Origin of the sequence: Falsiroseomonas oryzae, from assembly GCF_027856955.1 — a bacterium.
GTDB classification, from domain to species: domain Bacteria; phylum Pseudomonadota; class Alphaproteobacteria; order Acetobacterales; family Acetobacteraceae; genus Falsiroseomonas; species Falsiroseomonas oryzae.
The window spans coordinates 1-56,113 of record NZ_JAPSMD010000001.1 but is presented as its reverse complement, the minus strand read 5'-3'; the positions used below and the strand labels follow the sequence as shown (position 1 = coordinate 56,113).

50 protein-coding genes (1 of these 50 cut by a window edge) are annotated in these 56,113 nt (G+C 71.4%); 36 read left to right on the top strand and 14 right to left on the bottom strand.

What is annotated here, in order from left to right; all coding sequences use genetic code 11:
- The 4 genes in view from OZN99_RS00250 to OZN99_RS00235 are tightly spaced (at most 27 nt apart) and all read left to right on the top strand, a layout consistent with a single transcriptional unit that may run on beyond the window.
- Positions 1 to 713, top strand: partial view of an IclR family transcriptional regulator gene (locus tag OZN99_RS00250; protein ID WP_270933145.1) — the 3' portion only. 61 nt of this gene lie to the left of the window's left edge; only the last 713 of its 774 coding nucleotides appear in the window; the start codon falls outside the window, past its left edge; the stop codon is at positions 711 to 713.
- A complete protein-coding gene (locus OZN99_RS00245; protein WP_270933144.1) occupies positions 710 to 1,996 on the top strand; it encodes a 3-isopropylmalate dehydratase large subunit in 1,287 nt (428 codons plus the stop codon). Before OZN99_RS00250 ends, OZN99_RS00245 begins: the two co-directional genes overlap by 4 nt.
- Positions 1,993 to 2,517, top strand: coding sequence for a 3-isopropylmalate dehydratase small subunit (locus OZN99_RS00240; RefSeq protein WP_270933143.1), 525 nt, complete (start codon positions 1,993 to 1,995; stop codon positions 2,515 to 2,517). The genes OZN99_RS00245 and OZN99_RS00240 overlap by 4 nt, the downstream gene beginning before the upstream one ends.
- A gap of 27 nt (positions 2,518 to 2,544) precedes the next feature.
- Complete coding sequence (locus OZN99_RS00235; RefSeq protein WP_270933142.1) at positions 2,545 to 3,534, top strand: Bug family tripartite tricarboxylate transporter substrate binding protein; 990 nt, start codon at positions 2,545 to 2,547, stop codon at positions 3,532 to 3,534.
- Between the two features lie 17 nt (positions 3,535 to 3,551).
- Here the strand turns inward: OZN99_RS00235 and OZN99_RS00230 are convergent, their stop codons facing one another.
- Complete coding sequence (locus tag OZN99_RS00230) at positions 3,552 to 9,068, bottom strand: beta strand repeat-containing protein (RefSeq protein ID WP_270933141.1); 5,517 nt, start codon at positions 9,066 to 9,068, stop codon at positions 3,552 to 3,554.
- Positions 9,069 to 9,188: 120 nt separating this feature from the next.
- Between OZN99_RS00230 and OZN99_RS00225 the strand changes: the two genes are divergently transcribed.
- The 9 genes from OZN99_RS00225 to OZN99_RS00185 all read left to right on the top strand — a co-directional run bounded on the left by OZN99_RS00225 (position 9,189) and on the right by OZN99_RS00185 (position 19,053).
- Positions 9,189 to 9,845: a response regulator gene (locus tag OZN99_RS00225; RefSeq protein ID WP_270933140.1), complete on the top strand. Its 657-nt coding sequence runs from the start codon at positions 9,189 to 9,191 to the stop codon at positions 9,843 to 9,845.
- A complete protein-coding gene (locus OZN99_RS00220; protein ID WP_270933139.1) occupies positions 9,845 to 11,209 on the top strand; it encodes a sensor histidine kinase in 1,365 nt (454 codons plus the stop codon). The genes OZN99_RS00225 and OZN99_RS00220 overlap by 1 nt, the downstream gene beginning before the upstream one ends.
- Before the next feature lie 81 nt (positions 11,210 to 11,290).
- A complete protein-coding gene (locus OZN99_RS00215) occupies positions 11,291 to 12,490 on the top strand; it encodes a M20 aminoacylase family protein (RefSeq protein WP_270933138.1) in 1,200 nt (399 codons plus the stop codon).
- Positions 12,491 to 12,631: 141 nt separating this feature from the next.
- A complete protein-coding gene (locus OZN99_RS00210) occupies positions 12,632 to 14,428 on the top strand; it encodes a peptide ABC transporter substrate-binding protein (protein WP_270933137.1) in 1,797 nt (598 codons plus the stop codon).
- Between the two features lie 18 nt (positions 14,429 to 14,446).
- Positions 14,447 to 15,406: an ABC transporter permease gene (locus OZN99_RS00205; protein WP_270933136.1), complete on the top strand. Its 960-nt coding sequence runs from the start codon at positions 14,447 to 14,449 to the stop codon at positions 15,404 to 15,406.
- Positions 15,363 to 16,307, top strand: coding sequence for an ABC transporter permease (locus OZN99_RS00200; protein ID WP_333779707.1), 945 nt, complete (start codon positions 15,363 to 15,365; stop codon positions 16,305 to 16,307). Before OZN99_RS00205 ends, OZN99_RS00200 begins: the two co-directional genes overlap by 44 nt.
- A gap of 59 nt (positions 16,308 to 16,366) precedes the next feature.
- Positions 16,367 to 17,293, top strand: coding sequence for an ABC transporter ATP-binding protein (locus OZN99_RS00195; RefSeq protein ID WP_270933187.1), 927 nt, complete (start codon positions 16,367 to 16,369; stop codon positions 17,291 to 17,293).
- Positions 17,290 to 18,261 (top strand): ABC transporter ATP-binding protein, encoded by a 972-nt coding sequence (locus tag OZN99_RS00190; RefSeq protein ID WP_270933134.1) that lies wholly within the window; start codon positions 17,290 to 17,292, stop codon positions 18,259 to 18,261. The genes OZN99_RS00195 and OZN99_RS00190 overlap by 4 nt, the downstream gene beginning before the upstream one ends.
- A gap of 57 nt (positions 18,262 to 18,318) precedes the next feature.
- A complete protein-coding gene (locus tag OZN99_RS00185; RefSeq protein WP_270933133.1) occupies positions 18,319 to 19,053 on the top strand; it encodes an aspartate racemase/maleate isomerase family protein in 735 nt (244 codons plus the stop codon).
- A 112-nt stretch (positions 19,054 to 19,165) separates the two neighbouring features.
- On the opposite strand, the gene OZN99_RS00180 is transcribed toward OZN99_RS00185, so the two are convergent.
- Positions 19,166 to 19,759, bottom strand: a complete 594-nt coding sequence (locus OZN99_RS00180) for a fumarate hydratase C-terminal domain-containing protein (protein ID WP_270933186.1) — start codon at positions 19,757 to 19,759, stop codon at positions 19,166 to 19,168.
- Between the two features lie 26 nt (positions 19,760 to 19,785).
- The gene (locus OZN99_RS00175; RefSeq protein ID WP_270933132.1) at positions 19,786 to 20,655 is read right to left on the bottom strand and encodes a fumarate hydratase; all 870 of its coding nucleotides are present in this window, start codon (positions 20,653 to 20,655) and stop codon (positions 19,786 to 19,788) included.
- 128 nt (positions 20,656 to 20,783) lie between these two features.
- On the opposite strand from OZN99_RS00175, the gene OZN99_RS00170 reads away from it, so the two are divergent.
- Genes OZN99_RS00170 through OZN99_RS00125 form a run of 10 tightly spaced genes read left to right on the top strand, consistent with a single transcriptional unit; the run spans position 20,784 to position 29,476 of the window.
- Complete coding sequence (locus tag OZN99_RS00170) at positions 20,784 to 21,395, top strand: glutathione S-transferase family protein (RefSeq protein WP_270933131.1); 612 nt, start codon at positions 20,784 to 20,786, stop codon at positions 21,393 to 21,395.
- 5 nt (positions 21,396 to 21,400) lie between these two features.
- A complete protein-coding gene (locus OZN99_RS00165) occupies positions 21,401 to 22,609 on the top strand; it encodes a CaiB/BaiF CoA transferase family protein (protein WP_270933130.1) in 1,209 nt (402 codons plus the stop codon).
- Positions 22,606 to 23,205 carry a carboxymuconolactone decarboxylase family protein gene (locus OZN99_RS00160; RefSeq protein ID WP_270933129.1) on the top strand — a complete coding sequence of 200 codons (600 nt, stop codon included), beginning with the start codon at positions 22,606 to 22,608 and terminating at the stop codon, positions 23,203 to 23,205. Before OZN99_RS00165 ends, OZN99_RS00160 begins: the two co-directional genes overlap by 4 nt.
- Positions 23,202 to 24,062 (top strand): amidohydrolase family protein, encoded by an 861-nt coding sequence (locus OZN99_RS00155; protein ID WP_270933128.1) that lies wholly within the window; start codon positions 23,202 to 23,204, stop codon positions 24,060 to 24,062. Before OZN99_RS00160 ends, OZN99_RS00155 begins: the two co-directional genes overlap by 4 nt.
- A gap of 25 nt (positions 24,063 to 24,087) precedes the next feature.
- Positions 24,088 to 25,056, top strand: a complete 969-nt coding sequence (locus OZN99_RS00150) for a Bug family tripartite tricarboxylate transporter substrate binding protein (RefSeq protein WP_270933127.1) — start codon at positions 24,088 to 24,090, stop codon at positions 25,054 to 25,056.
- A 5-nt stretch (positions 25,057 to 25,061) separates the two neighbouring features.
- Positions 25,062 to 26,027 carry a tripartite tricarboxylate transporter substrate binding protein gene (locus OZN99_RS00145; RefSeq protein ID WP_270933126.1) on the top strand — a complete coding sequence of 322 codons (966 nt, stop codon included), beginning with the start codon at positions 25,062 to 25,064 and terminating at the stop codon, positions 26,025 to 26,027.
- Positions 26,024 to 26,986, top strand: coding sequence for a Bug family tripartite tricarboxylate transporter substrate binding protein (locus tag OZN99_RS00140; RefSeq protein ID WP_270933125.1), 963 nt, complete (start codon positions 26,024 to 26,026; stop codon positions 26,984 to 26,986). Before OZN99_RS00145 ends, OZN99_RS00140 begins: the two co-directional genes overlap by 4 nt.
- A complete protein-coding gene (locus OZN99_RS00135; protein WP_270933124.1) occupies positions 26,983 to 27,762 on the top strand; it encodes an enoyl-CoA hydratase/isomerase family protein in 780 nt (259 codons plus the stop codon). Before OZN99_RS00140 ends, OZN99_RS00135 begins: the two co-directional genes overlap by 4 nt.
- A gap of 3 nt (positions 27,763 to 27,765) precedes the next feature.
- Positions 27,766 to 28,698, top strand: coding sequence for a 2-hydroxyacid dehydrogenase (locus tag OZN99_RS00130; protein WP_270933123.1), 933 nt, complete (start codon positions 27,766 to 27,768; stop codon positions 28,696 to 28,698).
- 16 nt (positions 28,699 to 28,714) lie between these two features.
- Positions 28,715 to 29,476: a GntR family transcriptional regulator gene (locus OZN99_RS00125; protein WP_270933122.1), complete on the top strand. Its 762-nt coding sequence runs from the start codon at positions 28,715 to 28,717 to the stop codon at positions 29,474 to 29,476.
- Positions 29,477 to 29,503: 27 nt separating this feature from the next.
- Here the strand turns inward: OZN99_RS00125 and OZN99_RS00120 are convergent, their stop codons facing one another.
- Positions 29,504 to 30,316, bottom strand: a complete 813-nt coding sequence (locus OZN99_RS00120; RefSeq protein ID WP_270933121.1) for an alpha/beta fold hydrolase — start codon at positions 30,314 to 30,316, stop codon at positions 29,504 to 29,506.
- A gap of 185 nt (positions 30,317 to 30,501) precedes the next feature.
- Here OZN99_RS00120 and OZN99_RS00115 point away from each other — a divergent pair, with 185 nt between their 5' ends.
- From OZN99_RS00115 to OZN99_RS00105, 3 genes are read left to right on the top strand one after another with little or no spacing between them, the layout of a single operon-like run.
- Positions 30,502 to 31,212, top strand: a complete 711-nt coding sequence (locus OZN99_RS00115) for an FCD domain-containing protein (RefSeq protein ID WP_270933120.1) — start codon at positions 30,502 to 30,504, stop codon at positions 31,210 to 31,212.
- Between the two features lie 32 nt (positions 31,213 to 31,244).
- Positions 31,245 to 32,198 carry a VOC family protein gene (locus OZN99_RS00110; RefSeq protein ID WP_270933119.1) on the top strand — a complete coding sequence of 318 codons (954 nt, stop codon included), beginning with the start codon at positions 31,245 to 31,247 and terminating at the stop codon, positions 32,196 to 32,198.
- 22 nt (positions 32,199 to 32,220) lie between these two features.
- Positions 32,221 to 33,186 (top strand): tripartite tricarboxylate transporter substrate-binding protein, encoded by a 966-nt coding sequence (locus OZN99_RS00105; RefSeq protein ID WP_270933118.1) that lies wholly within the window; start codon positions 32,221 to 32,223, stop codon positions 33,184 to 33,186.
- Here OZN99_RS00105 and OZN99_RS00100 read toward each other — a convergent pair whose 3' ends face one another.
- From OZN99_RS00100 to OZN99_RS00085, 4 genes are all read right to left on the bottom strand, one after another.
- Positions 33,187 to 34,260 (bottom strand): Ldh family oxidoreductase, encoded by a 1,074-nt coding sequence (locus OZN99_RS00100; RefSeq protein ID WP_270933117.1) that lies wholly within the window; start codon positions 34,258 to 34,260, stop codon positions 33,187 to 33,189.
- The gene (locus OZN99_RS00095; RefSeq protein ID WP_270933116.1) at positions 34,227 to 35,099 is read right to left on the bottom strand and encodes an alpha/beta hydrolase; all 873 of its coding nucleotides are present in this window, start codon (positions 35,097 to 35,099) and stop codon (positions 34,227 to 34,229) included. Before OZN99_RS00095 ends, OZN99_RS00100 begins: the two co-directional genes overlap by 34 nt.
- 125 nt (positions 35,100 to 35,224) lie before the next feature.
- A complete protein-coding gene (locus OZN99_RS00090; protein WP_270933115.1) occupies positions 35,225 to 36,196 on the bottom strand; it encodes a tripartite tricarboxylate transporter substrate-binding protein in 972 nt (323 codons plus the stop codon).
- Between the two features lie 99 nt (positions 36,197 to 36,295).
- The gene (locus tag OZN99_RS00085) at positions 36,296 to 37,372 is read right to left on the bottom strand and encodes a tartrate dehydrogenase (protein WP_270933114.1); all 1,077 of its coding nucleotides are present in this window, start codon (positions 37,370 to 37,372) and stop codon (positions 36,296 to 36,298) included.
- A gap of 174 nt (positions 37,373 to 37,546) precedes the next feature.
- On the opposite strand from OZN99_RS00085, the gene OZN99_RS00080 reads away from it, so the two are divergent.
- The 7 genes from OZN99_RS00080 to OZN99_RS00050 all read left to right on the top strand — a co-directional run bounded on the left by OZN99_RS00080 (position 37,547) and on the right by OZN99_RS00050 (position 44,901).
- A complete protein-coding gene (locus OZN99_RS00080) occupies positions 37,547 to 38,251 on the top strand; it encodes a GntR family transcriptional regulator (RefSeq protein ID WP_270933113.1) in 705 nt (234 codons plus the stop codon).
- A gap of 312 nt (positions 38,252 to 38,563) precedes the next feature.
- Positions 38,564 to 39,349, top strand: a complete 786-nt coding sequence (locus tag OZN99_RS00075; protein ID WP_270933112.1) for an IclR family transcriptional regulator — start codon at positions 38,564 to 38,566, stop codon at positions 39,347 to 39,349.
- A complete protein-coding gene (locus OZN99_RS00070; RefSeq protein ID WP_270933111.1) occupies positions 39,346 to 40,458 on the top strand; it encodes a four-carbon acid sugar kinase family protein in 1,113 nt (370 codons plus the stop codon). Before OZN99_RS00075 ends, OZN99_RS00070 begins: the two co-directional genes overlap by 4 nt.
- Positions 40,455 to 41,486, top strand: a complete 1,032-nt coding sequence (pdxA, locus tag OZN99_RS00065) for a 4-hydroxythreonine-4-phosphate dehydrogenase PdxA (RefSeq protein WP_270933110.1) — start codon at positions 40,455 to 40,457, stop codon at positions 41,484 to 41,486. The genes OZN99_RS00070 and pdxA overlap by 4 nt, the downstream gene beginning before the upstream one ends.
- Before the next feature lie 17 nt (positions 41,487 to 41,503).
- Entirely contained in the window at positions 41,504 to 42,634 is a 1,131-nt protein-coding gene (locus tag OZN99_RS00060) for an iron-containing alcohol dehydrogenase (RefSeq protein ID WP_270933109.1), read from the top strand.
- 21 nt (positions 42,635 to 42,655) lie between these two features.
- Positions 42,656 to 43,822, top strand: coding sequence for a sialidase family protein (locus OZN99_RS00055; RefSeq protein WP_270933108.1), 1,167 nt, complete (start codon positions 42,656 to 42,658; stop codon positions 43,820 to 43,822).
- Positions 43,823 to 43,938: 116 nt separating this feature from the next.
- Complete coding sequence (locus tag OZN99_RS00050) at positions 43,939 to 44,901, top strand: Bug family tripartite tricarboxylate transporter substrate binding protein (protein WP_270933107.1); 963 nt, start codon at positions 43,939 to 43,941, stop codon at positions 44,899 to 44,901.
- A 182-nt stretch (positions 44,902 to 45,083) separates the two neighbouring features.
- Here the strand turns inward: OZN99_RS00050 and katG are convergent, their stop codons facing one another.
- Positions 45,084 to 47,294: a catalase/peroxidase HPI gene (katG, locus tag OZN99_RS00045; RefSeq protein ID WP_270933106.1), complete on the bottom strand. Its 2,211-nt coding sequence runs from the start codon at positions 47,292 to 47,294 to the stop codon at positions 45,084 to 45,086.
- Positions 47,295 to 47,610: 316 nt separating this feature from the next.
- Here katG and OZN99_RS00040 point away from each other — a divergent pair, with 316 nt between their 5' ends.
- Positions 47,611 to 48,516 carry a LysR substrate-binding domain-containing protein gene (locus OZN99_RS00040; RefSeq protein WP_270933105.1) on the top strand — a complete coding sequence of 302 codons (906 nt, stop codon included), beginning with the start codon at positions 47,611 to 47,613 and terminating at the stop codon, positions 48,514 to 48,516.
- Here the strand turns inward: OZN99_RS00040 and OZN99_RS00035 are convergent.
- The 5 genes from OZN99_RS00035 to OZN99_RS00015 all read right to left on the bottom strand — a co-directional run bounded on the left by OZN99_RS00035 (position 48,513) and on the right by OZN99_RS00015 (position 53,456).
- Positions 48,513 to 49,799: an amidase gene (locus tag OZN99_RS00035; RefSeq protein ID WP_270933104.1), complete on the bottom strand. Its 1,287-nt coding sequence runs from the start codon at positions 49,797 to 49,799 to the stop codon at positions 48,513 to 48,515. The two genes, OZN99_RS00040 and OZN99_RS00035, sit on opposite strands and share 4 nt — an antisense overlap.
- Entirely contained in the window at positions 49,796 to 50,545 is a 750-nt protein-coding gene (locus OZN99_RS00030) for a maleate cis-trans isomerase family protein (protein WP_270933103.1), read from the bottom strand. The genes OZN99_RS00035 and OZN99_RS00030 overlap by 4 nt, the downstream gene beginning before the upstream one ends.
- A complete protein-coding gene (locus tag OZN99_RS00025; protein WP_270933102.1) occupies positions 50,542 to 51,330 on the bottom strand; it encodes a creatininase family protein in 789 nt (262 codons plus the stop codon). The genes OZN99_RS00030 and OZN99_RS00025 overlap by 4 nt, the downstream gene beginning before the upstream one ends.
- A gap of 33 nt (positions 51,331 to 51,363) precedes the next feature.
- Positions 51,364 to 52,350: a tripartite tricarboxylate transporter substrate binding protein gene (locus OZN99_RS00020; protein WP_270933101.1), complete on the bottom strand. Its 987-nt coding sequence runs from the start codon at positions 52,348 to 52,350 to the stop codon at positions 51,364 to 51,366.
- A 146-nt stretch (positions 52,351 to 52,496) separates the two neighbouring features.
- On the bottom strand, positions 52,497 to 53,456 hold the full coding sequence (locus OZN99_RS00015) for a LysR substrate-binding domain-containing protein (RefSeq protein WP_270933100.1): 960 nt from the start codon (positions 53,454 to 53,456) through the stop codon (positions 52,497 to 52,499).
- A gap of 209 nt (positions 53,457 to 53,665) precedes the next feature.
- Between OZN99_RS00015 and OZN99_RS00010 the strand changes: the two genes are divergently transcribed.
- Both OZN99_RS00010 and OZN99_RS00005 read left to right on the top strand, forming a co-directional pair.
- A complete protein-coding gene (locus OZN99_RS00010) occupies positions 53,666 to 54,652 on the top strand; it encodes a Bug family tripartite tricarboxylate transporter substrate binding protein (RefSeq protein WP_270933099.1) in 987 nt (328 codons plus the stop codon).
- 37 nt (positions 54,653 to 54,689) lie between these two features.
- The coding region (locus OZN99_RS00005) for a hydantoinase/oxoprolinase family protein (protein WP_270933098.1) at positions 54,690 to 56,113 on the top strand (1,424 nt) is incomplete at its 3' end.

Here is a 56,113-nt window from a genome sequence, read left to right as displayed (position 1 = left end):
CGGAGCCGCAGCCGCCGACGCATGGCGAGATGGCCCGCCATCTGGCGATGCCGAAGTCCAGCCTGACGGAGCTGCTGGCCACACTGGAGCGGCGGGGCTACGTCACCGCCGAGGGGGGCCGCTACCGGCTGGGTCCTGCCCTGCTGGCCCTTGCCGGCACCTTGATCCGCCGCACCGACGTCGCGCGCATCGCGCAGCCAGTCGTCGCCTCCCTGATGCTGCGGACGGGCGAATCCACCGCGCTGGTGCTGCGGCAGGGCGACGACGTCGTGGTGATCTGCAAGGAGAACTGCGACCAGCCGATCCTCTATTCGCGGCAGCTCGGCCAGCGCGGGCCGATCAATGCCTCGGCCGGCGGCAAGGCCATCATGGCCTTCGCGCCCGAGGAGGAACGGGAGGCCTGGCTGCGCTCGGGCGCCCTGCAACGCGTCACGCCCCACTCCGTGACGGACCCGCAGGCGCTGCGGCGCGAGCTCGCGGCCGTTGCGGCCGGCGGCATCGCGTACAGCCGCGAGGAGATGGTGCCAGGGATCGTCGCCATGGGGCTGCCGGTCTTCGACGCCCAAGGCCGCGCCTGCGCCGGCCTCTCCGTCGGGATTCCCATGGTGCGCTTCGACCCCGCGCGCGAGGCGCGCGTGGCGCAGGCGCTGCGCGTCTCGGCGGCGGAGATCTCAGCCGCCTTGGGCTGGCAGCACAGGAGAGCCGCGGAGTGACAGGCGGACAGACCATTGCGGAGAAGATCCTATCGCGCATCTGCGGGCGGCGCGTCGTGGCGGGCGAGATCGTGATGCCGGAGGCGGAGCTGGTCACCGTGCACGACTGGTACACCGTCAACGCCTTCCGCACGCTGGAGGAGTATGGAGTCACCCGGCTGCACGATCCCGCCCGCGTGCTGCTGGTCACGGATCACGAGCCGCTGGCGGTGTCGCCGCAGGCCTTCGCCAGGCAGCAGGCGGTCCGCGGGATCGCGCAGCGCTTCGGCGTGCAGCACCGCGACTCCGGCCGCGGCGGGCTCGGCCACGTCTTCCCGATCGAGGAGGGGATCGTGGTGCCGGGCATGTTCGTCCTGGCCTACGACCCGCACGTAACCAATTACGGGGCGATCGGGGCACTCGGCGTCGCCGTGCTGACCGAGATCCCGGAAGTGCTGGCCTGCGGTTCCGTCTGGCTGCAGGTGCCGGAGACATTGCGGGTGGACCTCACCGGACGCATGCCCTTCGGCGTCTTCGCGCGCGACGCCGCGCAGAAGCTGATCGCGTCGCACGACGCGGCGCTGTTCGAGGATGCCGTGGTGGAGTTCGGCGGGCCAGGCTTGGCGGCCCTGTCGCTGGATGCCCGGCAGACCCTCTGCAATACGCCCGTCGAACTCGGCGCGGTGTCGTCCGTGGTCGAGCCCGATGCGCGCTGCCTGCAGGAGGTGCGCGCCCGGGCGCAGCGGCCCATGCACGCGGCCCTGCCGGATATCGATGCGCGGTACCGCGCGCGGGTCGCGCTCGATCTCTCGGCGCTCGCGCCGCAGGTGGCCCTCCCGCCCACGCCGGACAACGTGGTGGACGTGACGGAGGTGGCCGGCAAGCCCATCCAGCACGCCTTCGTGGGCTCCTGCGCGTCCGGCATGATCGAGGATCTGCGCGTGGCGGCCGCGGTGCTGCGCGGCCGCCAGGTGGCGCCCGGGGTTCGCTTCATCGTCACCCCCGCGACGCAGAACGTTGCCGCGCAGGCCGCGGCGGAGGGGCTGATCGAGACCTTCCTGCGCGCGGGCGGCATGGTCACCGCGCCGGGCTGCGGCGTCTGCGCGGGCGGGCGCATCGGCGGCGTCGCGCCCGGCGAATCCTCGATCGGCACGGGCACGCGCAACGAGCCGGGGCGGCTCGGCGCGCATGAGGCCGTTCTGCACATCGCCGGACCGGCGACGGTCGCGGCCTCCGCCGTGACCGGGGTCATCACGGACCCACGCCCCTTCCTGCGGGACGCCGGCTGGAGCATGGCGGCATGAGCGATCTGGTGCTGCGCGGCCGCGCCTGGGTCTACCCGGACAACGTCGCCATCGATGGCGACCTCATGGCGCTGGAATGGGCGCTGAAGCGTGAGACAAGGCCGGAGGTCCTGAAGGAGCACGTCTTCGCCGGCCTCGACCCGGACTTCCCAAGGCGCGCGCGCCCTGGCGACATCGTCGTCGGCGGCCGGCGCTTCGCGCAGGGCAACGCCCACATACAGGGCATGATCGGCCTCAAGGGCTGCGGCGTCGGCCTTGTTGCGGAGAGCATCCCGATCGGGTCTTTCCGCAACGCGCTCGCCGCCGGGCTGCCGGTGCTGCCGCGCTGCCCCGGGGTGCGGGCCATGTTCGCGAACGGCGAGGCGATCGAAGTGGACTTCGCCACGGCCCGGGTGCGCAACCTGGACCGCGGGACGGAGGCCGGCTTCCCCCCGCTCGCACCACACCTGGTCGAGATGCTGCGCGCCGGCGGCTGGGGCCCGATGTTCCGCCGTCGGCTGGACGCGATGAACGCCGCCTGAAGCAAGGCCAGAAGGAAGGAGAGTGCGATGATGCAGACCACCCGGCGTACGCTGCTCGCGCTCGGCGCCGCCGCCGCGCTGCCCCTGCCCGCCTTCGCGCAGGCCTATCCCACGCGGCCGGTGCGCGTGGTCGTGCCGTTCCCGCCGGGCAACACCAGCGACATCCTCGCCCGGCTGGTTGCCGAGGAGATGCAGTCGCGGCAGGGCGTGACCGTGGTGGTGGAGAACCGGGCCGGCGCCTCCGGTGCGCTTGGCGTGCAGGCGGTGACAGGCGCGCGGCCGGACGGCTACACGCTGCTGGTCACCACCCAGTCGCCGCTGGTGGTGAACCCGCCGCTGACGCGCAACCTGCCCTACGACCCCGTCCGCGACCTCGCGCCGATCGGCGTCTTCGCACGCAACGGCTTCATCCTCGTCGTCTCGCCGAACTTCCCGGCGCGCACCATGGCGGAAGCCGCAGCAGTGCTGCGCGCCGCGCCGCCCGGCCGCTTCACGGCCGCCAATCCCGGCCTTGGCACGATGAGCCACCTGGCGATGGAATTGCTTGGCCTGTCGCTCGGCACGAAGATCGAATCGGTGCCCTATCGCGGCAGCGCCCAGGCACTGACCGACCTCGCAGCCGGCCGCGTGGACCTCATGATCGACGGCTTCGCCTCCGCCGTACCGCAGGCGCGCGGCGGCACGGTGCGGGCGCTGTCGCTGATCCAGCCGGGACGGTCCGATCTCGTGCCGGAAGTGCCGGGCCTGGCGGAGAGCGGGGTGCCCGAACTGGCGGCCATCGAGGCGTTGTCCTGGACCGCGATGCTGGGACCCGCCGGTACGCCGCCCGACATCGTCGCCTGGTGGGTGGACGCCCTGCGGCGCGTGATGTCGGACTCCGGCGTCGCCCGGCGCCTGGCGCAGACCTTCATCCAGGCCTTTCCGCCCGACGCCCCGGATGCCTTCGGACGCGAGATTGCGGCCGACCTGGCGAAGTGGACGCGCGTGGTGCGGGACGCCCGGATCGAGCCGCAATAGCCCGCCGCGGCGCCGCCCTAGGCGCCGACCACGAGGTCAGCGCCGGACAGCGCCAGCCACGGCGAAAGGACTGCCAGCAGCACGGGTCCGCCAGCGCCCGTGCCGTCCGCGTCCCAGGACAGCCGCCCCTGCGGTGCGTGCCAGAGGAACTGGCCGAACGCCCCAGTCGCCGCGGTGCCGACCACGAAGCGGTTCTCCGCCGTGATGTCCATGCCCTGGAGCAACCCGCCCGCGAAGCCTGCCGCGGACACGAGCAGCGTGTCGGCCAGCGGGTCGAAATCCGCGATACCATCGGCGCGATCCGCCAGCGAAGCGTAGCGGAAGGTGTCCGCCCCGCCCCCACCGGTCAGGAGGTCGCCCTGCCTGCCGCCATCCAGCGTGTCGGCGCCGTCTCCACCCAGCAGCGTGTCCGCGCCAACGCCGCCCAGAAGCAGATTGTCGAGCGCATTGCCCTCGATCTCGTTGGCGTCGATGCTGCCGGTGCCGACCAGCGCCGCTCCGCCAAGGCGCAGCACCTCCACCCCCGTGCGCAGGGTGAAGGACACGGTCGAGAGCACCGTATCCCGACCGGCACCGGGATCCTCCAGCACCAGGTCGCGCGCGTCGTCCACGAGATAGACGTCGTCCGCGGCGCCGCCGGCCATGCGGTCCACGCCGGTGCCGCCATCGAGGGTATCTGCGCCGAGACCTCCGCCCAGTACGTCGTTCCCGTCGCGCCCTTCCAGCGAGGCTGCCCCGCCGGTCGTGACCAGCGAGTTCGCCAGCGCATTGCCGACGCCGTGCGACGCCGGCCCCATCAGGACCAGGGCCTCCAGCCCGGTGCCGAGGCTCCAGTCGACCGACGACTCCACCGTGTCCAGGCCGCCGGCACGGGCCGCTGCCTCCACCACCAGGTCGCCGGCGTCATCCACCTTGTAGAGGTCATTGCCCGCCGCGCCGGCCAACCGGTCGGCACCGGTGCCGCCATCGAGCGTGTCTGCGCCGAGGCCGCCGGTCAGCGCGTCATTCCCGCCGAGACCCTCGAGCCAGGCTGCGCCGGCCGCGACAAGGATATTGCCGAGCAGGTTGCCGACGCCGTGCACTGCGGCACCCTTGAGGACCAGGCCCTCGAGGCCGGTTCCCAAGGCCCAGTCGCAGGAGGCTTCCACCGTGTCGCGCCCACCGGCCCCGAGGGACGACTCGGTGACCACGTCGCCCGTATCGTCCACGGCGTAGGTGTCGTGGCCCGTACCGCCGGCCATGCTGTCTGCGCCGGACCCACCCTCCATGCGGTCATGACCGAGTCCGCCGGACAGCGAGTCGTTGCCTGCACCGCCGGCAAGCAAGTCGTTGCCGGCCGCGCCTTCCAGCGCATTGCCGGACGCGTTGCCCTTGAGCGTGTCGTTGCCGGCGCCGCCCCAGGCATCCTCGATGCTGGTGCGCGTCACCGCCGTGAGGCCCGTGGTGATGGCGGCGACGACGTTCGAGCTGTCGGCGCTCAGCGTCACCTGGGCACCGCGACCAAGCTGCGTCACCAGGCCCTGATACGCAGCCTCGTTGCCCAGCGTCACCGCGAAGACCGGGATGATGTTCGCCACCTCCAGCGCCGCCTTGACCTGGGCGATGGCCGGATAGTCCTCGCCGGTGCCGGGGGGCGTGCCGTCCATCACGCCATCGCCGTCGTTGTCAGCCCAGGCGGCTGGCGCGTCGCCCGCCACATGGAACGGCGCGTCGCTGAACAGCACCACGAAGCGCGCCGAATTGGTGCGGAAGCCGGCATCGGCGACGTGCAGCGAGAGCTGCATCAGTGCCTCGATCTGCGCCTCGGGCGCATCGGCGCCGTTGTTCGCCACCATGGCGGTGTAGGCGGCGGTCAGGCTCGCGGTGTCCTTCGACAGGCCGCTCTCCTGCCGGTAGACCCAGTCGCCCGGCGCGCCGAATGCGCCATAGGCCTTGTCCCGGAAGGACGAGACGCCGTAAGCGCTGTCCGGCTGCACGGCCTGCAAGGCGGCGACGATCTGCGGCACCAGGCTCTTCACCATCGGCAGGTCGTCGATGAAGGACCCTGTCAGGTCCTGCAGGAACTGCAGGTCGAGCGGCCCGGCCGCGCTGCCGCCCTGGCCGAAGTCGCAGATCTGCCCGCCGACGGTGCTCTGCCCCTCGCCCGACAGGTCGATCGAGCTGTCGCCGCTCGCGTCGCTCGCGTCGACGGTGTCGTGGCCCAGGAAGTCCTCGACATGCGCGCTGCCGCCACGGATCTCGAAGCGGTCGTCGCCAGACCCGCCGGACAGCGTGTCACGGCCTGAGTCGCAGATCAGCAGGTCGTCGCCATCGCCACCGAGCTCGACATCGTCACCCTCGGCGCCGTCCAGCGTGTCGTCGCCGGCATTGCCGCTGATCGTGTTGCCTTCGGCATTCCCGGTGAGGCTGTGCCCGGTGCCGACGAGCTGGACGCCCTCGATCCCCGTCGCCAGCACCCAGTCCGTCGAGACGACAACCGTGTCGAAGCCGCCGCCCGGCAGTTCCACCACCACGTCGCCACCATCCGTGATGAGGTAGGTGTCGTTGCCGGCGCCGCCATCCATGGTGTCGGCGCCGGCCATGCCATCCAGGGTGTCCGCTCCGTCCACGCCTTCCAGCAGGTCGTTGCCCGCGCCGCCGCGCAGCAGGTTGTCGAGCGCGTTGCCGGTGCCGTGGCGCGCGGCACCTTCCAGCAGCAGTGCCTCCACCTCCGCCGGCAGGACGGCGTCGACCGAGGCGGCGATGCTGTCGATGCCACCGCCGGGCGCTTCCGTCACGGCGTCCGCGGCATCGTCCACCCGATAGAGGTCGTTTCCGGCAGCGCCGGTCAGCGTGTCTGCGCCGCCGCCGCCGTCCAGCGTGTCGGCGCCGGCCGAACCAAGGATCGCATTGGCCGATGCATTGCCGGTGCCCGCCAGCCCAAGGCCCGTGAGGACCAGATCCTCCACCTCGTCGCCGAGAGCGAGCCCGACGGAGGATCGCACCACATCGTGCCCGCCTGCCGCCGTCTCCACGATCACGTCGGCGCCGTCTGCGATATAGGTGTCGTCGCCCGTCCCGCCTTCCAGCGTATCGGCACCGGCGCCGCCGTCCAGCGTGTCCGCGCCCGCGCTGCCGATCATCAGGTTGGCGCCGCCGTTGCCGGTGCCGCGGTGCCCGGCGGCGGCGAGGACAAGGACATCCACCTCGCTCGCGAGGGTGTGGTCCACGACGCTGCTCACCGTGTCCAGGCCGCCCAGCGCGAGTTCCGTGACGCGGTCGCCGATGTCGTCCACGAGGTAGAGATCGTTCCCGGCGCCCCCGGCCATGCTGTCCGCCCCGGACCCGCCATCCAGCCGGTCGTCGCCCCCCGCGCCGACCAGGGAGTCGAGGCCGCCAAGTCCGAAGAGGCTGTCCGCGCCGGCGCCGCCGACCAGCGTGTTGGCGCCGCCATGGCCGCTGCCGGCATGCGCGCCGCCCGCCAGAACGAGGACCTCGATATCGGCGCCCAGCACATAGCCGTCGATGCCGGCCACTACCGTGTCCACGCCGCTTGCATCGACGACGGCGTCGCCCGCGTCGTCCACGAAATAGGCATCGCTGCCGGTACCGCCGGCCATGCTGTCGGCGCCGGTGCCGCCGTCGAGCGAGTCGTTCCCGGCATCGCCGCCGAGCGTGTCGATCCCGGCGGCGCCCTTCAGCGTGTCAGCACCGGTCGTGCCGAGCAACAGGTTGTCGAGCGCATTCCCGCTGCCGACGCGCCCGGTCGTGGTCAGCTTCAGGACCTCGACCTCGTCGGGCAGTGTGAAGCTGGCGGCCGCGAGAACGGTGTCCGCACCCTCGCCCCCCGCCTCGGCCACCACGTCATCCGCCGAATCCACCACGTACGTGTCGTTGCCGTTCCCGCCGGCCAGCGTGTCCGGGCCGCTGCCGCCGTCCAGCATGTCGGCGCCGCCGCCTGCGGCGACGGAATCCGCGCCGTCCAACGCGTAGATGCTGTCCGCACCGTCGCCGATCACGTGCAGCCCGCCAGCGCCGACGCCCAGCGCATCGTCGCCGTTCGTGCCGTAGACGTTGAGGTCCGGTTGCCACGCGGCGGGGGCGTAGAGCACGCTCACGCGCTCGCCGCTCGCGCCGGGGGAGCCGATGATGAGTTCGGCTGCGCCATCGCCGTTCATGTCGGGCGCGACGGCGACGCTGCTGCCGGTCAAACTGCCAGCGGCGCCGACCACCTTCGCGCCGCCGGCGCCGAGTGCGATGGCGGAGAGGTCCACCGGCCCCTTGGCGCCGCCCCAGACCACATAGACGGCGCCGGCATTGAAGCCGCCCTCGTCATTGTGTGACGCGCCGATGACGATGTCGGCGACGCCGTCCCGGTTGAGGTCGCCGCCACCTGCCACCGCGATGGCGGACAGGTCGCCCGCGCCTTCCGGCAGGATCGCGAACCCCCCGGCGCCGGCCGCGACGGCGGCAAGATCGACCTCCGCCCTATCGGCCTTGCCGAAGACGACATAGGCGATCCCATCCGCGCCGAGCAGGATATCCCTGCGCCCGTCGCCATTCACGTCCCCCAGCGCGGCCAGGACGCTGCCGACCCGCTCGCCGGGCGTCGCGCCGGTGATGCGGAAGCCGCCGGTGCCGACCGCCACGGCGGCAAGATCCACCGCCGCGCCGGTGGCCTTGCCGAACACCACATACGCCGCGCCGGCATCCACGCCACCGGCATCGCTGCCGGGTGCGCCCACCAGGATCTCGGCCTTGCCGTCGCCGTTCAGGTCGGCCAGCGATGCGAGGGCGGAGCCCGCCTCGTCCCCCTCCGCCTCGCCGGTGATGCGGAACCCGCCGGCGCCTCCGGCCACGTCGGTCAGCGCGACGGTCGTGTCGTCCCCGTCGCGCCCCCAGACGACATAGGTCGCGCCGGCATCGATGCCCGCAGCGTCGCTGCCCGGCGCGCCCACCAGGATCTCCGCCGTGCCGTCGCCGTTCAGATCGGCGATCGCGCCGAGCGCGTGACCGGCATGGTCGCCTGCCGCCTCGCCGAAGATCGCGAAGCCTTCCCCCGACGCCTCGCTTTCAAGATCGAGCAGGTCCACGCTGCCGGCGACGCCGGTGGACCACACCACATAGGCGGTGCCTGCCGCATCCTGTCCGCCCGGATCGGCCAGCGCAGCGCCAACCAGCAGGTCGGCCAGGCCGTTGCCGTCCTGGTCACCGACGGCCGCGATGGCAACGCCGGCGTGGTCGTCGATGGCGGCGCCGTCGATGCGGAAGGCGCTCAGGTCATCGCCCAGCTTCGTGGGGGCCGCACCCGTCGCACTGCCGAAGGTGATGTAGACGCGGCCGCCGCCCGGCTCCTGGTCGCTGTTGCCCGGCGCCGCCGTGACGACCTCCGCAACGCCGTCCCCGTCGAGGTCGCCGATTGCGCCGACCCAGGTCGAGGTCGGGTAGCCGGTGACGCTGAAGTCGAAATCGCCCGGCTCCTGCGGTGTCAGCACATAGCCGCCGGCGCCGACGGTGGCGGCGTTCAGCACGATCTTCGTGGCGGGAAGCGGCATCCTTGCCCCTCTTGGCGGCTTTTGTGCCACTCGCCTCCGATTGGGCGCGATGCGGCAGGTCCGGCTTGCTAGACCCGCAACCTGACGGCAGCCTGACAGCGGGAGGCATTCGCGCCCGGGATGAGAATTCTGCTGGTCGAGGACGATCCTGCGCTCGGGCGCGCGGTGCGCGAGCATCTGGCGCTTGCAGGCCACGCCGTCGACCTCGTCGGAAGCTGCGCCGATGCCGAGGCCGCCCTGCGTCCCGGCGACCATGCCCTGCTGCTTCTCGACCTCGGGCTGCCGGACGGCAGCGGGCTCGGCGTGCTGCGGGCCATGCGCAGCCGCGGCGACTGGCGCCCCGCGATCGTGCTGACCGCGCGCGACCAGATCACCGACCGGATCGAGGGGCTGAAGGCAGGCGCGGACGATTACCTCGTGAAGCCCTTCGACCTCGGCGAGCTGCTGGCCCGGGTGCAGGCCGTGGCGCGCCGTGCGGCAGCGCGGCCTGAACGGGAGGTACGGGCCGGCGAGGCGCAGCTGAACCTCGATGACCGGCGCGCCAGGCTGCGGGGCGCGGAGATCACGCTGACCGCGCGGGAATGGGCCGTCATGGAACGGCTGCTGCAGCGGCCCGGCGCCGTCGTCTCCCGCGAGCAGATCGAGGAGGCGATCTACGCCTACGGCGCGGAGATCGAGAGCAATGCGGTTGAGGTGTGCATCAGCCGCATCCGCAAGAAGCTTGGCTCGGACGCGATCGACACGCTGCGCGGCGTCGGCTACCGGGTGCGACCCTGATGCGCCTGTGGCCTGGCAGCATGGGCGGGCGGCTCGCGCTGTCCCTTGGGGCAGGCCTCTTCGTGCTCTGGCTCCTCTCCGCGGCGACCGCGGCGCTGGTCGTGGTGCGCGAGCTGAACGAGGTGTTCGACAGCATCCTGCAGGAAACCGCGCAGATCCTGCTGGCCGACATCACCACGCGCCACGCGGCCCTGATCGAGGCCGATCAGGGCGTGGAGGCGATCATCGTGAGCCAGGCGACCCCGCATGACGAGTACATCACCTGGCGCCTGTTCACGCCCGACGGACGGCTGGTGATGCGTTCGCATGGCGCGTCGGAAGCGCCGATGCCGCCACCGGGCTTCGCCGACATCGGGCGCGCGCGCACCTACACCGAGCGGGCGCCCGATGGTCGCTTCCTTCTGTCGGTGGCGGAGCCCCCGGAACACCGTCCGCACACCATCAATCCGACGCTCTGGCGGCTGCTGACGCCCTTGCTCGCCCTCGTCGTTGCTGCCCTCGTGCTCATCCCCCCGGCGGTGCGGCGCGGCTTCGCGCCGGTGGCGCGTCTGCAGGCGGAGATCGCGCAGCGCGGCGGGGCGAACCTGTCGCCGGTGCAGGCGCCGGATCTGCCCGCCGAACTCGCCGCGATGCGGGACGACGTCAACCTGCTGCTGCGGCGGCTGCGCCAGGCGCTGGAGGCGGAGCGCAGCTTCAGCGCGAACGCCGCGCATGAGATGCGAACGCCAGTCGCGGCCACTCTGGCGCAGGCGCAGCTGTTGACGGCGCGGCTTGCTGCGGAGAGCCCCGAACGCCGCGATGCGGAGGAGATGGTCGCGGGACTGCGCCGGCTGGGCAGCCGTCTGGAGAAGCTGCTGCAGCTCGCCCGGGCGGAAGCGGGCGTCGGCCTCCAGCGCACGCCAGTGGATCTCCTCGTTCCGCTGCACCTTCTGGTCGAGGAGTTCGCGGCGCAACCCGACGTGGCCGGGCGGCTCCGCCTCGACGATGGCGGGCTGCCCGCATTGATGGTGGACGCGGATCTTGATGCGCTCGGCATTGCCCTCCGGAACCTCATCGAGAATGCGTTGCGCCACGGCCCGCCCGGCGGCGTGGTACACCTGACCGCCCTGGCGTCCGGCGGCGTGCGCGTTGTGAATGGCGGCGCGCCATTGCCGCCGGAGCGCCTGCCCCTGCTCACCCGCCGCTTCGTCTCGCATGGCGGCGGCGGCTCGGGCCTCGGCCTCTCCATCGTGCAGGCAATCGCCGAGCAGCTGGGCGGCACATTGACCCTTCACTCGCCCGCCACCGGCCGGGAGGATGGCTTCGAGGCCATCCTGGCCTTGCCGCTCGCCGGCAGCGGGACCGGCCGGATCAAGACTGCCTGACGGCAAGCGCCAGGCCCCAGGCCCACTCGCCGGCGGCAGCCGCAGAGGGCATGCTGCGTGCCGGAGACGGAGGAGTGCGGCATGACGAACGCGGTGATCGAGGCCGTCACCGGCTGGCAGGCGGAGCTGGCCGCGATCCGCCAGGACATCCACGCCCACCCGGAGCTCGGCATGGAGGAAGCCCGGACCTCCGCCCTCGTCGCGGGGGAGCTTCGACGGCTCGGCATCGAGGTAACCGAAGGCATCGGCCGCTTCGGGGTCGTGGGGACCGTCCGCGGCACGCGACCCGGCCAGCGCGCAATCGGCCTTCGCGCCGACATGGACGCCCTACAGATACCGGAAGCGACCGGCCTGCCCTACGCATCCCGGAACCCGGGCGTCATGCATGCCTGCGGCCATGACGGACACACCACGATGCTGCTCGGCGCCGCGCGCTGGCTGGCCGCGCACCGCGACTTCGCCGGCACCGTGCACCTGATCTTCCAACCCGCGGAGGAAGGGCGCGGCGGTGCAAAGGCCATGCTGGCCGACGGCCTCTTCGAGCGCTTCCCCTGCGATGCCGTCTACGGGCTGCACAACAAGCCGACGCTGCCGGCCGGCCGCTTCGCCACCCGCACCGGCCCTGCCCTGGCCGCCGCGGACCGGTTCAGCGTCACGTTCCGCGGCACCGGCGGGCATGGCGGCTCCACGCCGCACCTGGCCACCGACATCACGATCGTCCAGGCGCATTTCGTCCTTGCGCTGCAGACCATCATCGGTCGCAACGTCGCCGCGGTGGAGTCGGCGGTGCTGAGCGTCGGCTCGATCCAGGGCGGGTCGCCCGTGTCGCCCAACGTGATGCCGGCGGAGCTGACGATCACCGGCACGGCGCGGAGCTACACGCCGTCCGTCCGCGACATCCTGGAACGGCGCATCGGCGAGCTGGCGCACGGCCTGTCCGCTGCGCATGGGTGCACGGCGGACGTCACCTATCTCCGCGGGACGCCTGCCCTGGTGAACCATGCCGAGCAGACGCAGGTCGCGATCGCGGCAGCGTCGGCGCTGGTGGGGCCGACCGCCGTGGAGCCGAGCTTCGCGCCAGTGACGGGGGCGGAGGACTTCGCGCTGATGCTGCAGGCCTGCCCGGGGTCGTTCATGTTCATCGGCGGCGGCAGAGGGCCGGACGGCACCTCGCCCAATCTCCATACGCCGCATTTCGACTTCAACGACGACATCATCCCGCTCGGCGTTGCCTATTGGGTGAGCGTGGTCGAGCACGAAATGGGCGCGCCGGAGGGCTGAACGGGCAAGAGCCGAAGAGCCGCGCAATGTGCGCTGGACGGGCAGGCACCCTTTCCGTCACCATCCCCCCACTTGGGGGCCTGCGCGGCTGGCCAGGCCGGGTTCAACGGCCGGCACCGTGACGAACGGGAGAGAGTTGGGATGAACGAGGACGATCTCCGTCAGATGATCGGCCGCGTGCAGCGTGGCACGCTGTCGCGCCGCGGCTTCGTGCGCCGGCTGGCTGCCGTCGGCCTCACCGCGCCCATGGCGACGCAGTTGCTGGCCCTGGCCGGGATCTCCCCGGCCTCGGCGCAGAGTCTCCCTGCCTACAGGCCAGGGCGTCGCGGCGGCGGGGGCCCGCTGCGCATCCTCTACTGGCAGGCCTCGACCCTGCTGAACCCGCATTTCGCGGTCGGCACCACCAACCAGGATGCAAGCCGCGTCTTCTACGAACCGCTGGCGGGCTGGGCGCAGGACGGCACGCTGGTGCCGATCCTCGCAGCGGAAATCCCATCCACGGACAATGGCGGCCTTTCGGCAGATGGGCGCACCGTCACCTGGAAGCTGAAGCGCGGCGCCAAGTGGCACGATGGGCAGGACTTCAGCGCCGACGACGTGGTGTTCAACTGGGAGTACGGCCGCAACCCCGCCGTTGCCGCTGTCACCTCGGGCAGCTACCGCGACGTGAACGTGACCAAGGTGGACGACTTCACGGTACGCGTCGAGTTCGAGCGGCCGCAGCCGTTCTGGGCGGATGCCTTCGTCGCCTCTCGCGGGATGATCATCCCGAAGCACCTGTTCCAGAACTTCGCAGGCGCCAACTCGCGCGATGCGCCGGCCAACCTTCGGCCTGTCGGCACCAGCCCGTATCGGTTCGTCAGCTTCACGCCCGGCGATACGCTGCGCGCCGAGCTGAACCCGAGCTACCACATGCCGGAGCACCCGTTCTTCGACACGGTCGAGGTGAAGGGCGGCGGCGATGCCGTGTCCGCGGCGCGCGCGGTGCTGCAGACCGGCGACTTCGACTATGCCTGGAACCTCCAGGTCGAGGACGAGATCCTGAAGCGGCTCGAAGCCGCGGGACGCGGACGCGTGGACATCGTCGAGGGCGGCGACATCGAGTTCGTGATGCTCAACGCCACCGATCCGCACCGCGAGGTGGAAGGCGAGCGGGCGCATATCAGCACGCAGCATCCCGCTTTCCGCGACCCGGCGGTGCGCCAGGCCATGTCGCTGCTGCTGGACCGCAACGCGATCGAGCAGTTCATCTATGGCAGGGGCGGACCTGCAACCGCCAACTTCCTGAACAACCCGCCGCGCTTCCGGTCGACCAACATGCGCTGGGAGTTCAACCTCAACCGCGCGAACGAGATCCTGGACCGCGCCGGCTGGGTGCGCGGGCGAGACGGCATCCGCGCGAAGGACGGCGTGCGCCTGCGCTTCGTCTACCAGACCTCCGTCAACACGCCCCGCCAGCGGACCCAGGCGGTCTACAAGCAGGCGGCGCAGCGCGCCGGCATCGACCTGGAGCTGAAGTCCGTCGTTGCCTCCGTCTTCTTCTCCTCGGACGTCGCCAACCCGGACACCTACACGAAGTTCTGGGCCGACATGCAGATGTACACCACGACGATGCCGCAGGCCGATCCGCAGCTCTTCATGAACCAGTTCGTGTCCTGGGAAATCTCCACCCGGGCAAACAGCTGGCAGGGCCGCAACATCGTCCGCTGGCGCAGCGAGGAATATGACCGCATCTTCCGCGAATCGGAGGGCGAGCTGGATCCGGTGAAGCGGGCCGCGCTGTTCATCCGCATGAACGACCTCATCGTCGGCAGCAACCACGTCATTCCCGTGGTCGGCCGGCCGCGCGTGCGGGCCAGCCTGAACAACCTGCGTCCCGTGTTGTCCGCCTGGGACAACGACTTCTGGCTGCTCGGCCACTGGTTCCGCGAGACCTGAGACGGCAGCGCGCGCAGCGTGACGCAGTATCTCGTCCGTCGCCTGATCATCGCGATCCCGAGCCTGCTCGGGATCAGCGTGATCCTGTTCACCGTGCTTGCACTCGCCCCGGGCGACCCGTTCGAGGAACTCGCGACCAACCCCGCCATCCCGCCCGACGTCCGCGCCAACCTGCGCGCGAGCCTCGGGCTGGATGATCCGATCCATGTCCGCTACCTGAGCTGGCTCCTTGCCATGCTGCGGGGGGAGTGGGGCTTCTCCTTCGTCAGCCGAAGCCCCGTCGCGGATCTCATCCTGCAGCGCCTGCCGACCACCATCGCAGTGATCGGCGCGGCGCAGTTGCTCGCGCTCGCCATCGCCTTGCCGGTCGGGATCTACGCGGCGACGCGCCCCTATTCGATCTTCGACCAGATCGCCAACACGCTGGCGTTCGTGGGGTTCTCGCTCCCGACCTTCTTCACCGGGCTGCTCTTCATCCTGCTCTTCTCGATCTACCTGGACTGGCTGCCCTTCGTGTTCCGCACGCAGATCGACGCGACGGGCTGGCGCTGGTGGTGGGAACAGCTGCGCCAGTCCATCATGCCCGTGCTGGTGCTCGGCCTGTTCCAGGGGGCTGCCTGGACGCGCTTCGTGCGCTCGGCGGTGCTGGACGTGATCCGCCTGGACCATGTCACCACCGCCCGCTCGAAGGGCATTTCGGAAAGCGCGGTGACGATGCGGCATGTCGTGCGGAATGCAATGATCCCCGTGGTGACGCTCGTCGCCCTCCAGATGCCGGCCGTGTTCGGCGGCGCGATCGTGACGGAGCAGATCTTCCGCGTGCCTGGGATCGGCTCGCTGCTCATCAGCGCCATCCTGGCCAATGACACGCCGGTCATCATGGGGGTGACCTTCGTCTTCGCCTGCCTGGTGGTCTTCTTCAACCTTGTCGCCGATGTCCTGTATGGCTGGCTCGACCCACGCATCAGCTACCGCTGACGCGCCCGCCCTCGTCGCGCGCCCGCGCGTCGGCCCCTGGAAGGAGGCCTGGCGGCGATTCCGCAAGCACCGTCTGGCGGTAGTCAGCGCCGCCATCCTCGGAACATTGGTGCTGGCAGTCCTGCTCGGACCGCTGCTCTGGTCGGTGCCGATCGACGAGATCGATTTCACCGCTCGGCTGCAGGGTCCGTCCTGGGACCATCCCCTCGGGACCGACGACCTCGGGCAGGACCTGCTGGCGCGCATCCTCTATGGTGGGCGCATCTCGCTCGCGGTCGGCTTCGCCGCCATGCTGGTCGCCGTCACCTTCGGCGTGCTGGTCGGCGCGGTCGCCGGGATGAGCGGCGGGCGGGTGGATGCAGGCCTGATGTGGCTGACGGACCTGTTCCTCTCGCTGCCGCAACTGCCGCTCTTGCTGCTGATCATCTATCTGTTCCGCGATGCGCTGACGCAGGTGGTCGGCCCGGAGATCGGGGTCTTCATCCTGATCGTCATCGTCATCGGCGGCTTCAACTGGATGCCGGTGGCACGGCTGGTGCGGGCGCAGTTCTTCTCCCTGCGCGAGAAGGAGTTCGTGGAGGCGGCCAGGGCGCTCGGCGCCTCGCGCCTGCGTCTCGTGCTCCGGCACATCCTGCCCAATGCGCTCGGTCCCGTCATCGTCGCGGCCACCATCGACGTCGCAGCCGCGATCATCGCGGAAAGCACGCTGTCCTTCCTCGGCCTCGGCTTCCCGCCGGACATCCCGACCTGGGGACGCCTGCTGTTCGACGCCAAGGACAATCTGGACTTCGCGCCTCACTGGGCGCTGTTCCCGGGCCTCGCAATATTCCTGACCGTCCTGAGCATCAACTTCCTGGGTGACGGGCTGCGTGACGCGCTGGACCCGAGGCGCGTGAAGTGAACGACGGGCGCATCCTCGACATCCAGGGGCTGAAGGTCCACTTCGCCACGGATGACGGCATGGTCCGCGCGGTGGACGGCGTCGACATCGGGATCGACCGCGGAGAGACCGTCTCGGTGGTCGGCGAGTCCGGCTGCGGCAAGACCGTCACCGCCATGACGATCCTGAAGCTGATCGCCATGCCGCCAGGCCGCATCGTGGCGGGCCGGATCCTCTGGCAGGGACGCGACCTCGTCCCGATGGGCCCGGAGCAGATGCGGTCCATCCGCGCGAAGGAGATCGGCTTCGTCTTCCAGGAACCGATGACCTCGCTCAACCCCGTCTACACGGTCGGCAGCCAGATCGCCGAGGCGATCCGCGAGCATGAAGGGCTTTCGCGTCGTGCCGCGCTTGACCACGCGGCGGAAATGCTGCGCCTGGTCAACATCCCGAACCCGTCACGCCGGGTGCACGACTACCCGCACCAGTTCTCGGGCGGGATGCGTCAGCGCGTGATGATCGCCATGGCGCTGTCCTGCAGCCCGAAGCTGCTGATCGCGGACGAGCCGACCACCGCGCTCGACGTCACCATCCAGGCGCAGATCCTCGACCTCCTGGACGAGATGAAGCAGCGCCTTGGCATGGCCGTGCTGCTCATCACCCATGCCATGGGCGTGGTGGCGGAGACGGCGCAGCGGGTCGTCGTCATGTATGCCGGCAAGGTGGTGGAGGAAGCGCCGGTCGCCGCACTCTTCGCGCGCCCACGCCACCCCTACACGCAGGGCCTGATCCGCTCCATCCCGCGTCTCGACATGGCCGCGACGGAGCATCGGCGGCTCGAAGCCATTCCCGGCACGGTGCCCAGCCTGCTGCATCCGCCCGCCGGCTGCCGCTTCGCCGCGCGCTGCCGTCACGCGGTGGAGGCCTGCCGCGCCGAGGAGCCTGCGCTGCGGGAGTTGGGGCCCGGGCACAAGGCCGCCTGCATCCGCGCGGACGAGATCGCATGACGGAACCGCTGCTGCGCGTGACCAACCTCGTCAAGCGCTTCGCGGTGCGCGGTGGCATCCTGCGCCGCACCGTGGCGGAGGTGCACGCCGTCTCCGACGTCTCCTTCGACCTGGCGCCGGGAGAGACCCTGGGCCTGGTCGGCGAATCCGGCTGCGGCAAGTCCACCACCGGCCGGCTGATCCTGAGGTTGATCGAGCCCACTTCGGGCCAGGTCTGGTTCGAGGGGCAGGACATCACCCGCCTCGGCCACCAGGACATGGTCGCGCTCCGCCGCGACATGCAGATCATCTTCCAGGATCCGTATGCCTCGCTGAATCCCCGCATGACGGTCGGCTCCATCATCGGGGAAGCGCTGATCATCCACGGCCTGGCGAAGACGCCGCGCGCGCGCGAGGACCGGGTGGTGGAACTGCTTGAGACCGTCGGCCTCAACGCCGACCACATGCGCCGCTTCCCGCACGAATTCTCGGGCGGCCAGCGCCAGCGCATCGGCATCGCGCGGGCGCTCGCGGTTTCGCCCAAGCTGGTGGTGTGCGACGAGCCGGTGTCCGCACTCGACGTCTCCATTCAGGCGCAGGTCGTGAACCTGCTGGAGGACCTGCAGGAGAAGTTCGGCCTGACCTTCCTGTTCATCGCGCATGACCTCTCGGTGGTGGAGCACATCAGCGACCGTGTCGCGGTGATGTACATGGGCCGCATCGTGGAGCTGGCCTCGGCGCGCGACCTCTACACGACACCGCTGCATCCCTACACGCAGGCCCTGTTGTCCGCGGTTCCCATCCCCGACCCGACACTGCGTCGCGAGCGGATCCGCCTCCAGGGCGACGTGCCGAGCCCTCTCGATCCGCCGAGCGGCTGCCACTTCCACACGCGATGCCCGATCGCCAATGCGGGCATCTGCCGCACTGAGAAGCCCGCGCTGCGGGAGGTGCGGCCGGGCCACAGGGCCGCCTGCCACCTGGCGTAGCATCGGTTTCGGTTGGGCGCCGGCCGTGGCCGGGCAGCCACAAGGGAGAACCCGGGCATGAGCGCTCCGCCGGCGATCGGCACCATCACGCCGTCCTCCAACCGGACCGTCGAGAGGACGCTGGCCGCGATCCTGCGCCACTTCCAGCAGCTCGATTCCTGCGTCGCGCGCATCCCCTACTACGGATCCGGAAGCGGCCAGCCGAAGGATGGCTACGATGCGGAGGCCTACCGGCAGGCCGCATGGCAGCTCGGCCATGCTGGCGTCGGTGTCGTGTGCTGGAACGGTACGCGCGGCGCGGCGGTCGGATTGGACGCCGACCGCGCCTTGTGCACGACCATGGCGGAGGCCGCCGGCTGCACGGCGGTCACCGCCGCGCTGGGCACCGCCGCCTTGCTGCATCGGCTCGGCTCCCGCCGCATCGCGTTCGTCACGCCCGGCACCGTGGCCCATGCCGCGGAAGCTGCGGCGGGGCTAGGCGTGGCCTGCGTCGGAGTGCGCGCCATGGCGCTCAGCGACAACGCTGCCGCCGCAGCGGTGCCGATGGAGCGGATCATCGCCCTTGCGCGCGACGTCGCTTCGGAGTGCCGCCCCGACTGCATCCTGCTGTGGAGCACCAACCTGCAGGGATGGCCGGCCATGGCGCCGCTCGAAGCGGACCTCGGAATTCCGGTGATCGATTCGGCGGCCGCGGGCATCTGGGCCTGCCTGGATGCGCTCGGCCTGGATCCTCGGCCGGCGGCTGCGGTCGGCAGGATATTCACGCTCGGCAGCGGAGCGCAGGCCGGCTAGACCGGCGTAGCCCTGACTGTGTTCAGGCCTACGCCGGTCTAGCTTCTCTGGCCCGGCGATTCACGCCCTGAGCGTGCCCACCTTCGGTGTGCACGCTCAGGGCGATCGCGGGCTAGGCCTGTTCGCGGTCCGCCGCCAGACGGGCCAGGATCTCCGGCATGCGCTCCCGCGCGCGTGCCTGCAGCGTGTCGAACAAGCTGTTCCCATGTGCGTCGATGCCCACGGTCACGGGTCCCAGGCCTTCCACCGCAAGGCGGACGAGACGGTAATGCGCGACCAGGTCGTGGCATGCGACCTCTCGCACCTCGCGGATCGCGCTGGAATGCAGCGGTGCACCGCCGCCGAGGAACGACAGATACACACACCCGACCTCCGCCATCGCCTGCGCGCAGCTCGCATCGAGCCCGCCCTTGCCGCCCACGGCGGTCAGGCCGTAATGGCGAATGAGCCGCGGCATCATGGGATTGAAGCGCGTGCTGGTGGTGGGGTTCATGTACAGCACTTCGAGCCCACCCTCGGCCGTGTCGCGGCTGTAGGAGCCGAGGTGCAGCAGCGATCCGCCGGCGATCCGCATCGGCGGATCCCGGCCTTCCTCCGCGCAGGCCAGCAGACGCTGGTGCGTCGGCAACCCGGCGGTGATGACGATCTCGCCGTCCAGCAGGATCATCTCCCCGGCGTGCAGGCTGCGCGCCTCCGCCGGGCTCATCGGCATGCGCATCCGCCGCATCCCCGTCACTCCATCCGTTCCACGCTGCCATCCGGATGCAATCGGGCGCGCGTGCGGCGGTTGATCCAGCAGTTGAAGCAGACCGCCACCGGCGTGTAGCCGTGACCCGCAGCGTAATCCACATGCACAGCAAGCGCCGTCGTGTCGCCGCCCGTACCCATCGGGCCGAAGCCCGTGGCGTTGACGGCACGCAGAAGCCGCTCCTCCATGGCGGCCAGCATGGGTTCTGCGTTCACGCTGCCGACCGGACGCATCGTCGCCTTGGTGGCGATCCGTGCGGCAACGTCGAAGCTGCCACCGATCCCGACCCCGATGATCACCGGCGGGCAGTGCTGCGAACCGGCCTGCATGACCACCTTCATCACATAGTCCTCGATCTGTCCGAGCGAGGGAAAGGAGAAGGTCTCCAGCGCCGCCCACCGGCCGGAGCCGAGCGCCTTGGGCTGGCACAGCATCTCCACCCAGTCCGCACCGCCGGCGACATCCCAGCTCACGAGGGGCATGTCCTTCCCCTTGTAGCCGCGCTCGTTGGTCAGCGGGTTCGTCACATGCTTCAGCAGGGGCGGATCGATCCTGGCCACGAGTTCGTCGAACCCGTCGCTGATCGCCTGGCGGATGTCTCCTTCCAGCCGGGCCGCGGTGCCGATAGTCACATGGTACACGGGCACGCCGGCGTCCGAGCAGACGAACCGTTCCTCCTGCTCGGCCCGGTTCGCGGAGCCGAGCATCATCCGCAGGATCTGTCGCGCACCGTCATGCGTCTCCGTCTCCAACGCGCGCCGAAGCCCGAGCTTGGTATCCGCCGGCACGCGGCGCAGCGACCAGTCGTAGAGCTGGCCGGAGAGACGCTTCACGGCGTCGTAGGTGATCGGCATGCGGACCGTCTCCTCCGGCTGGCCCCGTAATGCGTCAGCCGGCCGGGACTGGACGCGGAGTGGCAATGGGGTATAAGTCATATGACTGACCTTTTGGTCTAAAGGCAAGGGAGGCGCGGCGGCCGTACATGATGACGCTCCATTGGTCGCCGCGCTCCCCATTCGTCCGCAAGGTCATGGTCGCCGCGCATGAGCTCGGCCTGGCGGACAGGATCCGCACCATCCGCACCGTCGTGTCGATGCAGCAGCCTGCGCGCCAGCTCCTGGCCGAGAATCCGCTGGGCAAGATCCCGACGCTTGTCCTGGCGGACGGCACGATCCTCTACGACAGCCTGGTCATCGTCGAGTATCTCGACCACCTGGCCGGCGGCGGGCGCCTGATTCCCCGCGATGGCCACGCGCGCTTCACAGAGCTGCGCCGCCATGCGCTGGCGAACGGCTTCCTCGACATGCTCATCCTGTGGCGGAACGAGCGCGAGAAGACGCAGCCCCTGCCGGCCCTGCTCGACGCCTTCGCCATGAAGAGCGACGCCGTGCTGGCGGCACTGGAGGACGAGACCGAGGCGATGTCGCAGCGTCCGCTCGGCCTTGCGCAGATCACGGCAGCGATCGCCGGCGCCTACTTGGATTTCCGCTTCCCTGACCTGGGCTGGCGAGACCGCTGCCCGCGCTTCTCGGCCTGGCAGGTCCGCTTCGCGGAGCGACCTTCCATGCTCGCAACCCGGATCGAGGACGCCTGAGGCACATGCCTGGCCCCCTCTCCCACATCCGTATCCTGGATCTTGGACGCATCATGGCGGCGCCATGGGCGACGCAGATCCTGGCCGACCTCGGGGCCGACGTGATCAAGATCGAGCGCCCCGGGACCGGCGACGACACGCGCGCCTGGGGGCCGCCCTTCCTCACCGCGGAGGACGGCACGCCGACGAAGGAGGCCGGCTACTTCCTGGCAGTCAATCGCGGCAAGCGGTCGGTGACGCTCGACATCGCCAGGCCCGAGGGCCAGGAGTTGGCCAGGCGGCTTGCGGCGGGCTGCGACGTCGTCGTGGAGAACTTCAAGGCCGGCGCCCTGGCGCGATACGGGCTGGACGCCGCATCGCTGCGCGCCTCGAGGCCGAGCCTGATCTACTGCTCCGTCACCGGCTTCGGACAGACCGGCCCCCGGCGCGATCAGGCGGCCTACGACTTCATGATCCAGGCCATGGGCGGGCTGATGTCCCTGACCGGTGAGCGCGACGGTGCACCCCAGAAGGTCGGCGTGCCGATCGTGGACCTGATGACCGGCATGTACGCGGCCGTTGCGATCCTGGCTGCGGTGGCGCGGCGCGAGCGGACGGGCGAAGGTGAGACGATCGACCTGGCCATGCTGGATGTGCAGGCCGGCATCCTCGCGAACCAGGCCATGAACTGGCTGGTCGGCGGCCGGGTCCCGCATCGCGCCGGGAACCGGCACCCCAACATCCAACCGCAGGATGTCTTCCCGGCCCGGGATGGCCACGTCGTGCTCGCCGTCGGCAACGACGGCCAGTTCGTGAAGCTGTGCGAGGCCATCGCACGGCCGGCCTGGGCGCAGGACCCGCGCTTCGTGCGCAATGCCGACCGCGTGCGGAACGAGGCCGAGCTCACGCGGCTGCTGTCGGAGCGCTTCGTGGAGTTCACGCGGCTGGAGCTGACCACCCTGCTGGATGCGGCGGGCGTGCCGTGCGGCCCGATCAACAGCGTTCCCGATGTCTTCGGCGACCCGCAGGTGCAGCATCGCGGTATGCTGCGGCACCTGCCGCATCAGGTGGCCGGCACCGTGCCCCAGGTGGTCAGTCCGATCCGCCTGCAGGACGCGCCGCTCTCCTTCGACCAAGGCCCGCCCACGCTCGGCCAGCACACGTCGGAGGTGCTGCGTGACCTCGGCCTGGAGGAGGCGGAACTCCTCGCCCTGGCAGCGAAGGGCGTCCTGTGACGGCGCCGCGGATCCCCCTCCCGGCCTCCCGCGAGGAACTCGACACCGCACAGCGCGAGGTGTGGGACAAGGTCGTGGCCGGCCCGCGCGGCACCGTGATCGGCCCGCTACGTGCGGCGATCCACAATGCCGAGCTGGCCGCCCGCTGGTCCGCCATGGGCGAGGCGCTGCGCTTCAACACCTCCCTGCCGAAGCGACTGTCGGAGCTTGCCATCTGCGTCACCGGACGGCGCTGGAGCAGCCAGGTGGAATGGTGGGTCCATGCGCGTGCCGCCGTCGAAGCCGGAATCGCGCCAGGCATCCTGGACGCGCTCCGTGCAGGCCGACCGCCCGCGATCGCCGATCCGCAGGAGGCCGTGGTCTACGACTTCGCCCGCTCCCTGCACCACGACGGCCGCGTGCCCGAGCGGACCTACCAGGCGGCGCTCGACGCCTTCGGCGTGAAGGGTGTGGTCGAGCTCACGGCACTCATCGGCTACTACACGATGGTGTCGATGACGCTGAATGCGCATGGCGTGCCGCTGCCGAACGGCGAGGCCGACCCGCTGGATGCGCCGACCACCGGGCTCTTCCCGCTGCCGGAGCGGATCGCGTGACGGGCCGGATCCCGGCCCCACGTGCCTCGAGGCCGCGCCATGACGTACCGCCTGGCGCCTGCGACGCCCACACGCATGTCTTCGACCCGCGCTTCCCGAACGGCCCATCGCCCTATGCACTGCCCGACGCCACCTTGGCCGCGCACGCGGCTGTGCGCGCCACGCTGGGCCTGACACGCGCCGTGCTTGTGCAGCCGGCCCCGTACGGCCGCGACCCCGCATGCCTGCTGGACGCGCTGGCCCGCGGCGGCGGCCGGTTGCGCGGTGTCATGATCGCCGACGCCTCCATCCCCGACGCGACTCTGGAGGCGTGGCACAAGGCCGGCATCCGCGCGCTCCGCTTCGTCGAGATGCGCGCACCGGATGGACATGGGCGCTATCCCGGCAGCATCGGCGTGGATGCGCTGCGGAGCCTGGCGCCGCGGCTGCGCGCACTGGGTTGGCAGGCGCATGTCTGGGCCAGCGCGGCACAAGCTGCGGAGATGCTGCCCGGACTCGCACGCCTCGGCGTGCCGCTCGTGCTGGATCACATGGCGATGCCTGATGGACCGACGGATCCCGCATTCGACAGGATCCTGGGCCATGTGCGGGAAGGGACGGCCTGGGTGAAGGCAACCTTGTGCCGCGTACCCAATGGCGGCCGCGGCCTGCCGACGCTCCGCCCGCTGCACGACGCCCTGCTCGCTGCCAACCCGGCACGCATCCTGTGGGGGTCGGACTGGCCCTTCGTCCGGCTGACGCCCGAACCCGATGCGGGCGCGATGCTCGACCTCTTCCTGGACTGGACGGGGGACCCGGCGCTCGCGCTGCGCATCCTGGTGGAGAACCCGGCAGCACTTTTCGGCTTCGAGGCGTGACGGCAACGACAGGGGAGGAATGGCAATGCTCGAACGAAGGGCGGCGCTGGCCGCGCTGATGCTTCCCGCCTTGACGGGACGCGCGCGCGCCCAGGCTTTCCCGGACCAGCCGCTGCGCATGATCGTGCCCTTCGCCGCCGGCGGTCCCGCCGACATCATCGCGCGCGTGGTCGCGAAGACGATGGGCGAGCGGCTGGGACGCCCGATCGTGGTCGAGGCGCGGCCCGGCGCCGGTGGCACCATCGGCGTGGACGCGGCGGCCAAGGCGCGCCCCGACGGGCACACGCTGGTGATGGCCAGCAGCGGCGCGGTGGTGATCCTGCCGCATCTGCGCAGCAACATGCCCTACGACCCGCTGCGCGACCTTGCGCCCATCGGCCAGGTCCTGGGCGTGCCGCAGGTGGTCTCCGTTGCCCCGAACCTGGGCGTGAGGAGCCTCGGCGAGCTGATCGCGATGGCACGGGCGCGGCCCGGCCAGCTCGCCTTCGGCTCCGCCGGCATTGGTTCGTCGCTGCACATGGCGGGCGAACTCCTGAAGATGCGCACGGGAATCGACATCACCCACGTGCCCTATGGCGGGGCGGCGCCCGCCGTCACCGACCTGATCGCTGGACGGATCCAGATCCTGATGGCCGACACCCCCGCGCTGATCGGCCAGGTCCGTGCTGGGACATTGCCGGCCCTGGCGGTGACGTCCGCCGAACGCATCGGCGTGCTGCCGGACGTTCCGACGGCGGTGGAGGCTGGCGTGTCCGGGATGGTCAGCGAGACCTGGTACGGTGTGCTCGGCCCCGCGGCCATCCCGGCCGAGCGGATTGCCATCCTGCACGCCGCGTTGCGCACCGCTCTGGACGACGCGGAGACGCGACGGCAGTTGCTGGACCAGGGTGGACGGATCGTCGGCAGCACTCCTGCGGACTTCGCGGCCTTCATCCGCGCGACCTATGCCCAATGGGGCGAGGTCGTACGCGTCACCGGCACACGGTTGGAGTAGCCGCGATGCGACGCCGCCTTCTGCTCCAGGCCGCCGCGCTGCTGCCTCTCCAGCCGGCCGTCGCGCAGCCTGCCTGGACACCGGCACGGCCGCTTCGGATCATCGTACCGTTGGCGCCGGGCGGCACCGCGGACACCATCGCGCGGCTGATCGCCGATCCGCTCGGTGGGCTGCTCGGTCAGCCCGTCATCGTCGAGAATCGCCCCGGCGGCACCAACACGGTGGCCGCCGTCGCGGTGGCACGCGCGCCCGCGGATGGACTGACACTGCTCTATGCACCACCGCCGGTGCAGATCCTGAACCCCCTCATGATGCGCAGCCTGCCCTATGACGCGCAGGCCGACTTCGCGCCGGTCATCGCGCTGATGCGGGCGCCGAAGCTGCTGGTCGTGCGCCCGGACTTCCCGGCGAACAGCGTGGCCGAGCTCATCGCCGTCGCGCGGGCACGCCCCGGCGGCCTCACCTACGCCAGTTCCGGCATCGGCTCCTCCGCGCATCTTGCCGGGGCGCTGCTGGCGCAGATGGCGGGCATCGAGATGCTGCATGTTCCCTATCGCGGCACCGCGCCGGGCGTGCAGGACGTCATGGCAGGCCGCGTGGACATGACGCTCGACACCGCCGCGGCCCTGTTGCCACTCGTGCGCGATGCCAAGCTCAAGGCCCTGGCCGTCAGCACGCGCGATCCCGCCGCCGCGGTGCCGGAGCTCCCGCCCATCGCGCGCACCCTGCCCGGCTACCACGACGCCTCCTTCAACTACCTGCTGGCGCCCGCTCGCACCCCGCCCGAGGCGATCGCCACGCTGAACGCCGCGCTGAACCGCGTGCTGGAAGACCCCGCGATCCGTGCGCGGTTCCTCGCTCTCGGCGCGGAACCGGTGGGCGGCACGCCGGAGGCGCTGGCGGAGATGGTCCAGGAGGAGATCGAGCGCTGGCGCGGTGTCATCGCAAGACAGAGGATCACCATCGAATGATGCCGTCCCGCCGCGCCCTGCTGGCAGCCGCGGTCACGCTGCCGCTGCCGGCACTTGCACAGAGCTTCCCGAGCCGGCCGATCCGCCTGGTCTGCCCCTTCGCGGCGGGCGGCTCCGCCGATGCCAGTGCGCGCCAGCTTGCCGAGCCACTGTCCGCAGCACTCGGGCAGCCGGTGGTGGTGGAGAACCGCCCGGGCGGTGGCGCGACGCTCGGTGCGCAGATGGTGGCCCGCGCGGCGCCGGACGGACACACGCTGCTCTACGGCACGCCGGGGCCGCAGATCGTCAATCCTCACCTCATGCGCAGCGTGCCGTACGATCCCGTGCGCGACTTCGCACCGGTGTCCGGCTACAAGCGCGCGCCCAACCTGCTGGCGGTGCATCCATCTGTCCCGGCGCGCGACGTGGTGGAACTGATCGCCCTCGCGAAGGCCCGGCCGGGCGCGCTGACCTTCGCGTCGTCCGGCGTCGGCTCCTCCTCGCACCTCGCCGGCGAGATGCTGAGGTTCCTGGGCGGCATCGACATCACCCACGTGCCCTATCGCGGAACCGGCCCTGCCATGACGGACCTGCTGGCGGGCACGGTCAGCATGGCGCTCGACACGCTCTCCATCCTGCTGCCGCCGTCGCGCGCGGGCAGCCTTCGGGCGCTCGGCGTGACCACGCCGCAACGCTCGCGCCTGGCGTCCGACCTGCCGGCACTGGCCGAGGCGCTGCCCGGCTTCGACGCCGCGCCCTTCAACTACATCGCCGCCACCGGCGGCACGCCGGCACCGGTCGTCGCGCGCCTCAACGCGGCGATCGTCGGCATCCTGAACGACCCGGGCTACCGCGCCCGGATGGAAGCCCTGGGCGAGGAGGCGACCCCCTCCTCGCCGGAGGAACTCGCGGCCACCATCGCCAGCGAAAGCGCGCGATGGAAACAGGTGATCGAAGCCGCAGGGATACGCGTGGAATGAGCGACGCCTACGAGACGCTGCGGCTGGACGTTGCCGACCTCGTCGCGACCGTCACGCTCGGCCGTCCGCCGGTCAACGCGCAGAACCGCGCCTTCAAGGAAGAGCTGGTCCACGTCTTCGATGCGCTGCACGACCGAGAGGACGTCCGCGCCGTGGTGCTGACCGGCGCCGGCAAGACCTTCAGCGCCGGAGCCGATCTGAAGGAACGGCCCAGCATCGCCGGCCAGCCTGGTGCGTATCCGCGCCACAACCGGCTGACGCGGGATTCCTTCGACTGCGTCATGGATTGCGCCAAGCCCGTGATTGCCGCGGTGAACGGCGCCGCGATCGGTGCGGGCTGCGTGCTCGCGCTCTGCTGCGACATCCTCCTGGTCGCGGAGGATGCCTATCTGGCGATGACCGAGGTGGACGTCGGACTGGCGGGTGGCGTGCGGCATGTGCTGCGACACTTCGGGCAGTCCGACGCACGGCTGCTGATCTACACGGCGCGCCGGATCACCGGACCGGAACTGCTCCGCATGAACGTCGCCTCCCTCTGCCTGCCGCGCGACCAACTCCTGCCCGCCGCCCAGCAGATCGGGCGCGAGATCGCCGGCAAGGTCCCCCTGGCGGTCCAGGCGGCCAAGCGGAGCTTCCAGGTGACCGAATACATGCCGCTGCATGAGGGCTACCGCTTCGAGCAGGGCCAGACCGCCGCGCTCGCCCGGACAGAGGACACGCAGGAGGCCTGGCGCGCCTTCGCGGAGAAGCGCAAGCCCGTCTTCAAGGGACGCTGACGGATGCCGCCGCGCGAAGCCGTCCTGCTGCTGTGTCCCATCCCGGCCGATCTGCGTGCCGCGCTCGCGGAGCGATTCGAGCTGGTGGACGACCGGCCAGGCGAGGGCCCGCGTCCCGGGTTCCGCATCGCCGTCACCACGGCGATCAACGGCGCCGGCGCGACGCAGTTCGAGCGCATGCCGGACCTCCGCCTTCTGTCCAGCCAGGGCACGGGGCTCGAGCGCATCGACCTCGCCGCAGCCGCGCGGCGCGGCATCGCCGTGGCCTACACGCCCGACGTGATGACCGAGGACGTGGCGGACGCTGCGATCGGCCTGATGTACGGGGCAGCGCGCCTCGTCGCCGAGGCCGACCGCTTCGTCCGCGCGGGTCGCTGGGGACAGGAGCGGATGCGCCCGGGCATCAGCCTCCACCGCAAGACCGCCGGCATCGTGGGCCTGGGGCGCATCGGCCAGGCGGTTGCGCGGCGCTGCGCGGGGCTCGGGTTGACGGTGGCCTGGACCGGGCCGAGGCCGAAGCCGGGCGTGCCGTGGGACCACGTTCCCTCCCTGATGGACCTGGCGGAGCGGGCCGACGTGCTGATCCTGACCGTCCCGGGCGGCGCGGACACGGACGGGCTGATCGACGCCCCGCTGCTGCGCGCCCTCGGCCCGCGCGGCATCCTCGTCAACGTCGCGCGCGGCTCCGTGGTGCAGGAGGAGGCGCTCATCGACGCCCTACGGACACGCACGATTGCCGGCGCCGGGCTCGACGTCTTCGCGACGGAGCCGGGGCTCGATCCGCGCTTCCTGGCTCTGGAGAACGTGGTGCTGGCGCCGCATTCCGCCTCCATCACCCAGGAGACGCGGGCGGCGCTCATCGCGCGCATCCTGGACGACATCGAGGCCTTCCGCGCCGGCCAGCCCTTCCTGGACGCCGCGGCGGGCAGGGGCTAACGGTCGGGCCATGCCCATGGCCGCCAACCCTGCGCGCCGCATCGCCCCGGCCATCGACCTGAACAGGAGCGCGGTGTCGCGCTACCTCCAGCTGGCCACCCTGTTCCGCCGCCGGATCGAACAGGGCGCCTGGCGGCCCGGCATGCAGATCCCGACGGTGGACGACCTCTCGGCCGAGTTCGGCGTCGCGCGCGCCACCATACGCCAGGCACTGGACCAATTGCAGGCGGAGGGACTGATCGAGCGCTACCGCGCCAAGGGGACCTTCGTGCGCGAAGCGCCGGCCACGAGCCGCCTGTGGTGCGAGGTCGAGACCGACTGGTCAGGCCTGCTCCGTTCCCGCGAAGGGGCGGAGATCGAGGTGCTCCAGGAGCGGGCCGGCGTCGCAGGCTCGGCCTTGCCGCCCGCTGCGATCGGCACCGTTGCGCCGTCCTACACGCATTTCCGGCGGCGCCACTGGCGCGACGGCCAGCCTTTCCTGGTCGCGGATGTGTATCTGGACGAGCGGCTGCGACCGAAGGTCTCCCGGGCCGATCTGCGCAGCAAGACCGCGCTGAAGCTCGTCGCAGGCATCCCGGGCGTCGGCATCGGCGATGCACGGCAGACACTGACAATCGGAACGGCGGATGTGGAGACCGCGGCAGCGCTGCAGATCCCGCTGAACGCGCCCGTGGCGCATGTGCATCGCGCCGCCGTCGACCAGCGCGGCACCCTGGTCCTGGTCGCGGACGGGATCTACCGCGGCGATGTGGTCCGCATCGACATCAAGCTGCGCTGACGCCGCCCTGCCAGGACGGATGCGCGCTCAGCGCCAGAGGTCGCGAGCGAAGGCAAGCAGCGCCGCCGCCACCGCCGCGGGCTGTTCCGGCAGCAAGGCATGGCCGGCACGGTCGATGATGACGCGCCGCGCCTGCGGGCCCAGTGTCGCCTGCAACTCCGCCTCGGACGGCGGCGGCGCGATCGCGTCCTCCGCGGCGGCAACGTAGAGCAGCGGCTTCGCTGCCGCAGCACGCAACCACGCGCGGTCCGTCGTGGCCTCGCGCGCTCTGCGCTGCGCACGCGCAACCTCGGGGTGCCATCCCGCCAGCCAGACCCGCGCGTCGTGGCCGGGCGCGAAATAGGCGCGCTGGAGATGGCGCAGCCGCTCCTCCGCCGGCAGCGCATGGTCGAAGCTGGCGGTGATGGCGCGGCTGATCTCGGGATCCACGCTCGTGCCCGTCACGGCCGCGAGCAGCGCAATGCCGCGCACCAGGTCCGGACGGTCGTGGCCGAGCACGCGTGCGACCCAGTTGCCGGCCGCATGTCCGACGACGAGCGCCGGGCCGGTCCCGACGGCGTCCATCGCGGCCGCGACGTCGGCCGCCATGTCGTGCAGCGTCGCGCCGGGCGACAGCGGCGCAGAGCGGCCGACGCCGCGCGGCTCCGGCCTGACCAGCCGCAGCCCGCCTGCGAGCAGCGCAGGCGCGATGCCGTCGAAATCCTCCTGCCCGCGCCCGAGGGAGGGCAGCAGGACGACCACGCGGCCCGCGCCGGCGAGAGTAAGCTCCAGCCGCCCGGCGGGTAGCTCGAGGAGGCGTGTGTCGGCGCTGACGGCGTCGGCCTGCGGCACGTCTGTCATCCGGTCCCCTCCTCGCCTGGGTCAGCCGCGCCGATGCCGTCCAGTGCCAGCGGCCTCGCGCGACGCGCAGGACGCACCGTGCCATCCGTCCGCTGCGATGGCCACGCCACAGGTTGGATTTTCGAAGATAGTTGCTTCATCGAACATCCCTGCCTAGGCTGGCGATGTCACGGGGAGGAGGTGCCGTGCCCCCGCGCATCAGGCAGACAGCGGCCGAGGCCGACGCAGTGCTGGTCAGCCAGGACGTCCTGTCGCGGCTGAAGGGCGATATCCTCGACGGGCACTTCGCGCCCGGCGCCAGGCTGCGCTTCGCCGACCTCCAGAAGAGCTATAGCGCGGGGATCGGCACGCTGCGGGAGGCGCTCTCGCACCTGCTGCCGGAAGGCCTGGTCGAGCTCGACGCGAATCGCGGGTTCCGGGTCGCCGCCATCTCCGCGGCGGAACTGCGCGACGTGTCCGCCCTGCACATCGAGTTCGAACGGCGCGCCATCGTCGAATCCGTCCGGCACGGGGAGGATGCCTGGGAGGCCGGGCTCGTCCTCGCCTTCCACCGCCTTGCCAAGATCGAGCGCCTGTCGCGCGAGGAACGCAAGCAGCGCAGCAGCGAATGGGTTGCGGCGCACCGAGACTTCCACCGCGCGCTCGTCGCCGCCTGCCCGTCGCGCTGGCTGCTGCGGCTGCGCGCCCAGCTCTATGACCACATGGAGCGGTACCGGCTGATCTCGCAACGCCACCGCCCCCTGGGTCCTGCCAAGCGCGCCGAGCACGAGGCGATCCGGGACGCGGCAGTCGCGCGGAAGGCCGAGCTCGCCGGTGAGTTGCTGGCCGCGCATCTGCGGGAGACGACCGAGACGGTGCTGCGACACGCGCCGCAATTCATGCCCGCGCCGCCCTGATCGGCGGCGGCGCAGAGGGGAGGAAGCACGGAATGAGCGAACCGATCATCAAGGCGCTGGACGTCGCGTGGATCCGGCTCGGGGCGCCCGATCTCGACGTCGCGGAGACCTTCCTGACGGACTTCGGCCTGCTGCGCCAGGTCCGCACCTCGGACGCGCTCTACATGCGCGGCACCGGCGAAGCGCACCACCTGCACATCACGCAGCGTGGCCCGGATCGCGTGCTCGGCATCGGCTTCCTTGCCGAAAGCGAGGCCGACCTGCATCGCCTGGCTGCCCGGGCCGCCGGCGCTTCCGGCGTGATGCCGCTGAACGAGCCGGGCGGCGGCAAGGTGGTCCGGCTGAAGGAGCACAACGGCTTCACCATCGAGGTGGTGCACGGCGTCGCCAGCGTGGCGAAGCTGCCGGAACGGCACAGCGTGATGAACACCGGCGCGGCGCGCGAACGCCTCGGCGTCTTCCAGCGCATCGACGCGCGGCCGTCCCAGGTGAAGCGCATGGGCCACGCGGTGCTCAGCACGCCCGACATCGAGGCCTCCGTCGCCTGGGCGCACCGGCACCTGGGCTTCGTCGTATCGGAGCACGTGCACGCCGAGGACGATCCCGACCTGCTGCTGGCCAGCTTCAACCGCGCCGACCGCGGCGACGAATTCGTGGACCATCACATCATGATGTTCGGTCGCCACCAGCGCGCCGGGCTCAACCACATCTCCTACGAGGTGCAGGACATCGACGACCTTCACGCCGGCCATGACTGGCTGAAGTCGCAGGGCCACCACCACCTCTGGGGGATCGGGCGCCACCTGCTCGGCAGCCAGATCTTCGACTACTGGAAAGATCCCTGGGGTCGCGTCCACGAGCACTGGACCGACACGGACGTGCTGAACGCGGCGATGCCCGCAAGGAAGGTGCCAAGGAGCCAGGGCCTGCGCAGCCAGTGGGGACCGCAGGCCCCGCAGGAATTCCGCGACGCGGCCAGCGTCTGACGACATCGCGAAGGACACCAGCATGTTCACCCGCCGCACCGCGCTCGGCCTGCTGGCCGCGCCGCTCGTCATCCGCCCTGCGGCCGCCTGGCCGGACCGGCCGATCCGCCTGCTGCACGGCTTCGCGCCCGGCGGCACGGCCGACATCCTGGCGCGGGTCCTGGCAACGCCGATGGCCGACGCGCTCGGCCAGCCCGTGGTGGTGGAGCCGCGGCCCGGCGCCGGCGGCAACATCGCCTCCGCGCAGCTTGCGCGGGCGCCGGCGGATGGCAACACGCTCGGGCTGCTGACCGGCGGACATGCGGTCAGCGCCGCCTTCGCGCAGGGCCTCACCTTCGACCCACTGAACGATTTCGACTTCGTCGCGCTGGTGGTCCGCTACGCATTCGTGGTGGTGGTGCGCGCCGACAACCCGGCGCGCGACCTGAGGGCCCTGCTCGACATGGCGCGCGCCCAGCCCGGCCGCGTGACCTTCGGATCCGCCGGCGTGGGCTCCACGCACCACCTGGTGGGCGAGATGCTGAACGCCACCGCCGGCGTGCAGATGCAGCACGTGCCGTATCGCGGCGACGCGGCCGGCACCACGGCGCTTCTGGCCGGCGAGATCAGCGCGATGGTGACGACGAGCGTCGGCGTGCTTCCGCATGTGCGCAGCGGCGCGGTGCGGTGCCTGGCTGTGAGCTCGACCCGTCGTTCGGGCCTGCTGCCGGAGGTGCCGACGGTGGCGGAAGCCGCCCTGCCTGGCTTCGATGCGCCGACCTGGGCCGGCATCGCCGGCCCGCGTGGCCTGCCGGAGCCGGTGGCGCTCCAGCTGCACGCAACGATCGCGCGCGTCATCGCGGAGCCGGCGATCCGCCGCCGCCTGGACGAATTGCTGGATGGCGAGGTCGAGGCCGGCCGTCCCGGCGACATGCGTCCCTTCGTGGCCGCCGAGATCGCGCGCTGGCGCCAGGTGATCCAGCGCCAGGGCATCCGCATGGAAGGCTGATCAGCCTGGCAGCGGCGCGGGCAGCGCGACACCGAACCGCGCGGCCGCCTCGCCGAGCTGCTTCCAGACGCTGGCCGGCAGCGGAATTCCGGAGACGCGGCGACGCGCGAGCTCGGCATCGCCCCGTTCGCCGGGCACCAGCAGCGCCGGAGCGCCCTCGGCGCGCGGCTGCGCGGCGACGGTCGCGGCCAGGTCGTCCACGCTCTCGGCGAACTCCGCCGGGTCGCCGAAGGCTGCGAGGTCCAGCGCGATGGCGACGCCGTTCATCGCGTAGGTCAACTCGCCCCGCAGCGCCGGGGCGATCACCGGATTGGCGGCGGCGAGGCTCGCCAGGCACTCGATCATCAACGACAAGCCGGCGCCCTTGTGGCCGGCCATGGGTTGCAGCGTGGCCACGGCGGCCGGGTCGGTGGTCGGCCGGCCCGCGGCATCGATGCCCCAGTCCGGAGGAATCGGCGTGCCCGCCTGCTTCGCGCCCAGCACCTTGCCCAGGGCTGCGGTCGCCGTAGCCAGGTCGATCAGCAGCGGCGGGTGCCGCCCCCCCGGCACGGCAATGGCGATCGGGTTGGTGGAAACCACCGCCCCGCGACTGCCCGGCCAGGCCATCAGCGGGACCGAGGCGGTCATCACCAGCCCCGCCATGCCCTGGGCGGCGGCACGCAAGGCGAAATGCCCGACGGCCCCGGCATGGGTGATCCGGCGCGCAACGCACCAGCCCACATGCACGCGCTTCGCCGCCGCGATCGCCTCGTCCATCGCGCGTGCCATCGCGACGGGTCCGGGCCCGCCATCGGCATCCAGCAGTGCGATCCCGCCCGTGGATTTCAGCAGACGCAACTCCGCCTGCGGGCGGATGTGGCCGGCCGCGATCTGCTCGAGGTAGCGGGGGATGCGCATCACGCCATGGCTGTCCACGCCGCGCAGGTTCGCCCACACCAGCGTCTCCGCCCACACGGCGGCCGCGGCGGGCGGCGTGCCGGCCGCGGCCAGGATCTCCCGCGCGAGGCCCTCCAGAGCCTCGGCGGCGATGCGCGCCCGGCTCATCGCGACGCCGGGAAATGCACGTCGAGCCACCCCTTCAGCAGCCCCGCCGTGCGCGGGTTGCCGGCGGCGAGCGGGAAATGGTCGGTGCCCGTGATCAGCACCAGGTCCTTCGGCTGTCCCGCCTTCTCCCACAGCCGGATCGACTGCTCGGTGGGCGTCACGGTGTCGTCGGCGCCGTGCAGGAACAGGACGGGGCGCGGGCTGATCCAGTGCACCACCTCCTCCGCCTTGAAGTCGAACATCGACTGCGCAGTGTCGGCCGACACCTCCATCAGCGCATTGGGCGACAGGTTCTTCCGCAGGTGCTCCTGCATGGGCACCACATCGAAGCGCGGCACGGTCAGGGCCTCGCCGGTCGTCTCCTTGTGGGCGCGGTTCGCCTCCAGCATGCCGGTGAACTTCGCCCAGGCCTCGGGCGTCGGGTGCTGGCCGCGGAACTTGCGCTCGCCATGCCCCCACCCGCAGGAGGACACAACGGCGGCGAAGCGCTGATCGACGGCGCCGGCATAGCAGGCGACGGCGGCGCCGAAGCTGTGGCCGATCACGGCGATCCGCTTCGGATCGACCTCCGGCCGCTGGCTCAGCCAGTTCAGGGCGCTCTTCGCGTCCGCCACCTGATCGTGGCAGAGCACATAGCCGCGCTTCCCCTCGCTCTTGCCGCAGCCGCGGAAATCGAAGCGGAGGACGGCATAGCCGAAGCCCTCCAGCAGGCGCGCCATGATCTCGGCGTGGCTCTTGTCCTTCGAGCCGATAAAGCCGTGCAGCACGATGAAGGCGGGCAGCTTCTCGCCGGGGCGGTGCCCGTCCGGGATATGCAGGTCACCCGCCAGCGTGAGGCCGTCCGAAGCGAAGGTGATCGGCGTGTCCATCGCATGGCCTCCCGCGGCGCGTCGCGCCCGGCCCACCGGGGACCGGCGCGGCGCGGATTACGCCACGGATTTTCGAAACCAACAATATCTTCGAACAGACGCCCCCTCCGCCGGCGCCCCCCGCGTCAGTCCGCGTACTGCCCCGCGGCCTCGATGATCGGACGCCAGCGCGCCACTTCCTCTGCCAGGAACCGCGTGTGGAAGGCAGGGGTGGCGCGGTCCTCCGTGGCCGGTGCCGTCACCAGTTCGGCGAAGCGCTGGCGGAGCCGATCCTCCCGCAGCGCCGCGCGGATGGCGGCCGCCAGGCGCTCCTGCACCTCCACCGGTGTCCCACGCGGCGCATAGAGCCCGTGCCAGGTGCTCATCACCAGCGAGGGCTGCCCTGCCTCTGTCGTGGTCGGCAGGTCGAGGCCCGGAACGCGCTCCGGCAGCGTCACGGCGTAGCCCTTGATGCGCGCGTCGCGCAGGAACGGCGCGGTGTTGGTGGCCTGGTCGCAGAACACGTCGATGCGGCCCGCCATGAGCTCGGTGATCGCCGGCGCGCTGCCGCGGAACACGACGCCGGTCATGGCCGTGCCGGCGGCGTGCTGCAGCAGCATGCCGCAGAGATGGTTCGCACCACCCAGACCGGAATGCGCGAGGTTCAGCTTGTCGCCCTGCCGGCGGATCTCTGCCATGAAGCCAGCGACATCGCTGGCCGGGAAGTCGGGGCGCGCCACCAGCGTCATCGCCGCATCAGACACGAGGCCGAGCGGCGCGAAGCTGTCGGTCACGCTGTAGGGAAGACGCCGGTAGAGCGTGGCGGTGCTGGCATGGCCGACATGGTGGGACAGCAGCGTGTGGCCATCCGGCCGCGCCTGCGCGACACGCGCGGCGGCAATGGTGCCGCCGGCGCCCGTGACGTTCTCGACCACCACGGGGTGCCCGAGGTCGCGGGCCATGCCTTCCGCCACCAGCCGGGAGATCACGTCGGTGGGGCCGCCTGCGGCGAAGGGCACGATGATCGTCACGGCCCGGCTCGGGAACGCGCCCTGCGCCCGCACGGACGGCGCGGCGAGAACGAAGGGAAGGGCCGCCAGCAGCGTGCGTCGGTTCATGGTCGTTCCTCCTTGCCGTCTGTGGTGGTCATGGCGCGGCCTGATTCGGCGGTCTCGCGCAGCGACACGCCGGTCGCCGTCGCTGGCGGATGGCAGCCGTCAGTCGTTGGCCTGCCGCAGCGCCGCGCAGACCGCCTCCGTCACCTGCCTCGTGGTCGCCCGGCCGCCGAGGTCGGGCGTATGCAGCGCCGGGTCGGCCGTCACGCGCTCCACCGCGCGCATCAGGCGCTCCGCCGCCGGCGTCTCGCCCAGATGCTCCAGCATCATCGCGCCGGTCCAGAAGGTCGCGATCGGGTTGGCGATGCCCTTGCCGGTGATGTCGAAGGCCGAGCCGTGGATCGGCTCGAACATCGACGGCGCGTCACGCTCCGGGTTGATGTTGGCGGTCGGCGCGATGCCGAGAGAGCCCGCCAGCGCCGCCGCGAGGTCGGAGAGGATGTCGGCATGCAGGTTCGACGCGACGATGGTGTCGATGCTGCCGGGCCTGATCACCATGCGCATGGTCATGGCGTCCACCAGCATCTTGTCCCAGGTGACGTCGGGGAACTCCGCCGCAACCTCGGCGGCGATCTCGTCCCACATCACCATGGCATGGCGCTGTGCGTTGGACTTGGTGACCACCGTCAGCAGCTTGCGCGGCCGGGACTGCGCCAGGCGGAAGGCGTAACGCATGATCCGCTGCACGCCGGCACGCGTCATCACGGAGACGTCCTGCGCGACCTCGATCGGCAGCCCGCGATGGGCGCGGCCGCCGACGCCGGAATACTCGCCCTCCGAGTTCTCCCGCACGATGATCCAATCCAGCTCGGGGCCGGAGACGTTGCGAAGCGGGCTCGTGATGCCCGGCAGCACGCGGGTCGGACGGACATTGGCGTACTGGTCGAGCGGCTGGCAGATCGCGAGGCGCAGGCCCCACAGCGTGACGTGGTCCGGGATGTCCGGCGCCCCGACGGCGCCGAACAGGATGGCGTCGAAGCGGCGCAGCTGGTCGGCCCCGTCGGCCGGCATCATCACGCCATGCCTTCGGTAGTAGTCGGACCCCCAGTCGAAATCGGTGAAGTCGAGCGCGAAGCCGCCATCTCGCTCGGCACAGACCTTCAGGACCTCCACGCCGGCCGAGATCACCTCGGGGCCGATGCCATCGCCGCCGATGGCCGCAATCCGGTAGCTGCGCATGCCCATCTCCCGGGTCTCCTCGCCTTGCTTCGGGCAGCGGCGTGGTCGTCCGCGGCCGGATCCACGCGAGCTTCCATGCAAGCCGGCCGCAACTACGGGCTGCCAATCATCGCGTCAACTGGTAAAACTCCAGCTTGCATGGAAGAATGCGTGATCCGATCGGCGGGAGGGACCATGGTCAGGCCGCGAAGCGCGACGGCAGCCGCGCCGGCGGCCAGGCCCAGCCTGGTGGACGGCGCCTACGAGGCGCTGAAGGATGCCATCCGGAACAACATCTTCCCACCGGGCTACCAGGGTTCCGAGCAGGAGATCGCCCTCCAGCTCGGCATGAGCCGCACGCCCGTGCACGAGGCGATCATCCGCCTGCAGGAGGAAGGGCTGGTCCGGGTCCTGTCGCGGCGCGGCGTGGTGGTCTGCGCCATCTCGCCCGAGGACATGCGCGAGATCTACGAGGTGATCGTCGCGCTGGAAGCTGCGGCGGCGGAGCTGATCGCCGAGAAGCCCGAGGCGCAGCGCGGCCTCGTCGCGGCAGAGCTCGACGCGGTGAACGCCGCGATGGCGGCCGCGCTGGCACGCGACGACCTGGTCGGCTGGGCGGAAGCGGATGGCCGCTTCCACCAGCTCCTGGTGCAGCGCAGCGGCAATGCCCGCCTCGCCCGCATGTTTGCTACCATCATGGACCAGTCGCACCGCGCCCGCATGCTGACAGTCCGCCTGCGCCCGAAGCCGAGCCTCTCTGTGGAGGAGCACCACGGCATCGCGGAGGCGATCCGGTGCGGCGATGCGGCAGCAGCGCATCATCGCGCGAAGACACACCGCGTGCGCGCGCGGGACCAGCTGCTTCCGCTGCTCACCCAGCTGGGCATGCGCCACCTCTGACCTGACGTACACCAGCCGCCCGGCGCTGCCTGCCGATACGGCGGCGATGCCGTGTGTCGCCTGCCCGTGGCCCATGGTCACCCGATCAGCACGGCAAGCCGCCGGGCAGCGCCCCCGCGGGGCGACCGTCGGGCGACTGGCCGCTTGACCCCGAAGGCCGCGGGGCGATACCACTGCAAGCAACTCCGAACATTTGTTCGCAATCCGATCAACCTTGAAGGCGGCGACAGGGAGGAAGTCCTGCAGACGAAGCCCCCGGACGCAGTCGGCACGGCGCCGCGCGAGCAGGCTTCGGAGAACCCGAAGAACGTCGTGCAGTCCGTCGCGAAGGCCTTCGCCGTGTTGCGCGCCTTCGGCCAGGACGTGCCGGAACTGACCGTCGCCGAGGTGGCGGCACGGACCGGCCTCGACCGCGGGACGGCGTTCCGCCTGATCCACACCCTTCTGGGGCTCGGCTACCTGCGCGGCGTGCCGGACGGCCGGCGCTTCCGCCTGACCCTGAAATGCCTCGAGCTCGGCCACGCCGTGCTCTCCGCCGACGACCTGCCGGGGCATGCCACGCCGCTGCTGCGCGAGTTGGTGCCGCGCATTGCCGACGCGGCGTCCCTCGGTGTGCTGGAACGGGGCGAGGTGATCTACCTCGCCAGGGTGGAAGCGGGGCTGGAACGGCACGGCGTGGTGCGCCGCGCGGGCACGCGGATCGGCGCCTATGCCACCGCGCTCGGCCAGGCGATCCTGGCCTGGCTGCCGCGCGACGAGCAGGTGTTCCACCTCGACAGCGTCCAGCGCGTGAAGCTCTCGGAACGCACCCTGATCGATCTCGACACGCTGCTGCAGCGCCTGGACGAGGTGCGGGCGCGCGGCTACGCCGTGTCGGATGGCGAGAACGCCTATGGCCTGCGGACCGTTGCGGCGCCGGTGCTGGACGCGCGCGGCCTGCCGCTGGCGGGGGTGAGCCTGACCGTCGGGGGCGGACGCTTCACCACCGCGGAGTTCGTGGCGCTGGCGGCACCGCATGCGCAACGCCTGGCGGCGGAACTGGGCGAAGGTGTGCGCCTCTCGCTCGGCGCGATCGGCCTCGGCGGAGCCGCGCGATGAGCGCGCCGCGCCTCCGCCTGCTGGCCGACGACCTGACGGGCGCGCTCGATGCGACGGCAGAGCTGACCGGCCTGTGCGGCCCGGTGCCGGTCGCCTGGGACGACGCAACGGACCGGACCGGCAGCCTCGCCCTCGACTCCGGCACGCGGGAGGCGCCGCGCGAGCTGGCCACGGCGCGCGTGCGGGCCCTGGCACCGGCGCTGGCCGGCGCGGGGATCGCCTTCAAGAAGATCGACAGCCTGCTGCGCGGCCATGTCGCGGCGGAACTCGCCGCCTGTCTCGCGACGCGGCACTGGGCGCATGTCGTCCTCGCCCCGGCCTTCCCGGCGCAAGGCCGGATCACCCGCGCAGGGCAGGTGCTCAGGCGGCAGACGGATGGCAGCTGGACGGCCGTCGCATGCGATCTGTTGGCCGCATTGCAGGCGGAGGGGCTGCGGCCGGTCCGTGGATCCTGCGACCAGCCGCTGCCAAGCGGCGTCTCGATCTTCGACGCGGAAGGCGAGGCCGATCTCGCGCGCATCGTCACGCTTGGGCGCGGTGCGACGAAGCCGGTGCTGTGGTGCGGCACCGCGGGACTTGCGCGCGCCCTGGCCGGCGCCTCTGCGGCACCGGTTTCGACCGCGCTGCGCAGCCCCGTCCTCGGGCTGTTCGGCTCGGACCAGGCCGTGACGGCGCGCCAGCTCGCGGCCTGCGATGCCTGCTGGACCCAGGCGGCGGACGGCAGCCCCGCGGAGGCCGCGCGCATCGCCGGGCTGCTGGAGGACAGCGGCGCGGCGATGGTGAGCCTCGCCCTGCCCCTTGGCCTGGACCGTGCGGAGGCAGCCCGCCGCATCGCCGCCGCCTTGGCCGGCCTGTTGCAGCGCCTGCCGCGCCCCGGCACGCTGGCCGTCGCGGGCGGAGAGACGCTGCACGCCATCTGCCGCGCGCTGGGCGCGCGATCGCTGGAGGCGACCGGCCTGGTCGCGGCCGGCGTGCCGCGCTCCGTCATGCGCGGCGGCATCTGGGATGGCCTCGAGGTGGTGTCGAAGTCCGGCGCCTTCGGTGGCGATACGCTCTGGCGCGACCTCCTCGCCGGCAACGGCCTCCTCACCCGGAGCATCGACGCATGAAGCCGCGCCACCTCGCGATCACCATGGGCGACCCGGCCGGCATCGGCCCCGAGATCATCGTCAAGGCGTGCCAGGTGCTGGCGCCACGGATCGCGGCCGGCGATCTGCGGCTGCTGGTGATCGGCAGCAGCGGCGCGCTGGAGCGCGCCCGCGCGTCGCTGGCGCCGGGCCTGACCATTCCGGAGGTCACCGACGACACGCCGGACTGGCCGGCCCTGTGCTTCCTCCAGGCCGGCCCGGAAGGCGCGCCGATCGAGCCCGGCGTCCTCTCCGCCGATGCCGGCCGCTTCGCCTACCTGGCGGTCGAACGCGGCGTGCGCCTGGCCCAGGCCGGCCAGGTCGGCGCCATCGTCACGGCGCCGCTCAACAAGGAGGCGCTGAACAAGGCCGGCTACCACTATGCCGGCCACACCGAGATGCTGGCGGAGCTGACGGGCGTGAAGGGCTCCGTGATGCTGCTGGCACACGGCAACATGCGCGTCAGCCACGTCACCACCCATGTCGCGCTGCAGGACGTGCCGAAGCGCCTGACGCCGCAGCGCCTGCGCCTGGTGCTGGACCTGACGGATGAGGCGCTGCGCGCGCTGGGCATCGCCAGGCCGCGCATCGCCGTCGCCGCGCTGAACCCGCATGCCGGGGAAGGCGGCTTGTTCGGCCGCGAGGACATCGAGGTCTCCGCCCCCACCATCGCCCGCGCCGCGGCCGAAGGGCTGGACGTCTCCGGCCCGGTGCCGGGCGACACGGTCTTCGTGAAGCTGCGCGCCGGGCAGTACGACGCCGTGGTCGCGATGTACCACGACCAGGGCCACATCCCGGTCAAGCTGCTCGGCTTCTCGGTCGATCCCGCAACCGGGAAATGGGACGCGCTGTCCGGCGTGAACATCACGCTCGGCCTGCCGATCATCCGCACCTCCGTGGACCACGGCACCGCCTTCGACATCGCCGGCAAGGGCATCGCCAGCGAGCGCAGCCTGGTCGAGGCGATCGAATACGCCGAGCAGCTGGCCGCCCACCGCGCCGCCGCATGACCGCGAGGACAGAGCCGATGACCGACCTGCTTCGCCCCATCGAGATCGACCGGCCGCAACGCATCGCCTTCGGCGCCGGGCTGGTCGGCGAGGTCGGTCGCTGGGCAGCTGGCCGAGGCATCACCCGCAGCCTGGTCGTCACCGGCGCGTCCAACGCCGCGCGCGTGGGCCTGCTCGGACTGCCGGGCGAGGTCAGCGTGTTCGGCGAGGCCAAGCCCGAGCCCGACATCCCGAACCTGCATCGCGCCCTGGCCATGGCCGAGCGCGTCCGGCCCGAGCTTGTCGTGGGCTTCGGCGGCGGCAGCGCCATGGACCTCGCGAAGCTGGTTGCCGTGCTGCCGGGGAGCGGCCAGTCGATTCACGACGTCGTCGGGCCAGAGCGCGTCGCCGGGCGCCGCTGCGCGCTGGTCCAGGTGCCGACCACCTCCGGCACCGGCAGCGAGGCGGGCACGCGCGCCCTGGTGACTGATCCCGCCACGCAGAACAAGTTGGCCGTGCAGAGCCGCCACATGCTCGCCGACCTGGCCGTGGTCGATCCCGACCTGACCCTGACGGTGCCGCGCGACGTCACGGGCGCGACCGGGGTGGACGCGCTGGCTCATTGCGCCGAGGCCTTCACCAACCGCAAGGCCAACCCGCTGATCGACCTCTACGCGCTCGAGGGAATCCGGCTGGTCGGCCGCTTCCTGGCGCGCGCCGTGCGGGATGGCGGCGACCGCGAGGCACGGGCCGGGCTTGCCCTCGCCTCGCTCTATGGCGGCTTCTGCCTCGGGCCGGTGAACACCACGGCGGGCCATGCGGTGGCCTATCCGTTGGGCACGCGCCACCATGTCGCGCACGGCCTGGCCTGCGCCGTCATCTTCCCGCACACCCTGGCCTTCAACGCGCCCGCCGTGCAGGAGAGGACCGCACTGATCCTCCAGGCGCTCGGACTGCCGGCGCACCGGTCGGAGGCAGACATCCTGCAGGCCGCGCACGGCTTCTGCGCGGGGCTCGGCCTCGAGATGCGCCTGTCGCGTCTCGGCGTGCCCGAAGACGATCTCCCCATGATGGCGGAGGACGCGCACGCGATCCGCCGGCTGCTGGACAACAACCCGCGCGACATCAGCCGCGAGCAGATCCTCGCGATCTACCGCGCCGCGCTCTGAGCGGGGAAAGGGATGCGCGCCATGCCGGACACCACGGGCCTGATCGAGCGGCCGGAGGTCCTTGCCCCATCACCAGGAGATGCCGCGCGGGTCGAAGCCTTCATCCCGACGCCCTGCGTGCAGAACCACGCCTCCTTCGTCATGCCGCTGCCCGGCGGGGATCTCGGCTGCGTCTGGTTCGGCGGCACGCAGGAAGGCGTGCCGGACATCTCGGTCCACTTCTCACGGCTCGCGCCAGGCGCCGAGCGCTGGTCGCCGGCGATGCGCCTCTCCGACGACCCGACGCGGTCGGAACAGAACCCGCTGCTCTTCCCGGCGCCGGACGGGACGCTCTGGCTGCTCTGGACGGCACAGGTTGCCGGCAACCAGGACACCGCGATCATCCGTCGTCGCATCTCCGCCGATGGCGGGCGAAGCTGGGGGGCGATCGAGACGCTGTTCGGCGAGCAGCCGGGCTTCGGCACCTTCATCCGCAGCCCCATCGTCGTGCTCGACAATGGCGACTGGCTGCTGCCGATCTGGCGCTGCACCAAGCCACCGGCCGGCGCCTGGACCGGCGACCTCGACACCAGCTCGGTGATGATCTCCTCCGATGCCGGCCGGAGCTGGACGGAACATCCCGTGCCGGACAGCACGGGCTGCGTGCACATGAACATCGTGGACCTGCGGAACGGCCGCCTGGTCGCCTTCTTCCGCAGCCGCTGGGCGGACCACGTCTATCGCAGCGCATCCGCCGATCGCGGCCGCAGCTGGACGGCGCCCATGCCGACGGAGCTGCCGAACAACAACTCCTCCATCCAGGCGATCCGCCTGTCGGACGGACGGCTGGCCATGGTGTTCAACGACAGCAGCAAGGCCGACGCGACGGATCGACGGCTGTCGCTCTATGACGATCTGGGCGGGGCGGAGGTCGCGCCGATCACGGAGCGCAGCGCCTTCTGGGGCGCGCCGCGCGCGCCGATGACGCTTGCAGTGTCGGAGGATGGCGGCCTCACCTGGCCTGTCCGGCGCAACCTGGAAGTCGGCGACGGCTACTGCATGACGAACAATTCGAAGGACAGGCTGAACCGGGAGTTCTCCTACCCCTCGATCTGCCAGACGGCGGATGGCCGGCTGCACATCACCTACACCTACTGGCGACAGGCCATCAAATACGTCCGCGTCGGCACGGACTGGGTGCGGGGATGAGCGCGAGCCCGCACGCACCGTGAGCCGGACGGGAACGACCACGAAGCGATACGCGAGCCGGCGCGCCCATGCCCGGCCGCCAGCCAGGGAGGAAGACGATGCACAGGCGTAGCTTGATGGCGGCCGCAGCGGCCGGGACCTTCGGATTGATCGCCGCACCGGCGGTGCGCGCGCAGGGCGCATGGCCGCATGGGCGGCCGATCCGCGTGATCTGCCCCTGGCCGCCCGGCGCCGCGAACGATGCGCTGGCACGGCTGCTCGGCCAGAAGCTGCAGGAGAAGCTCGGCGCGACGGCGGTGGTGGAGAACCGCACCGGCGGTGCCGGCCTCATCGGCACGAACGCCGTGCTGCAGGCGCCGCCGGACGGATTCACCCTGCTCGCCTCGGCGTTCAACACCGCGGTCATGCCGCTGGTGCTGCGTGGTGCCACCTTCGATCCGCAGCGCGACCTCGAGGTGATGGCGCGCACGGCGCAGGCGCCGCTCGTCATGGTGATCAGCGGCATGCGGAGCCAGCGCAGCGTTGCCGAGGTTGTCGAGGCCGCGAAGGCACGGCCGCGTGAATGGAACATCGCGATCTCCTCGCTCGGCTCCGCCGGGCATCTCGCCACCATCGAGTTCAACCGCCGCACCGGCGCGAACCTCGACATGGTGGCCTATCGCGGCACGCAGCCCGCGCTGACCGACCTGATGGGCGGCAATGCCCAGCTGCTGATCGACCCGAGCTTCGCGCTGCTGCCGGCGACGGCCGATGGCAGGGTCCGCGCGTTGGGGATCGCGACGGCACAGCGCTCCCGCCTCGCGCCCGATGTGCCGACCATGGCGGAGGCGGGCCTGCCCGGCTACCAGTTCCAGTCCTGGTACGGCGTCTGGGCGCCGAAGGGCACGCCCGCCGAGATCTGCCAGCGCGTCAACGACCTGATGCAGGAGACGATGCGCGAGCCCGCCATCGTGGAGCGGCTGACGAGCCAGGTACTGGAGCCGGTGACGGAGAGCATCGAGGACTCGCGGCGCTTCATTGCGGCGGAGATCGCGCGCGCCACGGAGCTGCTGCGCAGCGTCAACTACCAGCCGGAGTGACCGCGGGATTCGCTGGCCGACCGCCGGCGCTGCGCGCTGCCTTCAGATAGCGCAATTGGGCCGAGCAACGTGATCGCCCGGTCACACCCGGGCAGCGCCGGCGTCGCACAATCGACGCCGGCGCTGGCGGAGAACCGGCCGCGGCAGGATGTCTGCCGCGGCCGAAGGTCGTGCCGCCCGCCTCAGGCGAGGTCGAAGCGGTCCGCGTTCATCACCTTCACCCACGCCGCCACGAAGTCCTTGACGAACTTCCCGGCATTGTCGGCCTGGGCATAGACCTCGGACAGCGCGCGGAGCTGGGAGTTCGAGCCGAACACCAGGTCAACGCGCGTGCCGGTCCACTTGACCGTGCCGGTGGCGCGGTCGCGGCCCTGGAATTCCTCGGCCGTCTCGTCGGTCGGGGCCCAGGCCGTTCCCATGTCCAGCAGGTTCACGAAGAAGTCGTTCGTGAGCTGGCCCGGCCGCGTGGTGAGCACGCCATGCGGCGACCCGCCATGGTTGGCGCCCAGCACGCGCATCCCGCCCACCAGCGCCGTCATCTCGGGCGCGGTCAGGCCGAGCAGCTGCGCCTTGTCCACCAGCTGCTCCTCGGCCGAGACCGTGAAGCGCGCCTTGCGGTAGTTGCGGAAGCCGTCGGCCTCGGGCTCGAGCACGGCGAAGCTCGCCGCGTCGGTGTGCTCGGCGGTCGCATCCGTGCGGCCCGGGGCGAAGGGCACGGTCACGTAGTGGCCCGCCGCCTTGGCCGCAGCCTCGATCGCCGCGCAGCCGCCGAGCACGATGATGTCGGCCAGCGACACCTGCTTGCCCGCGGTGGCCGAGGCGTTGAACGCCTTCTGCACGCCCTCGAGCTTCGCCAGCACGGTCTCGAGCTGCGCCGGCTGGTTCACCTCCCAGTCCTTCTGGGGAGCAAGCCGGATGCGCGCGCCGTTGGCGCCGCCGCGCTTGTCGGAGTTGCGGAAGGTGGAGGCCGAGGCCCAGGCGGTCTGCACCAGCTGCGACACGGTGAGGCCGGTGGCCAGGATCTGCGCCTTCAGCGCCGCGACGTCGCCCTCGTCGATCAGCGCATGCGTGACCGGCGGGACGGGGTCCTGCCAGATCAGGTCCTCGGCCGGCACGTCGGGGCCGAGGTAGCGGACCTTCGGCCCCATGTCGCGGTGCGTCAGCTTGAACCAGGCGCGGGCGAAGGCGTCGGCGAACTGGTCGGGGTTCTTGTGGAAGCGCTCCGAGATCTTGCGGTACTCGGGATCCATCTTCATCGCCATGTCCGCCGTGGTCATCATCGGCGGGTGGCGCTTCGTCGGGTCGTGCGCGTCCTCGACCAGCGTCCAGGCAGCGCGGTCCTTCGGGTGCCACTGATGCGCGCCGGCGGGCGACTTGTGCAGCTCCCACTCGTAGCCCAGCAGCATGTCAAAGTAGCCCATGTCCCAGGTCGTGGGCTTGGGCTTCCACGCACCCTCGATGCCCGAGGTGATGGCGTCCACGCCCTTGCCGGACTTGAAGGTGCTGAGCCAGCCGAGGCCCATCTGCTCCATCGGCGCGCCTTCCGGCTCGCGGCCCACATGGTCGGCGGGGCCGGCGCCGTGCGCCTTGCCGAAGGTGTGGCCGCCGGCGACGAGCGCCACGGTCTCCTCGTCGTTCATCGCCATGCGCGCGAAGGTCTCGCGGATGTCGCGGCCGGAGGCGACGGGGTCCGGGTTGCCGTTCGGGCCTTCCGGATTCACGTAGATCAGGCCCATCTGCACGGCGGCAAGCGGGTTGGCGAGCTCGCGGTCGCCGCTGTAGCGCGTGTCGCCCAGCCAGGTGTCCTCGCTGCCCCAGTAGATGTCGTCCTCGGGCTCCCAGATGTCCACGCGGCCGCCGCCGAAGCCGAAGGGCTTCAGCCCCATCGATTCGATTGCGCAGTTGCCCGTCAGCACGAACAGGTCGGCCCAGGAGATGCGGTTGCCGTACTTCTGCTTGATGGGCCACAGCAGGCGCCGCGCCTTGTCGAGGTTGGCGTTGTCCGGCCAGGAATTCTCGGGCGCGAAGCGATGCGCACCGTTACCCGCGCCGCCGCGGCCATCGGCCGTGCGGTAGGTGCCCGCGGCGTGCCAGGCCATGCGGATGAAGAACGGGCCGTAATGCCCGTAGTCGGCCGGCCACCAGTCCTGGCTGACCGTCATCAGCGCCATGATGTCCTTCTTGAGCGCCGCGAGGTCGAGCCTCTTGAACTCCTCGGCGTAGTTGAAGGCCTCGCCCATCGGGTTCGACTTGACGGAATGCTGCGCGAGGATGCGCAGGTTCAGCGCGTTCGGCCACCAGTCCTTGTTGGAGCGGGTGCTGAAGCGCACCGCCGTCGGCGTCCCGTGCATCACCGGGCACTTGCCGGCCTTCTGGCCACTATGTCCGTCCATGTCTCTCTCCGATCATCACTGCGTCGATTGTCTTTGGTTGGCGAACGGCAACCGCGGCGAAGCGGACGACGTTCGCATACAGGGTGCTCGCCGATGCCGCCACCTGAAGCTCGGCCGGCAGGGCAGCGCACGGGCCGGGGCCGCGCCCGGCAGCGACGAGACGCGCCTGCCTTGCGTCCTGCGCTGACGAACCCCGCCGCCCCTCCCTCGGACCGGTCCCCTCGCACCCTGCCTATCCCAACCGAAGGATAGAAGGAAGGGTGGCAACTCAACTAGACTGATAGACAGTCACTATCATGGCAGCGCGACTGACCAGATGAACCTCCGCGACCTCCGCTACCTGCTCGCCGTTGCCGAGCACGGCCATTTCGGCCGCGCCGCCGAAGCCTGCGGCATCAGCCAGCCGACCCTCTCGGTCCAGCTGCGCAAGCTGGAGGAGTTGCTGGGCGTCGTGCTGTTTGAGCGCGGCAGCAAGACCGTCACGCCGACTGCCGCCTGCGAGCGGCTCATCGGGCATGTCCGGACGGCCGTGGCGGAGGCGGACACGATCCTCGGCCTGGCGCGCAGCCTGCGCGACCCGCTCGCGGGCCGGTTCAGGCTGGGCATCATTCCGACACTCGCGCCCTACCTGTTGCCGCTGGTCTTCGCACCGCTGCGCGAGGCATTCGCCGCCCTCGAGGTGGAGCCGTGGGAGGACCAGACGGCTGTTCTCCTGGAGCGGCTGCGCACGCATGACCTGGATGCCGCGCTCCTGGCGACCGACGTGGACGGGCCGGACCTGGCCAGCCGGCCACTCTTCGCCGAGCCCTTCCTGGCCGCCCTGCCGCCCGAGCATCCCCTGGCGGAGCGCCAGGCGGTGGCTGAAGCGGACCTGGCCGAGGACATCCTGGTGCTGGCGGACGGGCACTGCCTGCGGGACCAGGCATTGGCGGCCTGTGGGCGAAGCGGCGCGCTGAGCCGCACGATGCGCGCGACCAGCCTCTCCACGCTGCTGAACATGGTGGCGGCCGGCTACGGCACCACACTGATCCCGGGGCTCGCGGCCGGGGCGGCGCAGGATGCCGGAATCATCCTGCGGCCTCTCTCGACTCGCGCCGGGCGCACCGTCCGCATCGCGTGGCGTGCAAGCTTCCCGCGACGCGCGGCCGTGGAGGCGGTCGGCGAGGTCATCGCCGGCCGCCTGCGCGGCTTCGCCGAAGGCGCGGCAGCCGGTGCCATCTAGCCCTCGGCGAGCACGCTCCGCAGCCATTCCGCCCAGCCCAGCAGCGCACGGTCGCCGCCATGCGGGCCGACCAGCTGCGCGCCGAGCGGCAGGCCGCGCGGACCCGTGCCCGCAGGCACCGTCACGCAGGGCAGATGCAGCGCCGTCCAGAGCGAGTTGAAGGCGGGATCGCCGGTCCAGCCAAGCCCCTCGGGCGGCTCGCCGGCCGTGGAGGGCGTCAGGATCGCGTCGAACCCCTCAATCACCGCCGGGAAGGCGGCGCGCGCCGTGCGGAAGGCGGCACGCGCGGCGGCCAGCACCTCGGCGGGCCGTGCGCGTGCCTCCAGCAGGCGCGTGCGCAGCACGTCGGAGAGCTGCTCCGAATGGTTCGCCAGCTCCCAGGCCAGGGCCTGCGACCCCTCCCCGTTCATGACGATCGGGTGCGCAGCATGGGCCGCGGCGACCTCGGGCGGCATCTCGCGCGCTACCACCTCCGCGCCGGCGCGCCGCGCAGCCGAGGCGGCGCGCTCCATCAAGGCCAGCGTTTCCGGCTGCGCCATCTGCGCCGCCGGGCCCAGGCAGAGCAGAAGGCGCGGCGCGCGCCCCGCCCGACGCTCCGGATCGCCGAGGTCGATGCCGGCGACGGCGGAGACCAGCAGCGCGCAATCGGCGACGCTGCGCGCGATGGCGCCGATGGTGTCGAGCTCCTCGCTCATCACCTTCATGCCGGCGCGATGGATCAGCCCATGCGTCGGCATGTAGCCGACCACGCCGCAATAGGCCGCCGGCCGCAGGATGCTGCCGGCGGTCTGCGTGCCGAAGGCGAGCGGAAAGAAGCCGGCTGCCACGCCTGCCGCCGAGCCGGAGGAGGAGCCGCCCGGCGTGAAGGCGGGGTTGTGCGGGTTCGCTGTGGGGCCGGGCTGGCGCGTGGCGAACTCCGTCGTCACGGTCTTGCCGATCATCACCGCGCCCTCGCCCCGCGCCAGCGCGACGCACGCCGCATCCGCTCGTGGCCGCCAACCCTCCCAGATCGGCGAATTGTTCCCGGTCGGCATCCCGGCGACGTCCAGGATGTCCTTCACCGCCAGAGGAAGCCCGCGCAGCCGGCCGCCGGCCGGCGCCGCATCCGCGGCACGCGCTGATCGCCGCGCGGCGTCGGCATCGAGATGGGCGAAGGCACGCAACGCTGGCTCCCGCGCTGCGATGCGATCGAGGCACGCCTCCATCACCTCCGCCGCGCTGATCTCGCCCGCCTGGATGCACCGAAGCAGCGTTGTCGCAGTCAGGTCCGCCAGGTCCGTCATGCCGTGCACTCCGTCAGCAGGCGTCCGTAGCCCTCGATGCGGTCCGGGATGCCGAGGCTGCGCAGGCAGTGCCAGAAACAGGCCTGGTTCGAGGTGACGACCGGCTTGCCGAGATCCGCCTCGATCTGCGCGATCACGTCCAGCGTGGCCAGGTTGGTGCAGGAGACGAAGATCGCCTCCGCCTCCGGCCGGTCGCAGATCCGCGCCATGCGGTAGACGTGCTCCGGCGGCACGCGCCCGATGGATCTCCGCTCCGCCTGCGTCTCGCCGAGCCGGAGGCCGTGCAGGGACGTGACCTCGAAGCCGTGCCGCGTCAGGAACTCCTCCTCGCGCTCGTTGATGAAGTCCACATAGGGCGTCGCCACCGCGACGCGCTTGACCTTCAGCGCGCGCAGCGCCGCGACGACGGAGCCCGCCGTGGCGATCGCGGGAATGCCGGTGCGCGCATGCAGGTCGGCGACGATCTCCTCCAGCGGGCAGACGATGGAGCCCGAGGTGCAGCCATAGGCGATGATGTCCACCTCGGCCGTCGCCAGGTCCTCCGCGCAGCGCTGCCCCGCCTCGCGTAGCCGGGCGAAGTAGGCTTCGGAGAACTCGCCGGTGGAGGTGGCGCGCGCGGTGTGGATGGTCACCCCGCGCGGGGCGAGGCGCCAGAATTCCGGCTCGTTGATGGTGTTGGTGGACGGCACGATCAGCCCGATGCGCGCCCGCCAGCCATAAGGGCTGTAGGCCGCGACGGCCTTCATGCCGCGGCCCCCGGCCGGCGCATCGTGGCGAAGATGCCCGCCGCCTTCGCGCCGAAGGCCACGGAGTTCTCCCAGAGCTGCCGCCCCTTCTCGGCCGTCGCCGGCCGCGGATCGTCGCGATGGCCCGACGGACTGTCATCGGCCATGTCGGAGAAGACGATGATGTGCCCGCCGTCGAAGACCAGCTTGTTGCCGCCCGGCGAGCGCGTGCCTGGCGCCGGTGGCGGGTTCAGCACCGGCGCCGCCGCGCGGTCCATGAACACCATATCCGGGAACAGGTGCAGCGCAACCGACGTCACCATCTCCGCCGCATGGGCGGTGGGCGACAGCTTCGTCTCGAAGGTGACGCCGCCCTTCTCCCGCATCACCGTGAAGACGTCGATCAGGCCGCCCATCGCACCGAACTTGCGGCGCAGCGTGCGGCTGACGCCTTCCAGCGGGCCGACCGAGGAATTGTGCACGTTGACGAAGAGGAAGCGTCGGAAGCCCTGCGTCGCCAGCCCCTCGCAGGCCTGGCCGACATAGGTCTCGAGCGCCGACATCTCCACGGAACAGGTGCCCGGATACTCCAGGAACATGTGCGAGTAGTTGAAGGGCACCACCGGCACGACCGCGAGCCCGGCCTTCTCGCCCACCTCGGTGGCGAACATCTCGCAGATCCGCAGTTCCGTGCCGGTGGCGAGATGCGGGCCGTAGCACTCGGTCGCACCGACCGGCACCAGGACGGTGTCCTTCTCCTTCAGGTAGGCGGCGATGTCGGCGTAGGGGACGCGGTCGGTGCGCATTCTGTCTCCTCGGGGTGCGCTGCGCGTGGCGGGCTATTGCTGCCGCCAGGGATGGGTCTGCCAGAGCGACTGCAGGTCGCGGTTCATGGAGGCCAGCAGCGCGGTGTAGCCCTCGGTCGGCAGGTAGCGGGCCGGCAGCGCGGCCTGGCGCAGCGCGGCCTGGTACTCCGCGTCCCTGGCCATCCGGTCCACGGCGGCCGCGATCTCGGCGACCACCGGCGCCGGCGTGCCGCGCGGCGCGCCCAGCCCTCGGATCGAGCCCATTTCCGCCGCGATCCCCATCTCCCGCATGGTCGGCAGGTCGGGCAGGCCCTCGATGCGCTGCGGCGACATGACGCCGAGGACGCGCCAATCGGATCCGCCGCTCATGAACTGGCGCGATTCGGCGACAGTGGTCGTCGCCATGTCGATCTGCCGGCCGAGCAGCGCGGTGGCGACGTTCGACGCGCCCTGGAACGGCACGTGCTCCGCCGTGACGCCGGTGGCGCGCGCCAGGGTGAGGAAGGCAATATGACCCACTGCGCCGATGCCGGCCGTGCCATAGGTCATCTGCCCCGGACGCGCGCGCATCGCGGCGACCAGATCCGCCATCGTGCGGTGCGGGCTGGACGCATGCACCGAGATGGTCACGGGATCGTCCACCAGGGCGGCGACGAAGGCGAAGCTGTCCATGGTGAAGCGTGCACGGCGCTCGATCGGGATGGCCATGATGTTGGGCGCGTTCAGCAGCGCGAGGACATGACCATCCGGCCGCGCCTCAGCCACTGAGGCCCAGCCCACCTCGCCGCCCGCGCCTGGCCGGTTGATCACCACGAAGGGCTTGCCGCCGGTGTGCTTGTCCAGGAAGCGCGCGGCGATGCGCGCGGTCAGGTCCACGCCGCCGCCCGGCGGGAAGGGCACGACGATCTCGACGGGGCGCTCGGGCCAGTTCGCGCGCGCGGCGCCGGGCCGCAGCGCGAGCGATGCCGCCGCCAAGGGCAGCAGGCCGCGGCGGGTGAGCGGGATGGATGCACGGGTCATGCTCGCCTCCTGGACTGTGCCGCGTGTCGCGCCTGCCCTGTGGCAGGTCATGCCACGGGCGCATGATCTGCCCGCAAGGTCCGCCCGCCTTGCTGCAAGCTTCCCGCGTGAAACATCACCCCGGCAACTGAAAACCCGTCATGCCTTCATGACGATCTGGAATGAACCTCCGGGCCGGGAAGATGCGCCGCCTCGCTCGGTTGCGCTGCGCCCTGCGCCACCTCGCCCAGCAGCCAGTCACGGAAGGCACGCAGCACCGGCTGGGCTGCCGCATCGTCCGGATAAGCCAGACTGTAGGCCTGCCCGTCATCCAGCGGCAGGTCGAAGGGGACGACGAGCCGCCCGGCCGCCAGCTCCGGCTCCACCAGGAAGCGCGGCATCAACGCGACGCCGAGGCCTGCCGCCGCGGCTTCCGCGACCATGGCATGGTGCTGGTATTGCGGCCCGCGCAGCCCGTCCACGCCGCTCACGCCATGCGCCTGCAGCCAATGCACCCATGCACGCGGCCGCGTGGTCTGCTGCAGCAGCGTGTGCCGCGCCAGCTCCGCCGGCTCGCGCAGCGCGCCGCCGGCCAGCAGGGCCGGCGCGCAGATCGGCACGCGCACGTCGCGCACCAGCGGGTGGATCGTCACGCCAGGCCGTTCCACCGAGCCCATCTGGATCGCCGCGTGTACGCCCTCCCCCGCGAAGTCGAGCGGCCAGGGCAGCGTGGTGTGGTTGCGGATGTTCACCACCACCAGGCGATGCAGCGCCTGGAAGCGCGGCATGCGCGGCATCAGCCAGCGAGCGCCGAAGGTGGGCGAGACCGCCAGGTTCAGCGTGCCGCCGGCGCCACGATGCGCCAGCACCTCCTGCGTCGCGCTCTCGATGCGCGCCAGCGCCGCGCGCACCTCGGGCGCGTAGGCCGCCGCCGCGGCCGTCAGGACCAGGCGCTGGCGGACACGCTGGAACAGCCGGAGGCCGAGCTGCGCCTCCAGCGTGGCAAGCTGGCGGCTGACGGCGCTCTGGGTCAGCGAGAGCTCCTCCGCCGCGCGGGACACGCTCAGATGGCGCGCGCAGGCCTCGAAGGCCTGGAGAAGCGCAGTGGGCGGGGTATGGCGACGCATGGCGCGGATCCGGCAGGTTCATTCCGATCCGTCATGAAGGCATGACGGGTTTTCAGTTGCGAGGGCGATGTTTGGCCATGAAGACTGCGCCATGGGCGGGCAAGGCTCCAGGCACATCATGCGGGATGGGCATGATCCGCTCCAGCAAGGCCGGAAGGCAACCAGCCGCTGGGGACCGCGAGTTACATGGCGCAGTCGAGGAGGCGAGCATGACGGATGCATCGAGCCCAGTGCCCCGCCGAGCCCTGCTGGCCGCGGGCCTTCTCGCCGGCGCGTCCCGGCCGGTGCATGCCGCCTGGGCGCCCAGCCAGCCCGTGCGCCTGCTGATCGGCTTTCCGCCCGGCGGCGCCGTGGACATCCTGATGCGCATCGTCGCGGAGGGCATGCAGCGCGTGCGCGGCCTCACCGCCGTGCCGGAAGTGCGCAGCGGCGCCTACGGCTTCATTGCCGCGCAGACCGCCGCCCGCGCTGCCCCGGACGGCCACACCCTCGCCAGCGCCATCATGGGCACCATGTCGGTCGCGCCGGTCATGCCGGGCGTGCTGGTGCCCTTCGATCTCGATCGGGAATTGACACCGGTGTCGAACCTCGCCGGCACGCCGATGGCGCTGGTGGCGCGGCCGGATGCACCCTTCTCCGACATCGAGGGGCTGGCCGCCTATGCCCGGCAGCGCGACGGCGCCGCGACCTATGCCTCGGGCGGGAACGGCTCGATCAACCATCTCGGCGGCGCGCTGATCGCCAGCGTCACCGGCGTTCGCATGACACACGTGCCCTATCGCGGCGGCGCCCCCGCCGTGCTGGACGTCTCCGCCGGGCGCGTTGACATCATGGTGGCAAACGTCGCCGAGGTGGCCGGCCAGATCCGCGGCGGCCAGCTGAAGGGCATCGGCATCACCGCGACACAGCGCAGCGAGATGGCGCCGGACCTGGCGCCGCTCGCTGCCCGCATCCCACAGCTGGAGATCACCAACTGGTTCGGCCTGGTCGGTCCCGCCGGCCTGCCGGCCGAGATCCGCGACGGCCTCGCCGGCATCTTCGACGCCGTCCTGCGCGACCCGCAGACCGCCGCGACGCTGCGCCAGCGCGGGCTGGAGCCGTTGCCCGAGGCCGGCCCGGCCTTCGAGGCACGCATCCGCCGCGACCGCGAGCGCTGGCGGCAGGTGATCGAGGCCAACGCGATCCGCGGCGACTGACACCAGGGCGATCGCCCACCGCCCCGCAAGGAAGTTCATGACAGCGTCGCTTTCCCTCGGCATCGACATCGGCGGCACCTTCACCGACCTCGTCCTGCTCGATCCCTCCGACGGGCGCGCGGTGATCTGGAAGGAGAGCACCACGCCCGACGACCCGGCGCGCGGCGCGATGACCGGCGTGGAGCGCCTGCTGGCGAAGGCCGGCGCCTCGCCCGGCCGGGTCGGCCGCGTGGTGCATGCGACGACGCTGTTCACCAACGCGCTGATCGAGCGCAAGGGCGCGCCGACGGGCCTGCTCACCACCGCCGGCTTCGCCGACGTGCTGGAGATCGCGCGGGAGCGGAAATACGAGCTCTACGACCTGTTCCTGGAGATGCCGCGGCCCCTCGTCCCCCGCCCCTGGCGGCGCGAGGCGCAGGAGCGGCTCGCGCCGGACGGCACGGTGGAGAAGCCGCTGGATGTCGCCGCCGCGCTGGACGAGGTGGCCGGGCTCGTCGCCCAGGGCGTCGCCAGCCTCGCGATCTGCTTCCTGCATGCCTATGCCAACCCCGCGCATGAGCGGCAGGCGGCGGAAGCCATCGCGCGGCGCTTCCCGCATCTCTCGCTCTCCCTCTCCGCCGACATCGCGCCGGAGATCCGCGAATACCCGCGCACCGTGACCACCGTGGCCAACGCCTATGTCCGGCCGCTGGCCGAAGCCTATCTCGACCGGCTGGAGGCCGAGCTGAAGCGCGCGGGCATCGCGGGCGAGCTGTTCCTGATGCTCTCCAGCGGCGGCCTCACCCATGTCGCGGAGGCGAAGCGCGCGCCCGTGCAGCTGCTGGAAAGCGGCCCGGCCGCGGGCGCCCTGGCCGGCGCCTGGTTCGGCCGGCAGGCCGGGCTGGACCGCGTGCTCGCCTTCGACATGGGCGGCACCACCGCGAAGCTCGCCCTGGTGGACGGGGGCGAGCCGCTGGTCGCCTGGGGCTTCGAGGCGGCACGCACCAAGCGCTTCCTGCGCGGCAGCGGCCTACCCATCCAGATCGCCACGGTCGAGCTGATCGAGATCGGCGCCGGCGGCGGCTCCATCGCGCGGCGCAGCGAGCTCGGCACGCTGCATGTCGGCCCGGACAGTGCCGGCGCGCAGCCCGGTCCCGTCTGCTACGGACGCGGCGGCACGGAACCCACGGTGACGGACGCCGACCTCGCGCTGGGCTACCTGAACGGCGACTTCTTCCTCGGCGGGGCCATGCGCATCGATGCCGGCGCGGCGCGCGACTCGCTGGGCGACCTGGCCAGCCGCATCGGCCTGGACGCGTCGCGCGCCGCCTTCGGCGTGCATGACGTGGTGAACGAGAACATGGCCGGCGCCGCCCGCGTGGCCATCGCCGAGCGCGGCCGCGTGCCGCGCGACTACGCGCTGCTGGCCACCGGCGGCGCGGCGCCGGTGCATGCGTGGCAGGTCGGCGGCAAGCTCGGCAT

Excerpts from the sequence above, each read along its gene's own strand:
- OZN99_RS00240 (WP_270933143.1), top strand. The coding sequence starts at position 1,993 with ATGAGCGATCTGGTGCTGCGCGGCCGCGCCTGGGTCTACCCGGACAAC.
- OZN99_RS00235 (WP_270933142.1), top strand. The coding sequence starts at position 2,545 with ATGATGCAGACCACCCGGCGTACGCTGCTCGCGCTCGGCGCCGCCGCC.
- OZN99_RS00230 (WP_270933141.1), bottom strand. The coding sequence starts at position 9,068 with ATGCCGCTTCCCGCCACGAAGATCGTGCTGAACGCCGCCACCGTCGGC.
- OZN99_RS00225 (WP_270933140.1), top strand. The coding sequence starts at position 9,189 with ATGAGAATTCTGCTGGTCGAGGACGATCCTGCGCTCGGGCGCGCGGTG.
- OZN99_RS00220 (WP_270933139.1), top strand. The coding sequence starts at position 9,845 with ATGCGCCTGTGGCCTGGCAGCATGGGCGGGCGGCTCGCGCTGTCCCTT.
- OZN99_RS00215 (WP_270933138.1), top strand. The coding sequence starts at position 11,291 with ATGACGAACGCGGTGATCGAGGCCGTCACCGGCTGGCAGGCGGAGCTG.
- OZN99_RS00210 (WP_270933137.1), top strand. The coding sequence starts at position 12,632 with ATGAACGAGGACGATCTCCGTCAGATGATCGGCCGCGTGCAGCGTGGC.
- OZN99_RS00200 (WP_333779707.1), top strand. The coding sequence starts at position 15,363 with ATGTCCTGTATGGCTGGCTCGACCCACGCATCAGCTACCGCTGACGCG.
- OZN99_RS00195 (WP_270933187.1), top strand. The coding sequence starts at position 16,367 with ATGGTCCGCGCGGTGGACGGCGTCGACATCGGGATCGACCGCGGAGAG.
- OZN99_RS00190 (WP_270933134.1), top strand. The coding sequence starts at position 17,290 with ATGACGGAACCGCTGCTGCGCGTGACCAACCTCGTCAAGCGCTTCGCG.
- OZN99_RS00185 (WP_270933133.1), top strand. The coding sequence starts at position 18,319 with ATGAGCGCTCCGCCGGCGATCGGCACCATCACGCCGTCCTCCAACCGG.
- OZN99_RS00180 (WP_270933186.1), bottom strand. The coding sequence starts at position 19,759 with ATGAGCCCGGCGGAGGCGCGCAGCCTGCACGCCGGGGAGATGATCCTG.
- OZN99_RS00175 (WP_270933132.1), bottom strand. The coding sequence starts at position 20,655 with ATGCCGATCACCTACGACGCCGTGAAGCGTCTCTCCGGCCAGCTCTAC.
- OZN99_RS00170 (WP_270933131.1), top strand. The coding sequence starts at position 20,784 with ATGATGACGCTCCATTGGTCGCCGCGCTCCCCATTCGTCCGCAAGGTC.
- OZN99_RS00165 (WP_270933130.1), top strand. The coding sequence starts at position 21,401 with ATGCCTGGCCCCCTCTCCCACATCCGTATCCTGGATCTTGGACGCATC.
- OZN99_RS00150 (WP_270933127.1), top strand. The coding sequence starts at position 24,088 with ATGCTCGAACGAAGGGCGGCGCTGGCCGCGCTGATGCTTCCCGCCTTG.
- OZN99_RS00145 (WP_270933126.1), top strand. The coding sequence starts at position 25,062 with ATGCGACGCCGCCTTCTGCTCCAGGCCGCCGCGCTGCTGCCTCTCCAG.
- OZN99_RS00140 (WP_270933125.1), top strand. The coding sequence starts at position 26,024 with ATGATGCCGTCCCGCCGCGCCCTGCTGGCAGCCGCGGTCACGCTGCCG.
- OZN99_RS00135 (WP_270933124.1), top strand. The coding sequence starts at position 26,983 with ATGAGCGACGCCTACGAGACGCTGCGGCTGGACGTTGCCGACCTCGTC.
- OZN99_RS00130 (WP_270933123.1), top strand. The coding sequence starts at position 27,766 with ATGCCGCCGCGCGAAGCCGTCCTGCTGCTGTGTCCCATCCCGGCCGAT.
- OZN99_RS00125 (WP_270933122.1), top strand. The coding sequence starts at position 28,715 with ATGGCCGCCAACCCTGCGCGCCGCATCGCCCCGGCCATCGACCTGAAC.
- OZN99_RS00120 (WP_270933121.1), bottom strand. The coding sequence starts at position 30,316 with ATGACAGACGTGCCGCAGGCCGACGCCGTCAGCGCCGACACACGCCTC.
- OZN99_RS00110 (WP_270933119.1), top strand. The coding sequence starts at position 31,245 with ATGAGCGAACCGATCATCAAGGCGCTGGACGTCGCGTGGATCCGGCTC.
- OZN99_RS00105 (WP_270933118.1), top strand. The coding sequence starts at position 32,221 with ATGTTCACCCGCCGCACCGCGCTCGGCCTGCTGGCCGCGCCGCTCGTC.
- OZN99_RS00095 (WP_270933116.1), bottom strand. The coding sequence starts at position 35,099 with ATGGACACGCCGATCACCTTCGCTTCGGACGGCCTCACGCTGGCGGGT.
- OZN99_RS00090 (WP_270933115.1), bottom strand. The coding sequence starts at position 36,196 with ATGAACCGACGCACGCTGCTGGCGGCCCTTCCCTTCGTTCTCGCCGCG.
- OZN99_RS00085 (WP_270933114.1), bottom strand. The coding sequence starts at position 37,372 with ATGCGCAGCTACCGGATTGCGGCCATCGGCGGCGATGGCATCGGCCCC.
- OZN99_RS00080 (WP_270933113.1), top strand. The coding sequence starts at position 37,547 with ATGGTCAGGCCGCGAAGCGCGACGGCAGCCGCGCCGGCGGCCAGGCCC.
- OZN99_RS00070 (WP_270933111.1), top strand. The coding sequence starts at position 39,346 with ATGAGCGCGCCGCGCCTCCGCCTGCTGGCCGACGACCTGACGGGCGCG.
- pdxA (WP_270933110.1), top strand. The coding sequence starts at position 40,455 with ATGAAGCCGCGCCACCTCGCGATCACCATGGGCGACCCGGCCGGCATC.
- OZN99_RS00060 (WP_270933109.1), top strand. The coding sequence starts at position 41,504 with ATGACCGACCTGCTTCGCCCCATCGAGATCGACCGGCCGCAACGCATC.
- OZN99_RS00055 (WP_270933108.1), top strand. The coding sequence starts at position 42,656 with ATGCCGGACACCACGGGCCTGATCGAGCGGCCGGAGGTCCTTGCCCCA.
- OZN99_RS00050 (WP_270933107.1), top strand. The coding sequence starts at position 43,939 with ATGGCGGCCGCAGCGGCCGGGACCTTCGGATTGATCGCCGCACCGGCG.
- katG (WP_270933106.1), bottom strand. The coding sequence starts at position 47,294 with ATGGACGGACATAGTGGCCAGAAGGCCGGCAAGTGCCCGGTGATGCAC.
- OZN99_RS00040 (WP_270933105.1), top strand. The coding sequence starts at position 47,611 with ATGAACCTCCGCGACCTCCGCTACCTGCTCGCCGTTGCCGAGCACGGC.
- OZN99_RS00035 (WP_270933104.1), bottom strand. The coding sequence starts at position 49,799 with ATGACGGACCTGGCGGACCTGACTGCGACAACGCTGCTTCGGTGCATC.
- OZN99_RS00030 (WP_270933103.1), bottom strand. The coding sequence starts at position 50,545 with ATGAAGGCCGTCGCGGCCTACAGCCCTTATGGCTGGCGGGCGCGCATC.
- OZN99_RS00025 (WP_270933102.1), bottom strand. The coding sequence starts at position 51,330 with ATGCGCACCGACCGCGTCCCCTACGCCGACATCGCCGCCTACCTGAAG.
- OZN99_RS00020 (WP_270933101.1), bottom strand. The coding sequence starts at position 52,350 with ATGACCCGTGCATCCATCCCGCTCACCCGCCGCGGCCTGCTGCCCTTG.
- OZN99_RS00015 (WP_270933100.1), bottom strand. The coding sequence starts at position 53,456 with ATGCGTCGCCATACCCCGCCCACTGCGCTTCTCCAGGCCTTCGAGGCC.
- OZN99_RS00010 (WP_270933099.1), top strand. The coding sequence starts at position 53,666 with ATGACGGATGCATCGAGCCCAGTGCCCCGCCGAGCCCTGCTGGCCGCG.